At 63.4% G+C, this 49,445-nt stretch carries 35 protein-coding genes and 1 pseudogene; 18 read left to right on the forward strand and 18 right to left on the reverse strand.

Annotated elements, in window-relative coordinates:
* Together SSOG_RS23580 and SSOG_RS23585 are read left to right on the forward strand one after the other, a co-directional pair.
* Positions 1 to 869 (forward strand): type II secretion system F family protein (locus tag SSOG_RS23580; RefSeq protein ID WP_039938489.1); only part of this gene is annotated, 869 nt, incomplete at its 5' end.
* A complete protein-coding gene (locus tag SSOG_RS23585; RefSeq protein ID WP_039938491.1) occupies positions 866 to 1,699 on the forward strand; it encodes a type II secretion system F family protein in 834 nt (277 codons plus the stop codon). The genes SSOG_RS23580 and SSOG_RS23585, both read left to right, overlap by 4 nt.
* A 681-nt stretch (positions 1,700 to 2,380) precedes the next feature.
* Here SSOG_RS23585 and SSOG_RS57930 read toward each other — a convergent pair.
* Positions 2,381 to 2,672, reverse strand: a pseudogene (locus SSOG_RS57930) (DUF4158 domain-containing protein); the annotation flags it as partial.
* Between the two features lie 394 nt (positions 2,673 to 3,066).
* Here SSOG_RS57930 and SSOG_RS53835 point away from each other — a divergent pair.
* The 3 genes from SSOG_RS53835 to SSOG_RS48800 all read left to right on the forward strand — a co-directional run bounded on the left by SSOG_RS53835 (position 3,067) and on the right by SSOG_RS48800 (position 4,999).
* Entirely contained in the window at positions 3,067 to 3,327 is a 261-nt protein-coding gene (locus SSOG_RS53835) for a hypothetical protein (RefSeq protein WP_039938493.1), read from the forward strand.
* Positions 3,328 to 3,657: 330 nt separating this feature from the next.
* Positions 3,658 to 4,026 carry a hypothetical protein gene (locus SSOG_RS52520; RefSeq protein ID WP_009716758.1) on the forward strand — a complete coding sequence of 123 codons (369 nt, stop codon included), beginning with the start codon at positions 3,658 to 3,660 and terminating at the stop codon, positions 4,024 to 4,026.
* A 163-nt stretch (positions 4,027 to 4,189) separates the two neighbouring features.
* Positions 4,190 to 4,999, forward strand: coding sequence for an SAM-dependent methyltransferase (locus SSOG_RS48800; RefSeq protein ID WP_009716759.1), 810 nt, complete (start codon positions 4,190 to 4,192; stop codon positions 4,997 to 4,999).
* A 10-nt stretch (positions 5,000 to 5,009) separates the two neighbouring features.
* Here the strand turns inward: SSOG_RS48800 and SSOG_RS23600 are convergent, their stop codons facing one another.
* From SSOG_RS23600 to SSOG_RS23620, 5 genes are all read right to left on the reverse strand, one after another.
* On the reverse strand, positions 5,010 to 5,951 hold the full coding sequence (locus SSOG_RS23600) for a helix-turn-helix domain-containing protein (RefSeq protein ID WP_009716760.1): 942 nt from the start codon (positions 5,949 to 5,951) through the stop codon (positions 5,010 to 5,012).
* Between the two features lie 51 nt (positions 5,952 to 6,002).
* Complete coding sequence (locus SSOG_RS23605; RefSeq protein WP_009716761.1) at positions 6,003 to 6,242, reverse strand: DUF397 domain-containing protein; 240 nt, start codon at positions 6,240 to 6,242, stop codon at positions 6,003 to 6,005.
* A 647-nt stretch (positions 6,243 to 6,889) separates the two neighbouring features.
* Positions 6,890 to 8,356, reverse strand: a complete 1,467-nt coding sequence (locus tag SSOG_RS23610) for a UvrD-helicase domain-containing protein (RefSeq protein WP_039938498.1) — start codon at positions 8,354 to 8,356, stop codon at positions 6,890 to 6,892.
* A 498-nt stretch (positions 8,357 to 8,854) separates the two neighbouring features.
* On the reverse strand, positions 8,855 to 9,742 hold the full coding sequence (locus SSOG_RS56235) for a DUF6083 domain-containing protein (protein WP_009716764.1): 888 nt from the start codon (positions 9,740 to 9,742) through the stop codon (positions 8,855 to 8,857).
* Between the two features lie 159 nt (positions 9,743 to 9,901).
* Entirely contained in the window at positions 9,902 to 10,165 is a 264-nt protein-coding gene (locus tag SSOG_RS23620; RefSeq protein WP_009716765.1) for a helix-turn-helix transcriptional regulator, read from the reverse strand.
* A 639-nt stretch (positions 10,166 to 10,804) separates the two neighbouring features.
* On the opposite strand from SSOG_RS23620, the gene SSOG_RS56240 reads away from it, so the two are divergent.
* The 8 genes from SSOG_RS56240 (at position 10,805) to SSOG_RS23665 (ending at position 22,737) form a co-directional block, all read left to right on the forward strand.
* The gene (locus SSOG_RS56240; protein WP_039938501.1) at positions 10,805 to 11,368 is read left to right on the forward strand and encodes a hypothetical protein; all 564 of its coding nucleotides are present in this window, start codon (positions 10,805 to 10,807) and stop codon (positions 11,366 to 11,368) included.
* A gap of 1,161 nt (positions 11,369 to 12,529) precedes the next feature.
* Positions 12,530 to 13,639 (forward strand): NDMA-dependent alcohol dehydrogenase, encoded by a 1,110-nt coding sequence (locus SSOG_RS48815; RefSeq protein ID WP_009716767.1) that lies wholly within the window; start codon positions 12,530 to 12,532, stop codon positions 13,637 to 13,639.
* Between the two features lie 101 nt (positions 13,640 to 13,740).
* Entirely contained in the window at positions 13,741 to 14,361 is a 621-nt protein-coding gene (locus tag SSOG_RS23640; RefSeq protein WP_039938509.1) for a Type 1 glutamine amidotransferase-like domain-containing protein, read from the forward strand.
* A 64-nt stretch (positions 14,362 to 14,425) separates the two neighbouring features.
* Positions 14,426 to 16,930 (forward strand): tetratricopeptide repeat protein, encoded by a 2,505-nt coding sequence (locus SSOG_RS51950; protein ID WP_009716769.1) that lies wholly within the window; start codon positions 14,426 to 14,428, stop codon positions 16,928 to 16,930.
* 26 nt (positions 16,931 to 16,956) lie between these two features.
* Positions 16,957 to 18,318 carry a CHAT domain-containing protein gene (locus SSOG_RS23650; RefSeq protein ID WP_167542507.1) on the forward strand — a complete coding sequence of 454 codons (1,362 nt, stop codon included), beginning with the start codon at positions 16,957 to 16,959 and terminating at the stop codon, positions 18,316 to 18,318.
* A complete protein-coding gene (locus tag SSOG_RS47650) occupies positions 18,311 to 19,651 on the forward strand; it encodes an aminotransferase family protein (RefSeq protein ID WP_009716771.1) in 1,341 nt (446 codons plus the stop codon). The genes SSOG_RS23650 and SSOG_RS47650 overlap by 8 nt, the downstream gene beginning before the upstream one ends.
* 64 nt (positions 19,652 to 19,715) lie before the next feature.
* Positions 19,716 to 21,368: a carbamoyltransferase family protein gene (locus SSOG_RS23660; RefSeq protein ID WP_078510382.1), complete on the forward strand. Its 1,653-nt coding sequence runs from the start codon at positions 19,716 to 19,718 to the stop codon at positions 21,366 to 21,368.
* 367 nt (positions 21,369 to 21,735) lie between these two features.
* Positions 21,736 to 22,737 (forward strand): hypothetical protein, encoded by a 1,002-nt coding sequence (locus SSOG_RS23665; RefSeq protein WP_154685975.1) that lies wholly within the window; start codon positions 21,736 to 21,738, stop codon positions 22,735 to 22,737.
* Positions 22,738 to 22,971: 234 nt separating this feature from the next.
* Here SSOG_RS23665 and SSOG_RS23670 read toward each other — a convergent pair whose 3' ends face one another.
* From SSOG_RS23670 to SSOG_RS23675, 3 genes are all read right to left on the reverse strand, one after another.
* Positions 22,972 to 24,546, reverse strand: coding sequence for a LacI family DNA-binding transcriptional regulator (locus SSOG_RS23670; RefSeq protein WP_009716774.1), 1,575 nt, complete (start codon positions 24,544 to 24,546; stop codon positions 22,972 to 22,974).
* 47 nt (positions 24,547 to 24,593) lie between these two features.
* Positions 24,594 to 24,974 carry a helix-turn-helix domain-containing protein gene (locus SSOG_RS48820; RefSeq protein ID WP_078510383.1) on the reverse strand — a complete coding sequence of 127 codons (381 nt, stop codon included), beginning with the start codon at positions 24,972 to 24,974 and terminating at the stop codon, positions 24,594 to 24,596.
* 588 nt (positions 24,975 to 25,562) lie between these two features.
* Entirely contained in the window at positions 25,563 to 25,832 is a 270-nt protein-coding gene (locus SSOG_RS23675) for a helix-turn-helix transcriptional regulator (protein WP_039938520.1), read from the reverse strand.
* Positions 25,833 to 26,435: 603 nt separating this feature from the next.
* Here SSOG_RS23675 and SSOG_RS23680 point away from each other — a divergent pair.
* The 3 genes from SSOG_RS23680 (at position 26,436) to SSOG_RS23690 (ending at position 30,338) form a co-directional block, all read left to right on the forward strand.
* On the forward strand, positions 26,436 to 26,819 hold the full coding sequence (locus SSOG_RS23680; protein ID WP_039938522.1) for a hypothetical protein: 384 nt from the start codon (positions 26,436 to 26,438) through the stop codon (positions 26,817 to 26,819).
* Between the two features lie 88 nt (positions 26,820 to 26,907).
* Positions 26,908 to 28,365, forward strand: a complete 1,458-nt coding sequence (locus SSOG_RS23685; RefSeq protein WP_009716776.1) for an ATP-binding protein — start codon at positions 26,908 to 26,910, stop codon at positions 28,363 to 28,365.
* Positions 28,362 to 30,338, forward strand: a complete 1,977-nt coding sequence (locus SSOG_RS23690) for a Druantia anti-phage system protein DruA (RefSeq protein WP_039938524.1) — start codon at positions 28,362 to 28,364, stop codon at positions 30,336 to 30,338. The genes SSOG_RS23685 and SSOG_RS23690 overlap by 4 nt, the downstream gene beginning before the upstream one ends.
* A gap of 114 nt (positions 30,339 to 30,452) precedes the next feature.
* On the opposite strand, the gene SSOG_RS48825 is transcribed toward SSOG_RS23690, so the two are convergent.
* The 9 genes from SSOG_RS48825 to SSOG_RS23725 all read right to left on the reverse strand — a co-directional run bounded on the left by SSOG_RS48825 (position 30,453) and on the right by SSOG_RS23725 (position 48,707).
* Positions 30,453 to 31,499 (reverse strand): hypothetical protein, encoded by a 1,047-nt coding sequence (locus SSOG_RS48825; RefSeq protein ID WP_245606363.1) that lies wholly within the window; start codon positions 31,497 to 31,499, stop codon positions 30,453 to 30,455.
* Between the two features lie 143 nt (positions 31,500 to 31,642).
* A complete protein-coding gene (locus tag SSOG_RS48830) occupies positions 31,643 to 32,209 on the reverse strand; it encodes a DUF4365 domain-containing protein (protein WP_078510384.1) in 567 nt (188 codons plus the stop codon).
* 244 nt (positions 32,210 to 32,453) lie between these two features.
* Positions 32,454 to 38,003 carry a DEAD/DEAH box helicase gene (locus tag SSOG_RS23700; RefSeq protein ID WP_039938528.1) on the reverse strand — a complete coding sequence of 1,850 codons (5,550 nt, stop codon included), beginning with the start codon at positions 38,001 to 38,003 and terminating at the stop codon, positions 32,454 to 32,456.
* Between the two features lie 1,084 nt (positions 38,004 to 39,087).
* Complete coding sequence (locus SSOG_RS52530; RefSeq protein WP_009716781.1) at positions 39,088 to 41,979, reverse strand: hypothetical protein; 2,892 nt, start codon at positions 41,977 to 41,979, stop codon at positions 39,088 to 39,090.
* A gap of 359 nt (positions 41,980 to 42,338) precedes the next feature.
* Positions 42,339 to 42,479 (reverse strand): hypothetical protein, encoded by a 141-nt coding sequence (locus tag SSOG_RS53840; protein WP_167542509.1) that lies wholly within the window; start codon positions 42,477 to 42,479, stop codon positions 42,339 to 42,341.
* A gap of 325 nt (positions 42,480 to 42,804) precedes the next feature.
* Entirely contained in the window at positions 42,805 to 43,302 is a 498-nt protein-coding gene (locus tag SSOG_RS23710; RefSeq protein ID WP_009716782.1) for a hypothetical protein, read from the reverse strand.
* Between the two features lies 1 nt (position 43,303).
* Positions 43,304 to 45,382 carry a hypothetical protein gene (locus tag SSOG_RS23715; RefSeq protein ID WP_154685976.1) on the reverse strand — a complete coding sequence of 693 codons (2,079 nt, stop codon included), beginning with the start codon at positions 45,380 to 45,382 and terminating at the stop codon, positions 43,304 to 43,306.
* A 134-nt stretch (positions 45,383 to 45,516) separates the two neighbouring features.
* Positions 45,517 to 47,265 carry a hypothetical protein gene (locus SSOG_RS23720; RefSeq protein WP_009716784.1) on the reverse strand — a complete coding sequence of 583 codons (1,749 nt, stop codon included), beginning with the start codon at positions 47,263 to 47,265 and terminating at the stop codon, positions 45,517 to 45,519.
* Entirely contained in the window at positions 47,259 to 48,707 is a 1,449-nt protein-coding gene (locus SSOG_RS23725) for a site-specific integrase (protein ID WP_009716785.1), read from the reverse strand. The genes SSOG_RS23720 and SSOG_RS23725 overlap by 7 nt, the downstream gene beginning before the upstream one ends.
* Before the next feature lie 98 nt (positions 48,708 to 48,805).
* Between SSOG_RS23725 and SSOG_RS48835 the strand changes: the two genes are divergently transcribed.
* Together SSOG_RS48835 and SSOG_RS53845 are read left to right on the forward strand one after the other, a co-directional pair.
* Positions 48,806 to 48,940: a DUF4244 domain-containing protein gene (locus tag SSOG_RS48835; protein ID WP_106516449.1), complete on the forward strand. Its 135-nt coding sequence runs from the start codon at positions 48,806 to 48,808 to the stop codon at positions 48,938 to 48,940.
* Between the two features lie 88 nt (positions 48,941 to 49,028).
* Positions 49,029 to 49,445, forward strand: a 417-nt coding sequence (locus SSOG_RS53845; RefSeq protein ID WP_425385430.1) for a TadE family type IV pilus minor pilin, incomplete at its 3' end; no start/stop codon positions are given.

Raw genomic sequence — 49,445 nt, forward strand, 5'->3', positions numbered from 1 at the left:
TGTGCGCGGCGGTGGCCGCGTGGCTCATCTCCGGTCGGGACCGGGAACTGCGCCGGGCCAGACTGCTGTTCGCGGGTGGCGGGCCCGTCGCGCCCACCGGGCCGGCCCCGGCGCGGCGGCTGTCCGAGACGGTCGCCTGGCTCAAGGAGCGCTGGCGGGTCAGGTACGGCGGGCGGATGGGGCGTGAGCTGCTGTGCCTGCCGGTCGGCTGCGTGCTCGCGGCGCTCGGCGCATCGGCCCTGCCGCTGTTCGCCGCGGTGGCGGCCGTGCCGGTCGTCGGCCGGTGGCTGAGGACCCGGGAGCGCGTCCGGGCCCGCGACCGGCGCGCGACGGGAGTGATCGAGCTGTGCGGCACCGTGGCGGGCGAGCTGCGGGCCGGGCGACAGCCCGGCGAGGCACTGCTGTCCGTGCCCTCGGGAGACCTGGGGGAGCGATGGGGGCTGGTGTCGGCCGCCGCGCGGTTCGGCGGGGATGTGCCCGAGGCCCTGCGCAGGGCGGCCCGGCAGCCGGGCGCGGAAGGGCTGACCGGGGTCGCGGCCTGCTGGCAGGTGGCCGTCGACGAGGGCGCGGGGCTTGCCGCCGGGCTCGACCGGGTGGCCTCGGCGCTGCGCGCCGAGCGCGAGCAGCGGGAAATTCTGCGCGCCAGGCTGGCGGGGCCCAAGGTCACCGTCGCGGTGCTGGCCGTGCTGCCGGCCTTCGGGCTGGTGATGGGCGCCGCGCTGGGCACCGAGCCGCTGCATCAGCTCCTGCACACCCCGGTCGGGCTGGGCTGTCTGCTGGGCGGCTGCCTGCTGGAGTGGGCGGGGTTCGTCTGGCTCAGGCGGTCGATGCGGGCGGCGCTCGCCCCCGGGAAGGCAGTCGGCCGATGAGCGCCGTCCTTGTCCACAGGCTGGGGATCGTGCTGTCCCTCATGGCCGCAGTCGCGTATGTGGCGATGGCGGTGGTGGAGGCTCGGCGGGACCTTGCCGCCGGGCGGCGTCTGGCGGCACTGCTGCCGGGCGGGCGAATGGACGCGGGTACCGGCACGGCCCGGCCCCGGGCCTGGGAGCGATGGCGCGCACGGATGGACGAGGGCGCGGCCCTGGCCTGGGCGGCCTCCCTCGGTGTCCTGCTGGCCGGTGTCGTCCTCGTCGGAGGGCCGCCGGGGTGGGTGCTGGGGCTGGCGGCCGCATACGGCGTCCGGCGGTGGCAGCGGCGGCAGATCGCCGCGCGGCGGTCCGGAGGCCGGTCCGGCGGCGCGGGGAGCGAGGCGGGCGAGGCGGTGCGGCAGATCCCGCTGGCCGCCGATCTGCTGGCGGCCTGTCTGGCCGCCGGGGCGGATCCGCGCACGGCGGCGGACGCGGTGGGCAAGTCGCTCGGCGGCCCGGTCGGCGACCGGCTGGTCCGGACCGCTGCGGAACTGCGGCTGGGAGGGGAGCCGGTCGGCGCCTGGGGGCGGCTTGGCGCGTTGCCCGGCGCGAGCGGACTGGCGCGCGCCCTGGAGCACGCCGGGACCACGGGCGCCCCGGCAGTGGAGCCGGTGTCCCGGATCGCCGCCGACTGCCGTGCCGAGCAGGGGAGGGAGGCGGGCCGACGCGCCGATCGGGCGAGCGTGCTGGCCACCGCCCCGCTCGGGGCCTGCTTCCTGCCCGCGTATCTGCTGATCGGCGTGGCCCCGGTGATGACCGGGCTGGCGGGCGGTCTGGCGGGCCACACCTGAGCACGGCGCCCCGGCCCTGTGCGGCATGGGGGATCGGCTTCTGTACGGCAATGACAGCTACGAGGGGGACCGAAATGGTGAAGCAGTGGTGGGCCCAGCGGCGTGCGGCAGCGCGTGCACGGGCCGAGGCCGGCATGGCCAAAGACCTAATCGCAGCACTAGCCGTGTCCCACGCAGGTGTGTCGCATTAGCTGAGGATGGGCATCCCGGCTGGCATTGTGCTCAGCTGAGTCATCGTGTCGCATTCCCCGTCTACTTGAGTGACGTATATCATACTGGGCTGTGAGTCTGAGGCCAGCGAGATTATCGACTGCTCGGAGATCAGCGCGCCGCTGCGGGACCTCGACAGCAGCATCGCACCACATCGCGCCAGGGGACCGAGCGCAGTTCAACATCGCCATGCTGTTGGTGGCTACGTTCACTGGAAGACAGCTCAGGCGCAACGCACGCGGCTCGTCCTCTTCGGTGCTGCGGACGCGCTCTCCCCGTGGTGGCAGGTACGGCGGCGGTGATGTAAGTGATCGTGGCGGCGACTGATTGGAATATCGGTACGGCCGCTGGTGCTGACATTGATCATGACCCTGTAGCAGTCGCGAGGGCGTTGACGCGGTTCGCGTATTCGCGGCCCTTTGCCCTGTGCCGGGATCGCCGAGGTGCCCGGGCGCCGTCCAGGGACTGGCAGCGCTCGGTGTATCGCTTCACCACCGACGGGTCCTCAACGCCGAGTTGCACGGCCAGGTGCTCGACCACCGGCCATTGCACCGCGAGCGGGCCCCCAGGGACCGACCGATGTAGCGCACCGTGCACATCTGGAGCGCGCCCCGAACTGATGGCGCTTGTTCCGCCGCAGGGCGATCAGGTCCCAATCGACGTCCTCCAGGAAGAGGAACGGCTCTAGCCCGGGCCGCGTCGGCTTTTCGGCGAAGGTCCCGTACGTCTCACCCTGCTCATCACTCAGGAACTCCACCGGCACAGACGGACCGTAGCCAGCCTCCGGGTGGCCCGGCGCCGTTCCAGCGAACCCCAGCGGCTGCTCTACGCCGATGGAACCGATCGATTCCCGCGAATCAGAGGTTCCAGGGGCAGAACCACGGAGAAGTGCCATAGAATTGGCATATGCCAGAGACTCACTCGCCACTTGTTGGCGAACGGATGCTCGCAAGTCCGTCACTAAGTTCGAGATGAGCGGGCTGAAAATACCTCAAGCGGCTCCGCTTGTCAGATGACTTTGCACGAGGGGCTTTCGAGGCGGCCCGACGCCACAGCTCGCGGTACGGTCGTCCCGGCTCCACGTGAAGGAGCCCGCCCCAGGGAATGGGGGCCATCCCGTTCCCCAGGGTGCAAGCGCGATCAAGACGGGAATTCGAATGCTTGACCGGTTTAACCGAGGGCGCACACAGCTGCCGCCCTCCGGGCAATTGCACGGTATCAGTTTTTATTTCATGCCCGTGGTGTTTCGCGAGGACAGGCCAGCCGTCGCTGCCCTTCAGCTGGTCGCGCTGACGCTCTCCTTGATTGCGGTCGGCGCTGTTGCCGCAGAGGTGTTCGCACCATGGGAGTTCATCTGTGCGGTGAACGGCTCGCCCTGCGGCCTGAGTATCCAGTTCAGTTGGTCCTGCGGATGTTGAGTCGGTGCCTGCTCGCCGCGCCTAGCTGGGCCGGCGAGCAGGCATCACTCCACGCCGAAGAAGCACGACCGCATTGAGCGGCCTGCAGTGAACTGCCTTCAGTGCACCTGGACTTAAGGACACGTCCGTGTGGGAACCTCGGCAACAAGGACGGCTCACCACTCCTAGCCTCTCCGGCACCTCCAGACCTGCAGACACGGAGGCACCCTGCCCGCAGACCCTGGCTTCTGTGGAGGTGCCCTCGTAGCAACGAATCTTTGGAGCGATGTCGGCTACTGCGCCTTCGTCCAACTTCAGAAGCCTCGCTACCTCAGATACGCGCAGGCACGCTTGCTGGACGAACCGGTCGGCCGGGCCGCGGTTGACACCACGTTCGGCATCGTCGCGAGCCGGTGGGGCAACCTCCTGCGCGAGCCACGTCCGGAAGCTGGCGCTTGGCGTCAACTCCGCGTCCAGGTCCGCACCGCGAGTCGTGATTCTTGCCGCCGGGACCCGGCCGTTGACTGGTTGTACGACTCACTGCCCGACGAGCTCGCTGACACGGTGGTGCTGCATTGCCGGCTGGGGATGCCGGTGAAGGCCGTCGCCGATCTGATGGGGGTGGACCCGCCGGGCGTGGCATGCCATCTCCTGGCCGCCATGCGACAGCTTCCTGCTGCGGCCCTCGAACGCCTGGAGGAGTCCATACCTCATCCGTGAAAGTCGGTCGGCTCCAGGCGTGAACTACCTCGGTGAAACGCTACGTCTGCGCCCTGTTTTCGCCACCATCACTCTTGACTGTGGTGGTGGCGCTTGGGCTGCCCTCCTATGATGGCCCTCATTCCCTGGAGAGATCGGGGCTCGACCGGGAGGGGTCTGTCCGTTGCCGGACAAGAGGCGCATTGACTTATCGGTTCCATCTGCGGCAAGGATGTTCGACTGGCTGCTGGGCGGGCATTACAACTATGAAGCGGACCGAGCAGCCTGCGAGCGGCTACTAAGTTTCGCACCGACCAGCAGGGAGGTGGCTCGCAACAACCGCTGGTTTCGTGAGCGCGCCGTCCGAGTACTGGCCCGAGAGCACGGAATACGGCAGTTCATCGACTTCGGGTCCGGGCTGCCAACGCAGAAGAACGTCCACCACATCGCACAAGCAGTCGATCCCCAGTCGCGAGTCGTATACGTCGACAGTGATCCCGTGGTCCTGGCCCACGGAAGATCCATCCTGGATGAGAACGACCGAACCGCCATCATCTCAGCCGACATCGCGGATACGGGATACATCTTCGGGTGTGAAGAATTCAAACGACTCATCGATTTGAATGAGCCTGTCGCCGCTCTGCTCATTTCTGTCCAGCACTGCATCCCGAAGGAGGTCGAACCGGGACAGCTGGTACGGCGGGTCGTCGAGCGCTTGAAGCCGGGCAGCTTCGTCGCGATCTGCCACCTGGTGAGCGACAGCGCACAGCTCCGACACGAAGTGACGGAGCTGATGCTGGAGCAGACCCAGGGACACTGGGGTCGCGTACGAGAAAAGCACGAGGTGGAAAGCTACTTCCACGGGCTTACGGTCAAACCACCGGGTCTAGTGGATGTCACCGACTGGCGCCCGGACTCCGAGCTACAGCAACGACAGCGCAGCATTGAATGGACGGAATTCGGCGGGCTGGCAGAAGTCCCTCCCCGACCGTAACTGCCGCGCGCTAATCAGAGAACCGTTCGAGAGCCCTTTGTAGCATACTGCGGCTCTCACGCCGTGAAGCAGCTGCTTCCGCGCTGAGCCGCAGCATCAGCTCGACGTGACGCTCCACGTCCTCCGCCTTCGAGTGGTACGTCGCGTCATCGTTCCCCTCGATGTACACCATGGGCGGCAGGCCGCCTGTCCCGAAGACGAGGTGGGTCATGGAAGCGTGATTGGAGACGACAGTGCTATCGAAGGGGACGAACCTGATGCTGACCTCGGGTACGTCGACAAGATTCAGCAACTTGAGCAACTGGCCGCTCATCGTCTTTGGGCTTCCAACCTGACGGAAGATAATGGACTCGTCCAACAGGAAGATCGCTTGTGGGGGCTGGTTCTGGCCGAAGAACCGCTTCTGCCGTTCCTGGCGTAGGCGTACCCGCGGCTCCACCTGGTCGGCGCCAGAAACGGGCAGGCCGTTGCTGATGATCTGCCGGGCGTAGTCGTCCGTCTGAAGCAGCCCGGGCACGATCTTCATCTCGTACGTCATGAGCTGGGCGCACTCCGCTTCCAGACCCATCAGCCGGTGCATCCACACCGGGGTGAAGTCCAAGAAGGGCTCGAACCATTCGGCTTCGACGGCACGCCGGGCAAGAACCTCCAGCTGGGCCCGGTCCTCCGCGCTCACCTTGTACGTGGCGGCCAATTTCTCGACGTCACGCAGGTCCGGAGGACTCTCAGCTCGTTCCAGGCGGCTGACTTTGGACACGGAAGCGTTGATCGCCTTCGCGGCTATTTTCATGGCGATGCCACACTGATCACGCCGCTGGCGAAGGGCTCCTCCAAGGAGCAGGCCAGCCGCAGTCGGCCTGACGTCCGCAAGCCGTCCTGGATCAAAAAGGGGGATAGGGTCATCAGGGCGGGGGGACACACGAGCTCCATTCGTGAATAGGTACCCGCCCATCCTGGCACGGCGGAAGCTCGCGTGTCCCTCGAATTTGGGTTTCTTTTGAGCCTAGTTGGCTACCGCGAGAAGGTCGAACTCGCCGTTCTTGACTCCGTCCAGGAACGCATCGATCTCCGACGTCTTGAAGATGAGCGCCGGTCCGCCCGGATCGGTCGAGTTGCGCATCGCAACCTTACCCTCCGGCAAGGCTGCCAGTTCGACGCACTGGCCGTTCGCCGTGCTCTTCCTGCTCTTGACCCACTTCGCGTTGACGGATCCCGCCGGGACCCCGTTCCGGTACTCGCCCATACAGAACCTCCGCACCATTGCGTTCGATTATTCGGCTTCCCCGCGCCCTCCCGGCCTGCTGTGCAGGAAACCAGCAGGCCGAGGACCCATGCAATCCCATCATGCAATTGCATGAACTGAAGGTATCGAGATACTAGCTTTGTGAATTCGAACGCCGCTGTCCCCCTATCGGGTGATCGGCAGAGAGTGACTTGTCAATAACCGAAATCCATACATACGTTTGGCTTTCGCATTCCAGAATTCTGGGATCGCACGTCGAGGGCCACCTCCTGAGCGTGCTCACCGAGATCGAGGTGATGGGTCGGCACGGTTTGCTGGAGCGGTTCCTCGTGCCCAGTGGACAGTTTGCGACTGGTGGCTTCTTCGTCGGCATCGACAAATCGTGGGCTGACCGGTTCGACATCGCGCGCATTAGTACGTCCTCGCCATCTCGCAGAGCATCACCGAGCGCCTGCTGACTGAGCGCAGCATCGCCCGACGCCGATCTTTGGCGGGGCTGCGAGCTGGCCGGGCAGAGCCAGGACGAACATGGGGTGACCGCCGAGTTGGCCGACAGCACGCGGCTAGGTCATGCCCCCAGAGGGTTGGGCCACGCCGTTCGCGGAGCGAACTGGAGCCCTGGGCGGCATGTCGCGGACCTCTGGGAGTCACCCGTCTCCTGCTTGCTGTGCGGCAGCGCTCCATGCCAGACCGCCGAGATCGAGTTGGTGGCGGGCACGAGTGACGGCGACGTAGGCGAGGCGGGCGTCTGCGTCGCTCACCTGCGCCGGGGCCTGGTCGGTTGCGCTTGCCTTGGCTTCGACCTCATTGGGCTGGGGAAAGTCGTTTCCGATTTTGACAGTCGGCCATTCGCGGCCTTTGGCTTTGTGGGCTGTGGACACGGTGACGTCGGCGCATGTTTCGTCGGTGAGTTCCGCCACTGCGGCGAGGATGGCGTCGGGGCCGTGGGTGTCGACGAGGTCGACGAAGGGCTGCAGGTCGCGGCCGGCCGGGTCGTAGGTGGAGTAGTCCTGCAGATCGCCCCAGGATGGGAAGAGCACAAGTTCGGGGTGGTGGGTGCGGCGGCCTTCCTTGAGGTCACGAGCGGCGAGGGCGAGTGCGGCCAGTTGCTGTCCTCCTCGGGTCAGGGCGACGCGGAGTCCGCTGCCCAGCAGCCGCATGACCTCCGTCATCGCTCCGATATTGGTCCGGCACAGCACCGCGTCGGGCTGGTCGACGTTGCCGACCTCTGCGGGAATGCTGGTTGTTCCCGTCAGGCGGATCGGGGCGTCCGCGAGTGCGAGCCACCGGTTGGCTTCCTCGGCGATCTGTGGGCCAAACCGGAATGACTGGGTGAGAGTCAGGTGCTCGGCTTCGAAGCCGGTCATGACGTCCTGGGCGCCCCGCCATCCGTAGATGGCCTGTGCCGAGTCGCCGACCATAACCAGCTGTGCGTGGTCACGCTGAGCGGTGAACACCTGCTCCAGAACCGGGTTGGTGTCCTGGGCCTCGTCGAGAAAGAGGAAGTCAGCCTCGATTTTCGGTCTGGTCAGCGCCCACATCTTGAGGTAGTGGTCGTGCTCGAAGCGGACGACCCCGTGATCGGGGCATTGCAGGTCTGCCCAGGCTTTGGCCGCGAAGGGGAGCACGAGGTCGGCGAACTGCCGGTGGTCGGCGGGCAGGTCGAGACCGCGGAGGCGCGGCACGTGGTGGCGGGCCGGAGCACTGTCGACGGAGTAGCAGAAGCGGGTGACAGTGCGCAGCACGTTGTGAGACAGGGTCCTTTGGCTGAGCTCTCGGTCTCCGATCCGCATAGGGCGGACGATGCCGAGGGCCTGACCGGTTTTCCAGGCCGGCTGGCGGGGACTGTTGAGACGGTTGGCGTAACGGTGGCCGAGCGCGGCGAAAGCCGTGGCGTGGGCTGTGCGGCATTGCACCGTTGGCGGGAATCGTCTCGCGGCGTCGTGTGCGATGTCCTTGTTGAAGGCTAGGTAGCGGCCGCGTCGCGACGTGCCGGCGGCGAGTAGACACAGCGTGCTGGTCTTCCCGGTTCCGGCTCCGGCCTGTAGAGCGAGGTGTCGACCGGAACGGAAGGCGTCTGCCGCGTGCATTTGTTCGTGGGTTGGAGTGTGCAACAAAGGCTCCGTAGGAGGCGGACGATAGAAAGAGGAACAGCGCCCCAGCAGTCGTCGGGGGAGGGAGAGAGACACCGGCCTATTCAGCCGGGCAGGTGGCCGCGGAGGAGGTGGCTGGTAGCGCAGGCCAGAACGTCCTCCGGTAAGTGGTGGGTGATCAGGCTCTGCACTCGCGACTCAAGGCGGTGACGTCGTTCGTGTTGCTCTTGCGCAATGCCCCTCGTGATCCGCTCGCCCAGGACGTCGCCCGGGCTCCGGCCGCCAGCGGCCGCCGTCAGGCGGTCGGGGCAGTGCGTGGTCAGCACGTCGATCGCCAGGAGCGGGCCCAGTTGGGCGCCGTAGCCGGTGCACAGCCTTTCCCGGGCTTTTGCCGCTGGCTCTGTGCTGTCGTCGGCCACGTGCGGTCGGCGCTCGCGGCGCGTCACGCGGCGGCGAGCCCGGTGTAGCTACCAGGGGAGGCAAGCCTTGACAAGGACACCTCTATGGCGCAGTGATATGTCACGACCGTGCCCTTCGTAGTGCCGGTCCGCTGCGGCCGGGGCGGCGCCCGTGCGTTGGCAACCGAGTGTGGATGTGCGCGTGGTGGCGGAACGGGTCGAATGGTTCCCAGTCGGCGACGGCCATGTCACCAGCCGTGAGAGCAGCGGCGTGCTGCAGACACCGCTGAGCGCGCCAGCGCAACTGCTCCTGATACGGCAGAGCCGACAGGCTGTAGACCGCCATGACATCCGAGGGCAGGGTCAGTTGGCCGCTCGTTGCGTTGACCGGCGCCAAAGACCAGGTGCCACCTGGTGCGCCTGGACTGAGCAGTGTGGCCGGGCAGCGGCGACGGCGCCGGGTCTGGGCAACGCACTGGATCTCGTCGACGGGACGGAACGCTAGATAGCGGACGTAGAGCAACTGCACGATGGGTCTTGCCGGGCGGCAGGCCGTTGCTCCTGCTGGTGGAGAGTCCGGCGGCGCGGCAAGAGGGGCAAGAGCCCCGGCATCCAGCAGTCTGCGCGTGCGGATGGCCATGGAACGGCGCAGCCCTGACAACTGGGGCACCGACGGCGGAGCTGCTCGGGCCGGGCACAGCAGAGCGTGTGGCAGACGGCACCAGCCGCTGCCGTCGCCTGCCGGATGGGCGACGCCAGAACTGATGTGCCAGCGGCATGCTTTAGGTACCTGTGATACCGGCAACTCCTGCGGATGAAGCCGGACCAGGCGTTCATTGCTGCGCACGTACCACTCGACAAGATTGCCGCACTCGCGGCAGGAGCCGTTTACGGCGCAGCGCAGAAGCCGGCTGCCACTGTCTGGGTCAACCCGCAGGGAGCGTCGCCGAGAGGTACTGACGTGGCTGCCGTCCCAGCGCCGGCCAGAAGGATGAGGTGAGGGGCACATGCACACGAAGCTGCCAGCGAACACGCCGTTCGGGCGGCACCCGGTCCGCAGGTTCCCTCAGTCAGCCCTAGCTGGACGACAGCAGTACGAACGACTGATCATGCATTCGATGCGGCGTTGCCGGTTCGGGTGATTCACGGAAGCTGCCGCAGGCCCGGATCAGCCCTCGGAGTCTCCGGGCTGCTCGTGTCCACGGCAGAGCGTGCTGAACAGGTCATCGAACTGCGTGTCGAGGGCATGTGCCAGGGCGTGCCAGGTACGGAGGGTGCCGATAGTGCGTCCCTGTTCGATCTCGATGACCGTGCGTCTACCCAGGCCGCTGCGAGCCGCGAGCTCGTCGTAGCTCCACCCGCGGGCGGCCCGCAGACGCGCTAGCTCCAGCCGCAGTGCGTCGAGGTCCGGGTCGGGCGGCAAGATCGTCACCCGACCATCCGACGGTGCAGACCCCTGCCCTGTCAGTGCAGACCTCTGCCCTGTCAGTGCAGACCTCTGCCCTATTTTTCGGAATGGTCGCAACAGCAAGAGGGCAGAGGTCTGCACTACGATGTCGGTCGCGTCCCTGTTTAGCGAGGTGAGGGATGGCGCGGTATCAGGAGGGAGGGACACGCGCCCATGAGGTTGCGCACAGAGTGTCCTCCGGCGGCGCGGGCCTGGACGGTGGAACTGAGGTGTCAGACCGGCGAGCTTGTGCTCGTCTGTCGGCAGTGCCCCCACAGCGGTCGGCAGGTCACGGCAGAGTCGGCGCGCTCGGCCGCCCTTGCCCACCTCGCCCGCCACGCCCGTGGCGATCTCCGGGCACTTCACCTGCGAACCTGCCAGTGCCACGAGCGTGGCTGCCGCTGGCACCGCCGTCACCGCGGGTGCGCCGGGTCCATCCGCCTACTCCTCGCCTGTGAACGCGGGGGCCGGGTATGGCGCCTCGCTGACGCCTGCAGTGCCTGCGCCGTGGCCACTACTCAGGCCTCCGTTGTCCCCGACACCGTACTGGTCGAACTACCGTGCCCGCCTTCCGCCCGACCGCACCGTGCCCGACGCTCCAGAGGGCCCGGCGAGCGCGTGCGTGTGAGCGAGATGCTCAGCTATCTGGCTGTGGCCCTGCCCGCGGATGCGTCTCCCGAAGCGAGGGTCCTGGCCCTCCAGTGCGCGCTGCGCATGAACGCATCAATGAGGGTCCAACTCCCCGCGGGCCTGTTGCGCAGTCTTGGCATCGACGCAGCGCAGGTTTCCCGCGAACTGGAGCGGGCGGGGTGGCTAAGTGTCATGGACAGTCCTCGAGCGGCAGGGATTGCCGCGCAGCTCCTCGATGCCACGCTGCTGGCTCAGGCACCCGCCCGTCCCGACCGACGGCGCGCTGCCGACTGGGCACTGCGCAACGGGTGCCCCGCGCGGGCGGGAGCAGCCGACCCCGGGCTGCAACTGCTGGGCGTCTATCTCACGGTCCACGGTGATCCCTCCTCGGGAAACGGATCGCGCGAATGCGACTGGATCAAGCGCGACTGCGGCATGCCCGATCAAGCTCTCCCCGGTGCTCTCGACCAGCTGAAGGGCAGTGGAGTTCTGAAGGGGTGGCGGATCTGCCCGGACTCAGGGGACATGCACTGGATTCTTGCGTCGGAGCAAGAATGAGCGTTCCGGCCTGTACGAATCTACGTCGCCAAGTTTGTCAGAGACGTGGAGTGTCAAGACGGGGAAAGCACCCCACCAGGGTGCTTATAGAAGATCTTATTGAAAGTCTGGAAATCCTCGACGAGGAGGACAAGCCCGCTGGTCAGACATGGCGCGATGCTCTCCTCAGGGTCGCCTGAGCAACAACCCGCAACACCGAGGTCGGGGTGAACACCGAAGGCGACGTCGGGCTCGAGTTGCAGATCCGCTCAGCAGCCGATCCGCCTCCGCTAGGTCGTCCGAGCGGGAGGAAGCCTTCGCCACGTAGGCGACTACGACGTCGGACCTCTGCGGCACCGAGGTGCCCGCGCGTGCCGTTCGATGGGGCACAGGCCGTCAGGCCGCCCGAGGCGTCTGAGGACGGCATCGAAGTACGGCACAGAGGTGTGCCCGGACCTGACCATGAGGGAGGGGAGTAGCACGCCATCGGGCGCGGGGGGCCACTCCACGGCGACAAGGATCGCTTACCTAGCCCTTGTCGAGGAGAGGGCCGCAGGCTTGAACCCGGCAGCAGCGGCGAGCGCGTGCCGACCGACGGGGACCTGGCTGCGCGCGGTCGAGATCAGGGCGCCCCGCACAGCCTTCACCACGACCTGCTCACTGACCTCTTGTCGGGTACACGCTGTACTGCTCTCTCGGGAACGGTGGCGTGGTTCGGGATCGCCGCCAGGCCATCGATCGACGGCCTGGGGAAGTCCCTCCATGGGTGAGGTGGTTGCGAATGCCGTGCCGCGAGTGGGAGGGCGATTTGGCGGGGCACCCTTCAGCCTCCGTTGCATGAGTGACCGGTCCCCGATCGGACCGTCATACGGCTCCGCCCCGCGTGCTCCCGTCCCCTCCAAGGCTGAAGCGGCCTGGTAGACACTTTCGAGTTAGCGGCACTACGCTACGCTTCCGCAGCGCAACTGGCAGCAATCTCTTTGAGTCTGAATCTTAAGGTCGGCGTGTTGGTGGTCTCCTCTTGATCGTTACCAAAGATCGATTACCAGATCAAGCAGGAGATCTCGAGTATGCCGCGGCAACTGTCCGAGGCGCGCTTACCGTGCGCTTACGGGTTGCTTCGGGCAGACCTCGTGGCTGGTACCGACAGGCCCCTAGCGGCGTATCCAATGGAGGCGGACGGTGCGGACGAGGGCTGCAGTCCTGACGGGGCCTGGTCAGGATTGGGATGTGGTCGACCTGAAGTTAGACGAGCCCAGGGAAGGTGAAGTCCTCCTTAGGCTGGAGGTCGCTGGCCTTTGCCACTCCGACGAGCACCTCAAACACAGCGATGACGCGCGCTTTCCTGTGGTGGGTGGTCATGAGGGCGCCGGGGTGGTTGAGATGGTGGGTGCGGGTGTGTCTCATGTACGCCCGGGTGATCACGTAATTTGTTCGTTCATTCCGGTCTGCGGTCATTGTCGGTGGTGTTCGACCGGGCGTACTTTTCTCTGCGACCAGTCCCCGGACCTTGTGGGGGCGATGAGGGACGGGTCTTTTCGGTTTCATGGCGGTGGGCTCGACTTCGGTGCGATGGACAGCTTGGGAACGTTCTCTCGACATGCCGTGATCTCCGCGAACAGCTGTGTTCCCATCGACAAAGATGTGCCCTTTGGCGTCGCGGCCCTGCTCAGTTGCTGTGTACCGACAGGCTGGGGGGCGGCGGTTCGCGTCGCGGATGTACGTCCGGGCGATGTCGTCGTCGTCTTTGGCTGTGGGGGAGTGGGCTGCAACGCTGTTCAAGGCGCTGTCGGCGCAGGGGCTGGTCAGGTGGTGGTGATCGACCCAGTGCCGGCTAAGCGGGACTTCGCGCTATGCATGGGGGCGACCGCCGTCTACGCAGATGCGGGATCGGCGGCAGACGAAATCGCGAGGAGTACCCGCGGAGTTGGGTCGGACATCGCGATTGTGACGGCGGGTGTGGTCGACGCCCAGATCGTCAGTTCGGCATTCGGCATAACCCGGAAAGGAGGGACGATCGTCTTGATCGGTGCCCATGACCGATCGACCGAAATGACGGTGAAGCTGCCCGGAACCCTACTCACAGTCGAAAGCAAGCGCGTCGTCGGGTCGCTCTACGGTGGCTGCAATCCTCGGAGTGATATTCCCCTGCTGCTTCGAATGTATCAGGAGGGGAAAATTCTGCTGGATGAACTTATATCCGCCGAGTATCAGCTTGATGAAATCCGTCAAGGGTATGCCGACATGCATGCGGGGAAGAATGTGCGTGGTGTCGTAGTACATAATGGTTAGCGCTGTCCGTCGGAAGGTGGCGGCAAGGCTGTCCGGGTCATTCCACCGCCCCGCCTTTCTGGTGACTTCTATGTCAAAAGATCAATTTTGGAGTGTGCTGCATGGTGTCGCGTGATCTGCTTCTCGTTTCTCTGGGACTCGGTGCTGTAGCTGAATTCGTTGGAGGAGAGCTGGCGGGCAAGAGGTTGGCTTTCGTACCTGACGCGGGCGCCCCCTACGAGGATCGCTCGTTCGTTGAGCGGGATCGGTCACTTCTGAGCCGAATGGGATTCGACCTGCTGGAAGTAACTCTTGATGGAAAGACGGCAGTTGAACTGCGCTCCGAGCTGGCGGACGTGGATGTGGTGTTTGTTGCGGGAGGAAATTCCTTCTACTTGTTGGAGAAAGCCGTGGCGAGCGGCTTTGGGGAAGTGCTTGGCGAGTTGCTCGACCACGGTGTCAAGTACATCGGGGCCAGTGCCGGTGCCATCTTGGTTGGCCCCGATCTGCGGCCCGTATCTACCCTCGATGATCCCGCGGAGGCGCCAGGCCTCGAAAACCAACGAGGGCTTGGCCTCGTTGACTTCGTGGTTCTACCACATTACGGGAACGAGAAGTACCTGCCGGAGTATGAGGCCATCATTAGCCAGTACGAGGGCGAACTGACTCTCGTACCTCTGCGAAACGACCAAGCGGTATGGGTTCGAGGGGACAAGTACGAGGTCACCAGTTCTGCAGAGTAGCCCCTCCCAGCGGCGGCGGGTCATCGGGCGTGGTCGCGGAATTTGTGGTCGAAGGAGTCCGTAGGTGCCGGAAGTCAGTGAGGCAGTAACAGTACCCGTCCAGTCCAACCTTCCCTTGCGTCGTTATCGCAGCCTGGTTGGACGGGAAAATGTGGTCCGGCATGCAATTGATATCCTGGACGAGGAACATCCCGCCGAGAACGTCTTGATCTACGGCCCGGCCGGCTCCGGCAAGACATCCGTCGCCATCGAAGCCGTCCACCGTATGACCGCCGTGAAGCCGCAAGACCGGCACCTGCATTTTGACGCACTGGTCTGGCTCTCAGCCCGACCAGCGATTCTGACCGTGGACGGCGTGCTGCGATCACCGCTGGTCTGCGGAACATTGAGCGACTTCGTCACTAATATCTGTGCAGTTCTTGGGCGGACCGATGTGATGCGGGCATTGCCCGACGAACAACCTGCGTTGCTGCGTGCTGCACTGTCCCAGAAGTCGACCCTGATCGTCGCCGACGACCTTGACGAGGTCGAGGACGAAAGAGTGCTCTCCTTTCTGAGCTCACTTCCTGGTGTCTGCCGTGTACTCGCAACCGCGAGGTCGCAGCTCGACTTCGGGAAGCCTGTCCGGCTCGGCCCGCTCTCGTTCCCGGAAGTCCAGGACTTGCTGCGGCAGATTCAGGACGGGGAGGACATCAGACTGTCATATGCCGAGGCAACACGGCTGCACGAACTTTGCGGCGGTATACCCCTGGCGATCGTCTGGGCTGTGAACCTGGTGCGGCTGGGTTACGACGTTTCGCACATACTCGACAATTTCGGCGAGACGACTAGCGATCTCCTTAAGTTCTGTTTCTTCAAAGCATGGGACTCCGTTCAGGGGACACCCGTCGGCGAGCTCTTGGTCGCGATTGCCCTGTTCTCGGACGGAGCCTCACTTGAGCTTGCCCGCCGGACGTCCGGTCTGACCGACCGGCGATTGGATTTCGATCGTGCACTGGTGAAACTACGGCGACTCGGAGTCCTGGAGGCTACCGCCACGCGATTGAATCTTCTACCTATGACAAGGACGTACATCATGGGAAGCATCATGCCTCAGCCATCCGGCTCCGACGGGGACGATGTCCGGACCCGCTGGGTGGACGCCCTTGCCGACCACGTTGCGCGAAGCCTTGCCCAGCCGCGATGGCAGGATTGTTTTGACCTGCTGGAGGTCGAACGCGCCAACATTGAGAGTTTATTTGAGTGGGCGCGCACTCGTCAGAACGAGACGGTGTACGCCCGGGCCTCGGCGCTCTACTCGGATGTGAGCTACTTCTTATTCTGCCGTGGGTACTGGAGCCAGTTGGTGGACCACGGTAATTGGGCACTCCCCGCGCTTCGTGCGCAGGGTCTGGGCGAGGAATACCTGACTGTACTGCTGACGTGGGTCTCCAGGGTCCACCTGTTGCGTGGAGACGAGGTAAACCTACGCGCCTGCTTCGATGAGGCAACGGACTTCGTCGCAACCTCACCGCCGGATGCGCGGCTGCTCTACGAGGCGATCATCGATTACAACCGGGTGACTCATCTCAACCCGCAAGCTGGCGAACACAATGCGCCCTCGAGCGTGCAGAAGCTCCGCAGAGTTGCCGACGTATTCCGTGAGCTCGGCCGGGACGAGTGGTTCGCACGCGTTGTAAACCGACTTGGCAACATGCTCTCCGCATCCCAGGACTCCGATGCCGCCATCGAGGCATTCACCCAGGTCATCGACGCCTCCGAGCCGTATCTGGCCTTGGCTTGGGGGAAGGACATGACCGGCATCAGTAAGGGAAATCTCGGGATTCTCGCCAATCGGCAGGGCAGGTACGAGGAGGCCATTCCCCTTCTGCATCAATCGCAGAATCTCGTGGCCCAAGCCATGGACGGCGCTGTCGCACTCATGGAACTGGCCATCGCGCACTATCACCTAGGGCAACGTGCGCAAGCCCTCGCACTGGCAATCCAAGCGCGTACCGCAGCCGCGGCACTCGACCTGGCTGTCAGTATCGCGGAGTCCGACACCTCATGGGAAAAGGAGGTGCTGCCGCAGTTGCTGGCGGAGTCGGCCACCGCACGCGCCAACGTTAACGCAATCGCTCTCGACCCGGAAACAGTCGAGCAGATCGACCAGCTACTTCAGCAGGCCACCGAGGGTGGTATGGCGGATCTGAGTTCTGTGCATCTCGAAGAGCAACTGGGAATACAACTACAGGAACTCGTTCTCGAAACCGCCGCAACAGCGACACCGCCTCCCCAATGGGCAAGCGGCGACTACGGACCACTCAACCTGGGCCGACGCTTCATCGAGTACCACAAGGAATCCATTCGATCTCAGCTGTGTCTGCCCAACTGCCAGGGTCTCAAGCCGGAGTATGCCCAGTCGTTGTCGTTCCGCAACGGAGAAACGGGCGGCCTCCTACCGCTAGTGGTGAGTCTCCTCGCCACATTGAACTCAATCGAGCCAGCAATGGCGGTTCCGGTGGTAGCCGTCTTTGTCGCCCTATGGCTGGCTCGCGTGGATCTCGACAGGTTCTGTCGACAGATGTGACAGGGCGGGGGCGGTGGTGGCTGCAGATGGCTGACTATTTTGTCGAACCTGCGCGTTTCGCCGCACCGGCGGTGGCCGAGCTGACTCAGCAGGCACGTCTGCTGCGCCTTATCCCCGGGACTGCCAACAGCCTGGGGTTCGCCCGACCGAAAGCCCGCGAGCAGCTCGTTGAGTTCGGCCGGACGGCCTTCCGGGTGCTGTCGGACGGCGCGAAAGGTGAACTGCCCGAGCGCGGCCGTTTCGCCGCCCATCTGCTATCGGCGGTGTTGCTTCCCCAAGACCGGTTGTGGCTTCCCGCGGATGGCCCCGCGAGCCAGGTGCCTTGGGAAGCTGCTCGCGATGACGAAGGTAACTGGTTGTGCCGGGACCCTGCGTTGTCCCTCGTCCATCGCACCCGTTGGGGTGTGTACGCACGCCCTGAACACGTGGCGCCCGCCCGCCCGTCGGTTCTTGTCGCGACGGCGATGCCCCGAGGCCTGCCCAGCGCGAACGTTGAGCTGCAACGGCAGCAGCTCACGGCATTGGCCACCCGGTTCGAGCATGCGGAGGGCATGTTCCACTGGTCGGAGAACCGGGATCTCGGCCTCATACGACAGGAGGTGGCCGAACGCCGCTGCGACATCCTGCACGTTGTCGCACACGGGAGGCCGGGCAAGATTCTCTGGGAGGACCAGCACCACGCTGTTGTCCCTTACGAGGCCGAGGAGTTCTGCGACCAACTGGCCGGCCTGAGACTGAGCCTGGTGGTACTGAGCGTGTGTGACTCGGCCAGTCCGCCACCGCGCGGACGCTCACTGGCGGCGTCGATCACGGACCGGCTTGCCCACGCTGCCGTCGGTATGCGAGCAACCCTCGACGAATCAGCGGCAGCGCTCTTCGTCGGCGCCTTCTACGAGGGCCTGCTCGCGCACCCCGGCACGAGTCTTGATGAGATGGTTCACCGTGGCCGTCAGGCCCTGTGCCAAGCGTCGACGGAAGGAAAGGTAGACGCGGTTCAGTGGGTTCTGCCCACGCTGGTATGCCGTGACGGGGCATTGAGATTCAGCGCTGGTAGATCACAACGGCCACAGGCGACGCCAATCCCCCCAGTTGTGCCCCGTAGCCCCGCCGAGCTGCGCCTGCCGGACGGATCCCGGATACCTCTGGTTCGAGCCCGGACGATGATCGGTCGCAGCAATAGGGCGGACATCACGCTCTCGTGCTCATCGGTCAGACCGTTCCATGCGGTCATCGAAGCGACTCCAGGTGGGTACGAACTACGGGATCTCAGCATAGGTAGTTCATCCGTCAACGGGGCCTGGGCCGACCAGATCGGGCTGTCGAACGATGACTTACTCGCTTTCGGCTCGTTTGTCTGCCGATTTGTAATGGAGGAGAGCGGTGACTAAACGCCGGGGTGGCCTTCTTCATGGAGATTGGTCCGGTACATGGCCCGTCGCGGAGACCGGTGCGGGGGTGTACTTGTACGACCGTGACGGACGCCAGTTTCTCGACGCCGTTGGAGGCGCACACGTCGTCACGATCGGACACGGCGTGAGTGAGATCGCCAACGCCATGGCCGAACAGGCACGTAAACTGGCTTATGCCAGTTCGCGAACCTGGGTAAATGAACCGCAGCTGGAACTCGCGGAATTGATCAGATCGCGCACACCTCCAGGCCTGGTATGGGTCTACTTCACCAGCAGCGGTTCGGAAGCGGCAGAGATGGCGATGCAGTTGGCCCGGCAATATCACCTGGAGCGGAACGAGCCAGAGCGCCATAGAATCATCGGCCGGTGGCACAGCTATCATGGCGGCACCCTAGGAGCAGTCGGCATGGGGGGCCATGCCGTCCACAGGTCGCGCCTCGAACCGTACCTGCCGCGTGCCCGGCATGTGGCGTCGCCGCAATGTGCCCATTGTCCATTCGATCTGAATCATCCCTCGTGCGAGATCAAGTGCGCGACCGATCTGGTCGACGCGATTGAGCATGCTGGCCACGAGACAGTGGCCGCATTCATCGCCGAACCCATTGGGGGTACAACAAGCGGTGCCCTCGAGCCGCCCACCGGATATTATGAATCGATTCGATCTATTTGTGACGAGTACGGAATCCTGTTCATTGCGGATGAGGTCGTCACTGGATTTGGGCGAACAGGTAGGGACTTCGCGATCCAGCATTGGAATGCGATACCAGACTTGATTTTGTGTTCCAAAGGATTGGCGAGCGGATATGCCCCTTTGGGTGCCGTTGTGGTGCATGAGCGTGTCGCTGACACCATCAGGGACGGTACTGGAAGCGTTTCCTTGAGAATGACGTACTCAGGGCATCCAGTGAGCTGTGCGGCTGGTCTGGCCGTGCAGCGCCATATAGCGGACCTGCATCTTGTTGACCGGTGTGCATCTATGGGCGACTATCTCAAGGAACGCTTGACCGAGATGGGCAAGGCATCCGCGTTCGTCTCAGAAGTGCGGGGCCGTGGACTTCTGCTGGCCGTGGAGTTGGCCGCCGAGCCGGACAGGGGTGTGGCGTTCCCCAGGATCGAACGGGCACAGGAACGTGTCGTTGCCGAGGCGTTTCGCCGGGGCATGCTGTTGATGGGTGGCAGCGGTACGGCCAGTTCGCCGGACGGTGACCATATCTTGATCTCGCCACCGTTCATCCTCACCGAAGCAGAGGGCGATCTTCTGGTGGAACTGCTTCAGCAGAGCATTGCAGCAGCATTGGTCGAGGGGCACTGATAGCTGAGAGCAGTCTTCCCGTAGCGGAAAATCTATTCACCTGCATCAAGGGGGAAGGTGGGAGATGAGCTATATCGTAGCAGGCCTCGCAATTGGTCATGATTGCGGCTGCGCTCTGATACGTGACGGTCGACCAGTAGTCGCGATATCCGAGGAGCGTCTCGATCGGCATCGTCATTCCGGTTTGTGGACCTCTTCGCTTATCTACTGTCTTCAGTACGCGGGTATCCAACTTCAAGACGTCGACCTGTTCGTCTTCAGTAGTGGCGGCCCTGATCTTCCCGCAGGCTACGACGGGGGGCTGTCTTCGCTCGGCGTCGACAAGAGTCGTGTCGTGACAGTCGACCACCATCTGTCTCACGCGTTCGGGGCCTTCTGTCTGTCTGGCTTCGAGGACGCCGCAGTGCTCGTTCTCGACGCGGTAGGAAACTCGGAGGACACGGAGAGCGCCTATGTTGCTTCCCGGCATGGCATAGACCGTATCTCTGACCGTGACCCGGCTCGCCCGCGCTACAAGGGTATCGGTTCTACCTACGAGGCATTCACGAACTTCCTCGGATTCAATGACGAGGAGTCTGGCAAGACAATGGCGCTGGCCGCCTACGGCGAACCCAAGCGCTTTGATGCGCCGCTGTTCGACTTCGTCGGCGGCAGGATCATGGGCCAACTAAACCAGACCCACCACTGGGGGGTCCTGGAGTTTGCTCGGGAGAATGGGCTTGCATTCGGTGAACCGTTCGATGCCGGCCAGTCACAGGGCAGCCGTGATGTGGCGGCCTATGTTCAGCAGGAGACTGAAAGAGCGTTGCTCGAGCTGATCGGTGATCTACTGAGGCGCACTGGGGCCAGGCGTCTCTGTATCTCCGGCGGTGTAGCGCTCAATTGTGTCGCCAACGAACGGATTCGCCGTGAGTATCCACAGGTTAATCTGTTCGTGCCTCCTCCGGCTTCTGACACAGGACAGCCGCTCGGTAACGCGCTTTACGGCCACTGGTACGGTTCAGGAGAGATGCCAGCCGCACATCGGGTATCCTCCTCGTTCGGCCAAGAGTACGGTGAGCAGAGCATTCGTCGCGCGCTCGCCAAATTCCCGGATACGCTTACTTATGGCCGCCTCTATCGTTACCAATTCGAGTATTTTACAGAGTCTGACCCGGCTCGCACCGCAGCTCAGCTCCTTGCGGACGGAGCGGTCATTGGATGGTTTCAGGGCGGCAGTGAACTAGGGCCTCGTGCTCTCGGTCATCGCAGCATTCTGGCGGATCCGCGGGACGTCAGGATGCGAACCTACGTGAACTCTGCCATCAAACACCGGGAGTGGTTTCGGCCCTTCGCTCCCAGCATCCTCGCGGAGGAGAGTCACCGTTACACCGGGGATGATGTAAACCGTCTGTTCATGCTGGAGAGCCCGACAATCCTGGAGTCAGCTCGAGCCGACATCGCCAGCGCGATCCACGTGGACGGCACGGCACGTGTGCAGTGCGTGATGCCTGAACAGCAGAGATTCCACCGTCTCATCAGCGAATTCGCAAAGATGACCGGAGTTCCTGCGCTGCTCAATACCTCGTTCAATGTGCGGGAACCCATCGTCGAAACCCCAGGACAAGCCTTGGGAACCTTCCTTTCCAGCGGGTTGGACTATATGGTGATGGAGAATTTTGTGGTTTCAAAAAAGGAGCGACCGATGAGGAATTGGGGCAGCGTCGATGGCGCTTGACAGGTCTCTGTCATTATGGCGAGGGTTCCCGGGCGAGTCTGCTGAGCAACTGAAGAGTCAAGCCATCCGTGTGCTTGCCGAGGCTGCGCAAGGCGGTCAGAAATTCGGACGTCGGAGTGATGTCTCTCTCCGCAAGCTCCGGGCCGACACGGATGGACGCAGCACATGGTTGTACCTCCCGCCCGGTCCAGAGCGTGCGCTCGGCAAGGCCATTGCTCAACTGCGCGCAGGACAGGGGTCTCCGTACGAGATCCTTGAGAGCGTGGGGGGGCTAGTCATTGGTTCGGCCAGGGCCTCCGTGGAAGGGGTCATACTGTCAGGCGGTTCACACTGTGACGTTCTGCTCCAGGCGCACGGAAAAGACTCTGTGATCACCAAGGTGATTTCCAAACATGGGACGTCGAACGGTACGGACGGACTGCATCGCCACCGGAACGAGGCCGAGTGGCTTGCTCTTGTCGGGGCGGAAAGTGATCTGTTCCCGAGGGTGCGACTTGTGCAGGAGGATGCTGAGTCGTACGCGTTCGAGATGGATTTCTTTCCCGGTTACTCGGCTGCCGAACTGATATTTCAGCGAAGGATCTCCGGGAGTCGGCTCGCGAAGATTCTGGTCCGGATTTACGAAGAACTCCGTTCCAGCTTATATTGTCGGCCGCCGGTGCTGATCGGTAGGGTAGACCCGGATGAGAATTACGTGGCTAAGGTTCGGCGGCGCTGCGATTTGACACGTGCTGCGCTGAAAGGTGCCGATACGCCGCTCGGTGCCGTGCTTGGAGCCGACCTTATCCGGGTGAATGGCAGGCTGTGTCCCTCGCTCCCCGATCTGCTGTTGAGGATCGAGACGGACCCTTTCTGGCAGCCGATCGTCCGGCCCCGGAGGGTCCACGCCTGTCATGGAGATCTAATCCTCGAGGATATCCTTGTAGGTCCCGGTCCGGCATATGAGGTCATGCTCATCGACCCGAATCCCTATAATCAGTACGGCCTCCTGGATCTGGCGAAGACTATGCTTTCGTTGTGGATCGGATACGAATTCATCTACTTCGATTTCTTCGAGGTTGCCGTCGAGGCTGGCGGATCCGAAGGCTGTGTTTCGGTGGACGTGATCGTTGATGCGAATGATTTCCAGAAGGAGTACGCCGAAGCGGCAGAGGGTTTTATGTGGTATGCGAGAAGCGAATTGTCCGGGGTTCTGGGGTTGCCGAAAACTGCCTTTGACAGACTTGTTCGCATGGCGGCGTCTTTAGCCGCTCTTGCAATACCGGCGTTTCATCTCATACGGCACAACCGGCCTGACCGTGCGCTGGCGTTTGCGGCATTGGGAATCTTGCACGCCTCATACGCCTTGGATGGTGACGCGCCGCAGTGACAGTTTCTGCTTGACTCAACCGTGTGCGAGGAGGGCCGAGTGCACGGTGCACGGCCCGGTAAGCGGCTTGTTCTGCCGGCTGCTGGCTGGCAGTCGGCGGATGCCGCCTGTGTTGCCGGAGTCGACGCCACCGACACCGCCAGCAGTTCGATTACGAGGGGATCCAGGGGCTCGTCGTGGACGTCGCCTGCGCTGTCGCGGAGACAACCACCATGTTCGCCGAGATGAGCCTGCTCAACCAGCTTGAGATCCTGCGGGAATTCTCGGCCCAGCAGAGGATCGTTGGCGAGGAGGTTGGACCGTGGACGCGCGTGCGTGCAGGAGATCGTTGAGCATGCGCACCGGAGACGTTGGACACAGGGTCAGTCGGGCGTCGAGGGCTGCCTCCCACTGCTCGGTCAGGCCGAGCTTGAGGCGTTTGCGCATGCCAGGGGTGACGTGGGCGTAGCGTGCGGAGACCGAACCGTCGATGTGGCCCATGCGGTCGTCCATGAGGACCTTCTCGGTGCCGAGGTCCTCCATCATGGTCCGGTGGGTGTGGCGGAGTCCATGGGGTGTGAGGCCCTTGGCGATCGGGAGCCAGCAGGCGTCAGCTCGGTCGCTGGCCCCGCGCCCTCGGGCCGGGATGCCGGGCCACGGCTCGCCGAGCAGAGGTACGGGGCGAGCCTCCTGTGGTGCCTTCTTCGGGTACCAGCCGGAGACCGCCGGGGTGAAAAGCCAGGTCGCGAAGCCGTTTCGGCGCCAGTGAGCAGCGTGCTCCGACCCCGCGCCGCCCCGTACGAACCCCAGGTCCGCGATGGCCTGCTCCACCCTCACCCGCTTGAGCTCGGTGACGCGGTCGGGGTGGTTGAGGACGTTGGACACCGTGCCTGTGGAGACTTCCGCGCGGCGCGCGACGTCGACGAGCTTCGCGCCTTGGTGGCCGCCGGTGCGAGCCGTGCTCTGGCCTCGGAAGACGTAGGTCTTGCCGTGACACGGGCAGGGTGTTGGTTTCGTGCGGGCGACGAGGTTGGCGACCAGGGCCGACAGCCAGTCCATCGCGTCGATGGCGCGATAGCTATCGTCCTTGGGCGGGCAGCGCACTAGCTCGCCGGTGTCGAGTTCGTACAACTGCCACTCGACGCGGATGGAACCGGGGCGGGCGAACTCCGTCTCCAGGCCGACGATTTCGCCCCAGCGCATGCCGGTGTACCCCTTGAGGACGGCGGCGACGAACTCGTCGTCGCGGCCGGAGAGCAGGGCGGCCCGTTCGGCGGTTAGCAGGATGCCGAGCGGGTCGGTGACGACCTTCTCCGGACCACGTTCGCGGGAGCGGCCGGCGCGCTTGCCGCGTCCGCGGCGCTTGGCCGCCGGGTTGGATGTGAGCAGGCTTTCCTCGATCGAGTCCTCGAAGATCAGATGGAGCGTCGAGCGCCAGGTCTTGACGCTGGAGGCCGCGTACATGGCCTTCTCCTTCTTCTCCCACTGGTCGACGTCCGTACGCAGGATGCTGGCGAGCGCTTTGTCCTCGAAGTCGGGGAGCAGGTGCTCCTCGATGTGCCGCTTGTAGTTCTGCATGGTCGAGGCGGCCAGGTCCTGGGTCTCGTACCAGCGGTTGGCGTACTCGCCGAAGGTCTCCTGTCCGAGTGCCGGGTCGCGCCAGTCGCCGCGCCGGTACTTGTTCTCGGCCTCGCTCGCGGCGCGTTGAGCTTCGCCCCTGGAAGCGAATCTGATCGCCTTGCCGTTCTCGTCGACGACCGTGAGGTGCTTGCCGGGCGCGGTCTTGAATCGGCCGCGCCAGTAGTTCTTGCGCCTCTCCGCGAAACCCAACTTCCGTCTTCCTCTCCTGCTCTCGTGGCTTGTGGCTGGACACGGTGCTACGCGACGGTCTCGCACTGGGTACGACGCGGCGGCCGGGCCCGCAGTCGTCCCGTCGTCGGGGCCGTAGTTGGCCGAGGAGGCTGGGCGGCACGAGTTCGTGCAGCGGGAGGCGTGGAAGCTGCTGCAACGGCCGCTGCGTTGCCAGCGGATCGCGTCGGGCATTCTTCGTAGAGCTGGATGATCTCGGCGAGGTGCCGGGCGGTAAAGCGGTAGGCGCGACCGATACGGGCGTGCGGAATGAGGCCACGTTGGGCGCGGTCCTTCACCCACCAGGCGGAACAGCCGAGGGCTTCGGCGATCTCCTCGGGGCGGTAGAGGCGGGGCAATGAGGCTTGGCTCTCGGTGCTGGGGTGGTGGTGTACGAAGGCAGGGAGCATCGACGCGCGGTGCAAGGAGAGGGGATCCTTACTCGATTGGGAGCTCTTGGTCAGCGACGCTGGACGGGGCATCGTTACGAGGCGCTCAGCCTCTGCAGCAGCACGAGGGGCGAGACGAGTAGGGCTTGGCCAAATTGGCCGCCTCAGGCATTGCCTATCGGGGTCCACCGCCCGGTTCGTGGGCGGTCTGGGCCGGAGACCACAGGGAGTCTTCCGCTTGCCGTCTGCTGGGTAGGGGCGCTCCACGCCAGGCCGCCGAGATCGAGTCGATGGCGAGCACGGGGCACGGCGATGTAGGCAAGGCGGGCATCTGCGTCGCTTACCTGTTCCGGAGCCTGATCGGCTGCGTTTCTGCCAATGTCGATGCCTTGCGGCTGAGGAAACTCGTTGCCGATTTTCACGGTCGGAGGAGGATGCAAAGAGCACATGCGGGCGAAGCTCTCAGCCAACACGCCGTATGGGCAGCACCTGGGTCAGCTGATCCCCCAGGCGGATCAAAGTGGGGCGACAGTAGTGCGAATAATCGATCTTACATTCGATGTAGCGTTGCCGGTTCGGGTGATTTGCCGCCGGTGTCGGTGACCCGGGTCACTCCACGGCGACTCCGGGTCGGGCGTGCTCGTGGCAGAGGGCGTCGACGTCGAAGAGTTCGTCGAACCGCGTGTCTAGGGCGTGTGCGAGTGCATGCCAAGTCTTGAGCGCACCGATGGTGCGTTCTACCTTGATTTCAATCACAGCGCGTCTCGCCAGGCCGCCGCGGGCCGCCAACTCGTCGTAGCTCCACCCACGCGCGGCCGGCAGAGGCGCCAGCTCCGGCCGTAGCGCGTTGAGATCCGGGTCGGGTGGAAAGATCGTCACCCGTCCATCCGGAGGTGCAGAGGCCTGCCCTGTCGGTGCAGGCCTCTGCCCTGATTCCCGGCGTCGTCGCGACAGCGGGAGGGCAGGGGGCTGCACTACCGCGGCGGCTCCCCAGTCGGAGAGGAGGAGGGAGCAGCACGGGATCAGGAAGGAGTGATATGGGCTTATGCGACTTCTGAGCGGCCGGCCGGTGGCTGTGCCATCAGCCCGATCGGCGGCGCTGCTGAGCGCGGCTGCCGTTGACACCGCCGCCACCGCGGGTGCGCCGCCCATCCGCCTGCTGCTGGGCCGTGAGTGCGGTGGGCAGGTGTGGCGGCTCGCCGACGCCTGCGGTGCTTGTGCCGCGACAACGGCACAAGCCGCCGTCGTGTCCAACACTGTTTTGGCTGGGCCGCCTGGACTGGCTTCTGCCGCAGGTTCGCCGTCCCCGGCGGCCCATGGGGCCAGATGAGCGTGTCCGGGTCCCTCAGTGATCTGGCTGCTGCCCGCGAATCTCCGCGAAAGTAGAAGTTTCTCTCGCGAGAGACGCCCCGCACAGGATCCTTGAGGTCGTAGCCGACAGACTCGGACCTCCTCCACTTCTTCATCAGCCATGATGCTCACATGACCACCATCCAGTCGCCCGCAGAGATCATGACCCTGCTAGAGCGCCTCACGGGACAGAAGATTGCCGCGCTCCAGGTGCTCGGCATCAACTCGCTCAAGACCTTCTCGCCGCCTCCGGAAGCGCTGGTGGGGGAGGCAGTGACAGCAGTGGGTATCCTCAACCGCAGTATCAGCATCGACACCGTCAGCCATGTCATTACGTTCGATCTTCAGCGCACCGGTCGAGTCGTCCCGCTTGAGAACGCACAGGCGTACAGACCCGTTGCGGGGGTCAGTCGACCCACCGTGCGCCTGCTGATGGCCGACGGATCAGGGCTGGACCTGAGTGAACCAGCCCGGACCAAGCGGATCACGGTCTCAATCGCGGCCAGGTCCGCATGACCCCTGTCGCGCCGAAATGATCTACTTCCCAGGCCGCCTCGATGCAGCTACTCTCGACGCAGGCATCTGAGCAAGTCAGGGAGCGGGGATGGGCCAACAGACGCACCGTAAGGACGACCTCCTGGTCGCCTCCAACTTCATCCGAGCGGTCCGCGAGTCGGGCTACGTCAGCCTCTCGACCGCACTCGCAGAACTCGTCGACAACTCAATCCAAGCGGCAGCGGACCAAGTCGCGATCACGATCACGCGGGCTAAGGCCGGCGATGATCCGGAGATTCAAGTTGAGGACAACGGCGAAGGTATGACCCGCTCCGGAATCGAGGCCTGCCTCCGTTTCGGTGGCTCGTCCCGCTTCGATGGGCGGCGATCGTTCGGTCGCTTCGGTATGGGGCTGCCTGCTGCGTCACTCAGCCAGGCTCGGCACATCGAAGTGACCTCTTGGCAGAACGGTCGGAGTGCAAACCGGGTCACTTTGGATGTCGATGCGGTTTCCACCGGAATTCCAGTTGATCTGCGCCCTCGCCGTCAACCTGGCAGCACGGTGGGCTCGGGGTGTCGAGTGGTGTGGCGGAACTGCGACCGTATCGAGTACCGCCGCCTTGCCTGGCTCGAGCGGGCCCTACGTCGGGATCTCGGACGCCTGTACCGCCGCTTCCTGGGCGATGACAGACTCAGCCTGACCATCAATGGAAAGCGGGTCGATCCAATCGATCCCATGTTCCTCACGACGCAAGTCGAGGGGCACAGCGCGCGACTGGCCTTCGAGCCGCTCCGCTATGAACTTGCCGCTTCGTCGGGTGAGACCGCTTTCGTCACGGTGCGCTTCGCGATGCTGCCGGTTCACCACTGGCATCATCTGGACAACGCGACTAAGCGGCGCACGGGCATCGTTGGTGGAGCCGGCGTCTCCATCCTTCGTGCTGGCCGGGAGATCGCGAGTGGTTGGCATCTCATGGGCGCGAAGCGCAAGGAGAACTATGATGACTGGTGGCGCTGCGAGATCGACTTCGACCCCGTCCTGGATGAGCACTTCGGCATCACCGTGAACAAGCAGGGCATCCGACCATCGCAGGAACTTCAAGAGGCCCTTGGGCCGGAGCTGGAGTCGATCGCCCGGCTGCTTGGCTCACGCGTGCGCCAAGCCTTCGAGGAGGTCAAGTTCCAAGCCGCAACAGAGGCATCATGCCGGATAGCGGAGGCCGCGGACGTTGACCTGCCCGTCATACGGTCAGCTGGAAAGGGCTCAGGTGCCCTCAGTTACCGGATCGAATCCAAGCAGCTTCCGGTCGAGACGATGTTCACCTCGGCCCTGAAGCGGCGCACGCTCGACGTCACGCTCAACGTTGACCATCCAGCCTTCGCTGCGCTGTACCGCCCCCTCCAGACGCTGAGCGACGAGGCAGGAAGAGATCTGCGTACTGCACTCGAACTGTTCGTCCTGTCCTTCGCCCGTACCACGACTCTCCTGCTCCGCGACGGCCAAAACTGCGACGATCTCCTGCGAGTATGGAGCAAAACCTACGGACGGATGCTCCAGAAGTCATGAATGAAGAGGCCAAGCCAGTTGTCCTCAGCCTACCCGCCGACGCCTCTCGCCAGGAACGGCAAGCGTTCAACCGCCTCTGCGCCCTGCTTGCTGAGGGCCCTGCCGGCTCCGCGGACGTCAACGGTCACGATCAGTGGATCAACGCAGCCAAGATCAAGAAGCTGTACGAGCAGCCGCTTCTCGCAGCAGCTGCTCACACAGCCATCGACCTGGTAGATCAAGGCTGGACGATCCAGACCCAAAAGTCCGGGCACATCTTCACCCCGCCATTGGCGAGCCATGACCGTGAGGAGGAGAAGGCTCGGATCCGACGTCAGGAGCATCTGCGTCGCGATGAGCAGCTCAGGCAGAGCAGCGTCCGACGTTTTGTCGAAAGCATGGAGCGCACGCACCAGCATGGCGACCAGTTGGTCTCCATCTTTAACTTGATGCGCGATGGCCGAGAGCTGGCGGACGCGCTACAGCGCACAGGGGCGTGCACAGATGTCATCAACCCGTACGTTCAGGTCGTCGACTCCTCAACTTGCGAGCTGACCGGCTTCAAGCTTCACGACATCTGGCGTTACTTTCGCCACACTTGGTCTAACGCGTACGCGACCGTACCCGGTCGCTCGATGCCGATCTTGATCCGCGATGCAGCCACCGAGTTCCATGCCGTGATCGGACTGGCGGCTATCTCCAGCCCAGTGGTCCAGATTGCCGAGCGTGACCACTGGATGGGCTGGGATACCGATCAGTTCCTTGAGCAGGTACGAGCGGATCCCACCGCTGACATCGCCTCTTGGCTGGCCCAGCGGATCAACACTCAGCAGGAAGAGATCTATGTCGATGATCTTCTGCGGGATGGAATCCTTCAACCGACTGACCTGACATCACCCACACCAGAGGTCATCTCCCGGCTACGGGCTGATGCTGAACGGCATCGTCAGCGCCACCACCAGGCCAGCACCATCGGCGAAGTCCGCAACATTGACCGCGATGCCTGGGTGAATCGGGCTACGACAGATCTATTTAGAAGCAAGCGCTCCTTGGCGCTCTCCGAGACCTTGGAGATCGCCACTTTGCTGGGCGCCTATCTCTCCCCGCCCACGGCAGAAGGACTCGCCAAAGCCTTCTCGGACTCGAAGGCGCGAACGCAGATGCGTCGCGTGGTACGCCGCGCACGAGGGGAGAGGGTCGGCACCGTCATCGCCGACCTCACCGTCTGCGGCGCCGTGGCGCCCTACAACACACTCACGGCAGGGAAGCTTGTGGGGGCGCTGGCCGTCTCGCCCCGGGTACTGACTGCTTACCGCCAGAAGTACGCACGTCCGAGCGAGATCGCCTCCGCGATGGCCGGCCGCCCAATCCTCCGGGAACCCCGCCTCTCATTCATCGGAACCACGTCGCTCTACGGCACTGGCTCAAGCCAATACAACCGGCTGTTCTGGCCTGCAGAGGTCATGGGGGGCAAGAGCGACGCCCGGATGGGGTTCCATGAACTTGGACGGTCGCGCTCCTTCGGAACCTCCCACTTCTCCAGCGAGACCGTCGACACTCTCGTCCGGCTTTCCACGCTGCGCGGGTCGCGCGTTCGGGTCAACAACCTGTTCGGTGAGGGAGTAAGCCCCCGTCTACGCAAAGTGAGGCTAGGAATCGCCGCACTCGGATGGCCCGCCAACGAACTCCTCAGGCACGGGCGTGAACGCATCCTCTACGGTGTTCCGCTGGTCGAAAATCTGCGGAACTACTCCCTCGGTATCGACGAGGAACCGGAGTACTTGCTCGACCCCGACCTGCCAGAGGCAGACGCAAGGGTCGGCAACTGGTGGCTCGAGCGCTGGTGTCGACCGAGAGCGGCACGCCAAGATGTCCTTGAATCCATGCGTGTCCATCGGCTCGTCCGTCCAGTCCAGCACGGCGCCCGGGTACCGCTACCCGTTGGAGACGGAATGCCACCCATCGGCGAGGAAATGCTGCCCATCAATACGTAATTGAATTTACCCGCCGAGCCCCAGCAGCTGTAACAGGACTGGGGCCCAAACCGCCCACCACGTCACGTTCGATATTGCAACCTGGGGCCCAGACACGGTCACGTGCTCGGCCCATTAGGGTTGGTCCGATTCAGGTGTTCCGGGACCCATACGGTGGCGCAGGAAGCTTGAGTCGACTTCGATGTGACCAGATAGACGCCAAGCGCGACGCTCGTAAGCCAGGTCTCCCGTGACAGTAAAAGGAAGTCGCTGCTCGTAAGCCATAATTGCCCAACCATGATCCTCTCCTGCCAGCGGAACATGGACGCGCAGAGTCTTCCCGTTAATCTCCGCTACGACGATTGCGGTACCCGCCTCCTCCTCACTGGGTGTCGATTCATCTCGTACGAGCGACTTCACAGACCCAATCAGGGTTTCACGCCGCACGGGCTCTTCGCCTCTCACGAGCTGCTCTCGAACACTCGGGAGCTCAGCGATCAAATCTCGGTCCAGCACAATGGTTGCCAAACCCACATCTGGCTTACGTTCAGCTGCTGCCCATTCGAAAGACAAGTCAAGCGAACGAAGATGCTCGGGCCGCGACATTTCTTCGAGCGACTCCACTAGCCCAGCACTGAGCCCCAAGCTGCTCGGGGATGCGAAGGCCTCTTGACTCCATGTCTGCGTCAGACGTTTCGTGCTCTCAAGCCCTCTAGCCAGGGTTTCCATGACATGACGAGAGAACGAAATAGTGGGTTGCTCCCGACCGTCCATGGGCGGAGGATCAGCTTCCCCTAGACGGGACACAATAGTGAACACGAAGCTGCCGCGCTTAGTATGACCAAGCCTCACATCTTCATCGAGGAAATCATTCACCGCAGCTGGCCGACGCCCTCTATGTGAGTGATGAGGGTCAGCCGCAGTAGTTGCAGCCGCCTTCATCATCTTGAGGAGCGCCTGCAGCGTCTTTTCAGCCTGCTGGAACGGAATCGTGCCGTCCATCATCTCTTGATCGAGGCGCACGAAAAAGAGATCTGCGCGTGCCGCGATCACGCGCTCCAAAAGCTTCCCAGCGTCCCAATCATGGATGTGTGCGAGTGACTCCAGCGCATCCACGAAGCGTGGTGTGAAATCTGCGAAGTCAGTGGCGAGTGGAATCATGACACGAGGTGCGGTGGCCAAGGGACTCGCAGCGTAGCGCCAGACCTCACGGACCTTCGGCTGTTGCAGCTCGAGCTCCCAATCATGCGAAGCCAAGAATTGGGAGACGGCGGAAGGCGTTAGTGCGGACGCAACCTCACGGTAACTATCAAGCGCGGATCGGGTCACCTCAGACCTCCCTCAGCATCGCCGATTGACTTCATGATGCCCAAAAGCTGCTCGCCTGTGAATAGATTCCGACGAGGCAAGTGGACAGTGTGGTGATCTTTAATCGGGCCATCATGTCTCAGATTTTCCGCCGACTCCCAGAACATTCGGCTACCTGTGAACAGACCGTACTCATTAGCGCGAACCCATGGCTCTGGCTCGCGTGGGATGAGGAGCACGCCGAGGTAGGCAGGAATATACCGTTTCTTACGAGTCAGCTTCTGAAACGGATTAGCCTTCATTTTCCAAGTCATGCTGTCATCTTTGAGCAAACTCTCCTGATAGGTGCACTTCAGTTGAAGTTCGAACTGTGGGCCGTAGTAGCCACGGTACTCTGTCGAGGAGACGATCGTAATATCGACACCCTCGTAATCAGTCTCGTGCGGCTTTATCGAGCAGCCCGCTGCATAGGCAACCATTCGCGTAAATGAAACACTAAAGTGTTCCTGGAGTGCCGTGATCGGCACCTGGCCTTCTGCGAGATCTTCTTCATCCATCTCCCTTTTGATGCCAGCTTCGGGCATATTCCCCCTCCTGATGTCCCTTCGTCGGCGGCCAGAGTAATTTGTGAGAGCCAGAAGAAACGCTGCGCTCGGCAAGCTCTGCGCGTTCTGAACGCGCCCCCTTTGAGCCCGACCCCATTGCCGACAGCGACCTGATAATGGCCTGATCATCATGATGCAGGCCATCATCTTCTTGCCTAATAGGCGGTCAGCAGAGGTAGCAGCAACCTCTTCCCATCATCGCCCAATCGGGTCGGCTTTGAGCTCACTGCAGCGCTTGAAGGACGAGCTGTGTCGCGAATGGCAGATTGCGAGAAATGACCAGGTCGTCGATTAGGCGAACTGCTCCGCCACTATCTTTGGCATCCTGCAGCCTCTCGGTGGACGCGACGTCAGGAGTGAGAGGACTATGCACGCCGAAGAGCCACTGCTGGTCGCCTCGCGTTGCAAGGATGGGGGCAGTAACCACACCGACACCTGCAACGTCGACCTCTTTGTGCGGCTCGAATGAGACACCGTCGATGTCTCGGCTGGCGAGGTCTTCATAGAGTTTGTCGGCCGATCGTGCGAGCCGCTCCGAGTCCAGAGTTGGCGGCGTTTCATTGATCAGGTAACGCAGCAGGCCGGCACCGACACGACGGTCTAGTAGGTTGTGCTCGAAGCGATTGCGGAAGCTGCGCAGGCAGCGGTAGCAGGACTCGTCGCAGTCCTCCGGACAGTTCTCGAGCAGTTCCAGCGTCTGCTCAAAGATCTCCATCCCGTGGTCATGGACCCGGCGGGTGAAGCCGGCGCCGCCAGCGAGTGTGTCGTACAGGTAGATCTCGGCCTCAAGACCTTCGCCGCCGCGGGTGTTGAGCGCCGGACGATACTCCGCTTGTAGCTCTGCTGCCTCGATGCCAAGCTTCCTGGTTGCGGCAATAGTCAGCGCCTCAGCGATTGTGCGCAGTGCGATATGCGTAGATAGGTACGCGGGCTTGAGCGTGACGGGTGATTCCACCTTCAGACGGACCAAGAGAACGTCAGAGATGAAGTCGGTTCCCAGAACTAGGCCGCGGGTCGAACGACCACCGGGACAATCCGGCTCCTTCTCATCGGGGTAGGGCTTCTTGTGTGTTCCCCCCACCACACCTGAGGGAGTCGCTGTCGGCTCAATGAGACCGCAACTTACACAATACGTGTATCCCTCGCTACGGGGGCCAGTGTTGGTTACAAGCAGTGTCTCGCGGCGGTAGTGCTGTGCCAGCCGCTCCGTAACTTGCTGCCAGGCGCTCTCCTCAGTCGGCCCAGGTGCCATGAGTTTGGCGCGTGTGGCGTAACTGCGGGCTGGTGGCTTGTCAGGGCTGGTGCCGGGATCTTTCCTGGCCGGATGCGCAAACCCTGGAGGGCGCATCCAGTTCTTTGCCTCGCCAAAAGAATTCTCGGTGCGACAGGCCGGACAATCGCGCGTTTCGCCGCGTTTGGCTTCTTGGTAAGAGAAGTAATTGGCGTAACGGCAGACCTTGCACTCGAAGTAGAGAACCCTGTCCCGCCAAGCTTGGTGGCGTGTTTCCTGGACCGGCGCGTAAATGGCTCCGGAAGTCCATTCTTTGCTGTCTATCCACACCACCTTTCCCGGCGCGTATTGGCTGAGCGCGGCAGCAAGCCCCTGGCTGGGCGCATAGTCAAACGCTGGTCTGAACGGCGTCGATCGGTGCAGATCGAATACGTAGAATGCGACGACATCCGTGGGAAAGGCGTAGCGAGGCAGCACTCCCTTGTAAAGTAGCCGATCAAGAAGATTCTTCTGACCTCGTCGGACGTTTGGCTCCTCCGCGGCATCAGAAATCTCCTCGACATCATCCTCTTCGGTCTCAGTCGAGGCGTCCACTTCGGAGGACGTCGCGGTTTCCTCGTCTAGATCGATGTCGAGAGCCTCGTCGATCTCAGCGAGGGTCCTGGTCACGATTCCTTGAAGGAGAGCCCCTCGGCTCTCCTGGCTCAGCTCTTCCGGGAGCCACCCTGAAACTTCATCCCGGAGAGAATCTTCGTTGGCCTTCAGCCACTCTTCCAGGTCAGTTCGGTTTAGCGGAGAGGTTGTTCCCGTGAAATCACTAACGCGTCCTAGGACCGCGAAAAGTTGCGGTTGATCCTCGGGCTTGATTTGCGGCAGGCGGTCTTGATGGTAGCGCTGCAGCAGGTACGCGATGACATGACGCCGCGTGATTTCGTCATTGTTCATCGTCAGTACTGGGTCATCAACATCCCCCCGGATCATCAGATCCGGTTGACGGAAGTAGTGGTCATCGTGAGTGTCGGCGCTTCCAAAAGCCAGCACTGTGGCGACAGCGTTACCCCGACGTCCCGCCCGACCGGCACGCTGCTGGTAGTTCGCGCGCGAAGGCGGCATATTACGCAGCGCTACACCAGAAAGGTTGCCAATGTCGATGCCCACTTCCATAGTGGTCGTGCAGGACAGAACATCGATGGCAGCGCGTTTCTGCTGATCCCCTGATCCAGGCAAGCCAAGGTTGACATCCTGGAACAACAGCTCGTGCTCTTCCGCTTTGGAGAAGACCGCATCTGACTGTGCGGCATTGAGCTGTGCCGTGTGCTCTGCGGCGATGATGCTCATCGGCAACTCGGCCGGGTCACGCAGTGCTCTGGCGGCGCTGGCACGGTAGTAGCCCATACGCGCTTGAAAGACCGAGTCCGTTTTGGGGTCGAGTACGCGGACCCGCGGAGCTCGGCAGCTGACACACCGAGTGGTGCCGGGAATGGGTCGCTGAGTGAAGCGACAGCGTTCGCAGTACCCCCACTCTTCACTAAGATCCAGATAGATCTTCGAAGCTGACAGTCGAAACTTTCCGCCAACTCTCTCGCAGAAGTGCCGAAGCAAGGTGGGCAGCCAGCTATCGTTGAACTTCTTCTTCGATTCTCTCGAATGAAGCCATCGATCGAATGGTTGGAATTTTCCTGAATGCGGGTGGATGCCGCCCTCTGTCTGCAGCCACTCTCCGTCGGCCATCGACGAGAACCAGATCCCGGGGTTCATCCATTGCATAAGCCACAGTCGTACGAGGGCCAGTTTGGACGATTCGCCGGTTGCAATGCCTTCGATGTCGGGAAGCGCTGCGAGCAACTCTGCCGATTTGGCCGGAGGCTCGCGTAGGGAGGCCAACCCTAGAGGCGTCAATCCGCGATATTTATCTGTCAGCGTTGCGTACATCGTCCGCATGAGCGAGTGTGGTGGCGGATCCGTGATGCCGAATAGGTCCATCAACTCGCCGTAATTTCCGTCGAGTGCACCATTGTCGATGGCTTTTGTGACGTTGTCCAAAGCCTCGAGCGACTCCGCCGGCCGCAGCTCCGGGCGAAGCCTGACCGACAGCAGGCGTGCGCCAACCATTGCTGCCAGATAAAGTCGGCCCAAACTAAGCTGGCGATTAAGGGGCGGTTTATCCAGCTCCTGCCACCCGCGCAAGATCAGAGGTCGCATTACGTCGCGCATTGAGTAATTTTGCAGATTGGGCGCAATCCGGGCGGCAACCTGCCGAGAGTCGGAGAACACGAGCACTTTGCGTCCACGCAACGGTGCGAAGTCGGTGTTCGGCTTACTGCTGGGCGGCTGGACCTCGATCTGACGCGTCACCAAAGCCTGGAACGGCTGGTCTCCCTTGGTTTGGTGATCCTGTACAGACGACCGTCCGAAGTTCGCGGTCTTTCCACAGACACCGCAGGGCTTGAACTCCCCGTTTGCCTCGGCCTCGTGGTCATCATCACCCTTTACCGCCTCTCCGCTTCGAAAGCGCGGGATGAAGACGCTGCGGATGCGAGGACCGATTTTTTCCGGATTGAGTCTGCCGGTGACCAGATCGAGGTCAGCGATTTCAACGTTGTCCTCGTAGCGATCCTCTAGTAGCAGGTCGAGTGCGTGAAGTTCCGGAATGGAACCGTACGCTGACTGGAAGGCTCCCCCAGGTTCGTGCCACAGATAGGACGGGGAAGCGAGGTCGTCGGTGTAAGCCCGCGCGTAGGAGGAGCCGCAGTGTCGACAGGTGTACAGTTCGAAGACTCTGGTGCCACAGGTACAAGCTGCTCTGGGCTGTGCATACAGCTGACCCACTGGACCTGGCTGCGGATAGGCTTCTCGATCGACTTCAGAACATTCCGGATCAAGGCAAGCCCAGAGACCGGGAAGGCCGCGGAAGAACGCATGAACACGGCAAGGCAAGAGTCCCGCACTGTCTGCCGATCGCCGTGCTGCGCTGCCCAAGGCGACGAGGGCCGAAACGGCTCTATCAGCGAGTTCCGTTGGTGCTGTTGGGAAAATGAGCGCGCCCAGCTCATTGACTGGCTGTGCCTGCTTCATGGTCTCGTTGATGAGGAGATTCATCGGACCGAAGGCATTGAGGGCATCGTGCAACAGCTCGCCGGCCGTTGTGCTCCCAGCCCCGTCCACGGCGCAGTAGTTCAGAAGGCCTCGTACGGCAGCGATGCGGGCTCCATCACTTTCGCCCTCATAGAAGTCATGCAAGGGCACTGCGGCTAGAGCGTGAGCATCATGCAGGCTCCCCGCGCTGGCAGATTCCCGTAGCTGGAGCTTGCCCTGCACACTCTTGAAGTCAGCTTCGGACTTGCCGCTCAACTGCGCGGCGAACTGACGGGCATACTCGGGGCTCTTGAAGCTGGCACTCGTGCAGATCACCTGGAGTCGCTCGGCAGGGATCCCAAGCCTGGCGCGAAGGCGGCGCAGCAGGAGTGCGACCTCGGCGCCAGCGGCACCGCGGTACATGTGAGCCTCATCAATGATCAGAAGGAACTTCTCATCGGGGTTGTCTGCCAACCAGGCTCGCGTCGCATCGAACACGGGCCGCTCGAGCGGACGCATGAGCATGTACTCGAGCATCGAGTAGTTGGTGATCAGAGCGTCCGGGGGTTCCTCCAGTACTTCGTGGCGTGTCAGAAGTTCTGGATCTTCGGGGCGGAGGACGGCGCGCACGAACTCATCGGCGTTGTTCTTCCACCGAGCGCCACTCTTGCCATACCACGCCTTGAGATCTGGCTTTGCTGGCCACTTGCCTCGCGCTTCCAACTCCTTGATGAGAGCTGACGCTTCGTCATGGCCAGGCGTAGAGGATTCGTTCTTGAGGTCGATCAGATTGATGTAGAAGTCTTCGATCGAGCGCAGGCGGGTCTGATCCTTCTTGACCTGGCGCACGCCTGGATACAGCGTTCGGCTGGTGTACCGGGCGAAGCGTGCCGGGCGGCCGGCCCACTCGCTGAACTTGGCGGTAACGCGTGGATCGCTGAGCAGGAGCCGAAGCCGGCCCAACTGGTCGTTCACCAGCGCGTTCATCGGATAGAGGATCAAAGATCGCACAGCCGGAACTGTGAACGAGGTGGGTCTGTGCGCGGCCTCTGTCGCAAGCTTCGCCAGCATCGGCAGGAGAAACGACTCGGTCTTGCCGGAGCCCGTCCCGGTTGTGACCGCCAAACTGCGGCCGTCCCGAGCAGTCCACTCCAGAGCCTCAGCCTGATGGGTGTAGGGCGGGTCGTACAACAGGGGCTTCAGGCCGCCGGTTTGAGTTGACAGGCTCCCGAAGAGGTCTTGGACGGCGTCGTCGAGTTCAAGGTCACCGAAGCGCTGGCCCGGCTGGTAGCGAGGAGTGCTTTCGATGAAGGGGGCCTGAAACAGCACACCCTCCTGCTCCAGCACCGCGCGACGCTGATCGACCACAGTGGGATGCCCGACGTGATAGGTCGCCTCGATGTAGTCCCGTAGGGCTGCCTGAATCTTGCTGATCGTTCCCGCGATCGTCGGCGCTTCCAATGTCACGCCACCCCTCCCTCTTCGCTGACGTGCATCCATAGCATGTCAGTGAAGAACACCGACAACTGACCGATCGCCGACATCGGTACCCGGTACGAGACCAAGGCCCCCCGTGCCCGCGAGACGGGGGTCCCTACGAGCTCGAGGTAGCGCTGCGCCCACCCAGGGACAGGGCTGAACAGGTCTAGACGTAGATCGTCGGCTCTTCCCGGAGTGAGGTGTACGTGCATGGCCTGCGGTGTGCCCCTCGAGGCATCTATGGCTGCCTGCGTGCGCCACGCCTCGTCGCAGCCAGCTGTAGCGAGGTCATCAATAGGCAGGTCCACCAATGCGCGAGGGACGCCATGTTCAACGCGGACAAAGCACCACAAGTCAGCACCGTAGGCCTGCGGGCGGCGGGCAACGAAGTCTCCGGAGTCCCCGCTTACGATCGGCCGCCAGCGACCTCGGTAGTAGAGAACAGACGCCTCAGGATCGATGATCTTCAGGCCATCGACCTGGCCAGACTCTCCCGCTCCATCCAAGCGCTGACGCATTAGAGCGACGACTGCGGTCGCATGCTGCTCCCCAGGTCGCTGGAGCCAGTGGTCGCGAGGAATCTTATGCAGGTGGGCGGCCTGTAGGCGGGTGGGGGCGTCCTCGACATCGAGTTCGAGGAACCGTGTATGGCCCTCGTGATGCACCTCCGCTCCTAGTGCCTCGTCTACGAGCGGTGCACCGTTGGGCCGCACACCGAGCAACAAGTACCGCCCGGGCGCCTTCTCTACATACGAGGGTGGGGCCAGGTAGATCTGCCGACCCTTGCCATCACCATGGCTAGGAAGTTCGATCAGGTCACCGACCGACAGCAGAAGGTCCAACTGTGCTGAAATGTGGTGACGAGCCATCAGGGATAGCTCATCTAGTGGACAGAGGGCCTCAAGCACTGCGTCCACTAGCCGGCGCGGACTTGCCGGACACAGGAAAGAGGCGGAGCGGCGGAGCGAAGCGGAGAGCGCCTCTGCAGAGAATAAATCAGTGGTTGTCTCGTCCAAGCAAAGCGCGTGAACAGCGCGTTCTGCGACCTCCTGGATGCTGAGTGCTGTCACTTTCACTGGTCACCCCTGATGCTTGGCTGCTCTGGTTCCTCTCGAATATCCTCAGTGCCCAGTACCGCGAATCGAGCCGCCCGAATAAGTACAGGGGAGCTCATCACGTACCTCAGCATCATGTCTAGTTCGGCCTCATCGCAAGCAGCCAAAGAGCCGGGCCTACTAGCAAGAAGCAAGAGAAATTTTGCCGCGGTGCGAGAGTCGTCGAAACCACTATTTACTGAGATGGCATCAATCGCATCCTTGAACCCTTCCCGCAGAGCGAGCGGCGAGTCCACCCACTGCCAGAGGCGGCTGGCGATGTGTCGGGCCACAGCACGCTGTGCCGTGGCCGCACCTACAAGTTTCTCCATCTCGTCCAGCATGCCGGTTTGCGCATGAGAGTTAAGGCGTGCACGCTTTTGTTCCAGGTGAGCCCACCTCGTCCCGGCTATGAGGGACACAAGTGCTGTTGTGATGGTATCGAGAACCAACTGCTGCTGACGGTGGGAGAATGGGTCGGCCGACAGATCGGCATCGCTCCAGTGGTGGTGGCCAAAGATAAGTCGCTGCACTTCGGGCAGTGAATTGTCCGCGTAGTGAACGATCGGGCGGTTGCTCGGATTTTGGCGCAGCCGGTTGGGATCAGGTGGGAGAATAATGGCGGCAGTCACGTTGCCTGATGTGGCCCGTATCATTCCACCATTTACTGGAGCGGCAACCGGCCTTCCTGCGTCCCGCTGCTCGCCATTCAAGGGGTTCTCTACAGGAAATAGGAGCACTTCAGTATCAGCGCCGTCTGTGCGGTCAATAAGGTACGCTTCGTACTCACCGTTGCGCTGCTTAGTGAGAACCCAACGGAGTGGATGGAAGCCGCGTTCACAGGTCAGGAATGCGAATCCTGTTCCGCTTCGGGAAACGGAAACCTCGCAGGATTCGGCCTTGTTGTATGCGTTGGACCATTTTCCCGTACGGAATTCTTGAGCTACGAGCCTTTTCCATGCGTCGTCGCTAAAGGGGAGAGAGATTCCGTTTTGATGCCGTACTAGTTCCCTGCCGTTGTCGTCCCGTAGAACGATTGTTAGCTGAGCTTTCATGGCCGTGGGGCCGTTTACTGAGAGGCTTGCACGGCCATCCCAGATTTCGGTTAGCTTCGGGCGGGCTGGAGTTGCGAACAGGCGGATACCTGTTCCCGCTGTTGCTGCCTCAAGGTTTGGATGGGGGTCGCGAATGGTGACGGAGAGTGAACCGCTTGTAAAAGGCATACCTGTGCCTGCGGTCAGCAGTGCGACGTGCACCTCGTGGGCGCCTACGGCGAGGTCTTCCAGGGCAAATGTCAACTGCTGACTTCCCGTAGGCCATTCGAGTAAAAACGGAATCCCGCCGTTTACCCTCACGGAGCATTTCTCCGTAGCCTGAGCAGACCTAACTTCGAGCATCACTGGTTCTCCAGCGAGGCACTCGACAGAGCCTTCCCCGTCCCAGTACGCCGGAGTGAGGCCGACAGGCTGAATCGATACGTCCGACACCACCGACAGGCCCGCTGTAGCAAGCTGAATGATTTCCTCCTCACTGATGACAGGTGGTGTTGTCACATCAAAAGCATGGACCCCATCGGTAAGAACCGATGCTTCCGTCACCCAGAGAAGTGTTGGGGGCTTACTTCCCGCACGTCCGACCAAGATATATTCTCGGCCTGGTCGGATAAACCTTCCCTTGACCTCAGTGGCTAGCCCTCCGGGCTGCTTGCGGAAAACCCACCATGGGCCTTGGGTTATGGTGCAGCGCCTTGCGATCAGCTCGTTAACCTCTGTTAAGCCCTGCTCCAGTTGAATGATGGGTATTTCTGGACGGGGCCATGTGGGCAGTGGTTTTCTACCCGGATACAGAAGTGCTCCTCTTGGCAGAGGTTGGCGGCGACCTTCGATCTTCGGTCGTCGTTTTCGAAGTTCCTCGACGACCTGGTTGTTTTCAGTTTGAAGAGCCGAGAGATCAGGTAGTTCCAGATGTAGATGCCATCCGTCGTTCTCCTGTCGCAGGAGAAGCTTCGGGTTGGTGACGGTGGAGAGGGGCTGGTCGCGTTGAGCGGTCCTTTGGGTCGTACTTGTGGGTAGGAAGCCTCGTGAGCGGACTGAATGGGCAGAGCGTCGAGCCTGCGCCAACCAGGTTCGTGACTCATTCTCTTTCGTCAAATCGGCGACCAAGCGAACTAGTGTCGATTTCACTAGATATGGAGATCCTTCATCGTCGCCTGAAAGTAGGGCCGCGGCGATATGGCCGAGCAAGCTCTGGTTGTAGCAAAGTTTTTGAAAACGGTCACTGTATCTGCTGGTGCGGGCTGCCAGGCAGGCGCCCAGAATGTTGGGGTCATCAAGCATCTCAGACGTCAGTACCGCACGGGCCTCAGACAGCAGCTGAGCCATCTGGCGTTGCAAATCGACTGGCATGATGGCATGCGTAATCGGCCAAGCGATGATGTTGAAGTTCGTGGCAAAGGCCCCCTCGGGTTCGATCCCGCCATATTCGGCCGCGAACTGCTTGAACCATCTTTTGATAAGCGCGCGATTGCTGTTGATCTTCCACTGGGGTCCGCAATCCCAGCCAGGAGTCTTCTGGGCGAACAGCGGCCAGTACTCGTCTCCCGTATATAGGTAGCCGATCTCTGCGGCATGCACAATGAAGGGCAACCATTGGGCGCGGTGGCGAATGTCGAAACCCTCCGCGAGAGCTCCACCGACTGCACTCGAGAGCAATTCGAGGTCATCACCGTTGAGATCGTGTTCCAACGTAAAGACGGGCGCCGCTGGCTGCAGTGCTTGGCGATGTTCGTGAAGCGTCCGAAAGTGGTGATCTAGGTACTCGTGTAGGTGTTTGAGAACCGCTATCGAACCGCCGGGTGCCGTACCTGCCACGCTCGGTGTCTCCTCCCCCTGGTCATCCTTGAGCTAGACACAGTCTGGGGCAAGCTGGCGAAACTTGGGGCATCGGCGGTTGAGATCGACTTCCGTGTCAGACGGGGCCGCTGGTCCTTCGTTAGCGCTGCCCGCTTGGTCGGCCTTCGCGTCTCGGCCTCGACCAACCAGGCAGCGACCTGGCGGATGCCTAGCTGTGTCCAAGCGGGCGGCGCACCGATCTCGACTCACGGGGCTGCCTTCTGTAACGGATCGATAACTCTATGATGCACTCCTGAGGCAGTACGAGCAGGCCGGCGGGATCGGCGAGCGTTCGAATCCGCTGAGACACCAAGTGCCTTGAGACAGTCGAACGGTTCCTAGTAGTCCTCCTCACCGAAGCCGTACTGGATGTTCTCCTGCGAGCAGGACGGGCAGACGATGTAGGCGTGTGAGTTGCTGCCCTCTTCATGGAGAGGCAGCTCGTTCCAGCCGAGAGCGCCGACTGACACCACCGACATGTGCGACCGCCGCTGCTCTTGCCACGGTTCGGCGGGTCAACGAGCGTGCCGCCTTCATTGAAGTAGACACGCCACCCATTGCAACTGTCGTTGTGGCATTCGTACCGGCCCGAAAGCTCTCCTGAGCCAGCCCACAAGTCTTCCCGGCAGTCGGGACACGACCGCCGCGAGCCGCCTCCGATGCTGCTCAGCAACTTGCCGAACAAGCCCATGGTTGCCCCCAGACGCCGCTCGTGCGGCGGTTGTCGTCCTTGCGTAGGATCTTGCCAGTTGGAGACCTTGATGGACTCGTAGTTGTCGTAGTGGGGTAGTCCTTCGGGTTGCCTCAACTGCACGAGCCGTAGGGGGCCGTCCCGCTGCTGGCGGCGGGCAGGCGACGGACGTTGCCGGCCGCGGCTTCCTGTTCCCGTAGACGCTCGATCTCCTCGTGCTGGGCCGTGAGCCGGGAGACGGCAAGGGTCTTGAACGCGGTGAGCTCGGCCAGTGCTTCGTCCCGTTTCGCGACCCGTTCCTTGAGCTCGGCGACCTGGGCCTTGAGACGTTCGATCTGAGCGGCCCGGGGGTCAGGGGCCTCGCCCGCGTCGCGCTGGGCCTTCAGACGACGCTCGAACTCCTCGCCCAGGTGCTGGTAAGGGCCGGGGCGGGTGGTGCCGTCGCGGTTCTTCTTCGGGTAGAAGCTGGTACGGGTCACTCCCGCTTCGGCGGCCAGGGCCTTCAGATCGCATTTGCCGCCAACCGGGAGTTCGCCCCGCAGCAGCCGGCCCATCGCCGCGCGGATCGCTTCCTCATTGCGGGCACGGTCCGCGTCACTGATCCGTGGCATGTCACTCGCCTCCGTCCGATGTACCGGCCGCCGTCATGATCTCGTCCACCACCCGTTCCGCCCGCTCCACCTCTGGCTCAAGCCGCCTCTTCTCGCCTTTGGGGAAGCGCGGGTTGGCCAGGAAGACCTTGCCGGTGCCGACCTGGCTCTGCCAAACAGGCAGGTGACAGGGATGGTGGGTGGCCTGCGGGCAGCGAGCGGAGTCGCACATCCCGCCCAGCGGCTTCGTCGCGTCCGGGGTGCCCGCCAGCTTCAGGCACAGGGCCTTGTGCGGGTCGCGGAACCAGCAGTAGTTCGCGGTCTGCAGATGCAGGTGCTTGGACTGTTGCCGCAGCAGGTTCTCCAGCCGCCGCTCTGCCTCCAGCACGGCCGCGGTGCCTGGCTCGTGGTCCTTGATCTGGGCGTCGATGTGCTCGAATGCTTTGATCAGCTCGCGGGCCCCGGGGCCCGTCGGCATGCGGCCCGCGCGGTAGTCCGCGAAGGCCTCCTTCGTGAGCTTCAAGTGGCTTTTTTCCTGTTCCCGTTCCACCTCGGCCAGCAGGTTGCCCTGGGAGCCCCCGGGCCGGTTCGCATAGCCCTCGGTGGTGACCACGGAGACGTGCTTGAGGTGGATCTTCGCGGCCAGCAGCCCGCCGGGGCGGTGGGCCAGTGATAGAGCCAGCGTCCGCCGCAGCATTCGTCCGTTCACCGGTCCGGCCGGGATCGGTGCCAGGCCGAGCCGCTGGCCGGCGGGGCTGTTGACCCACTCCCGCAGCTTCTTGTGCAGGAAGTCCGTAGGCGAGCGGGCGAAGGCCCGCTGACCGTCCCGATCCTGGTTCAGGCGGGCGGCGAGCTTCACCGCCCGCCAGGCCGGTTCAAGCACCACCCATTCCTCGGCGACGCCGCCAAACTCCTGCCCCTTGATCAGTTTGCTGCTCAGCTTGAAGCGCTGGGTGCCGCCAGAGACGGTGACTGGCGGCTGAGGGGAGTCGGCCGTCAACTCGTCCAGTTCCCCGGCCCGCATGCCGCTCAGGGCCGCGACCAGGACCCGGCAGGCCGCCAGCAGAACGAACTGCAGGCTCCGCACCTCGTCCCCAGTCAACGCAAGCGTCCACGGCACCAAATGTTGCGAGTCGTCAGCGCTGGGCACCCGTGATGCCTCCCGGCCGAACGCGCCTGCGACCCCCGCTTTGGCCACCGCGGGCTCCAGGAGCGGGCGAAGATCCTCGACCAGGTGGTCAGCAATCCTCACGTATCGGGAGCGGGTCGCCTTGCTGAAGAAGTCTCCGACGTCGACGTGCAGCAGCGGATCGTCGGGCCTCCAGCCTCGCTTGATGCGCCGGGTGACCTGGCGGGCATCGACCGCCAGCAGCGGCACCTGCTCCAGAACAAGCCGGTCAAGGGCGGCCGTGACGGCGGCCCGGTGTTTCGACGTGATCTCCCGCAGGCTCTGCCCGCCCTTGCTCGCCCGAGCCTCCAACAGACGCTCGAGCTCCTCGGCCACCAGCGGCCCGAGGGTCTCTACCAGATACAGGGCGGCGGCCACGGTGGGCTGGAAGACCTCCTCCGTCACCGGCGGTGTCGAAGACAGGGCATAGGTCTCCCAGCCCGCGACCTCGCTGACGGTGTGCCCCTCCCACGGCGTGAAACCTGGTCGGTAGGCATCCACCGTGAACAGCTCACGGTAGGCGGCCAGATCCACCACCGGCCGCAGTATCGTCAGCATGGTGCCCGGAGTGATCGGCCCGCTTCCCTGCCGGCGCTTGCGGCTTCGGTGCGAGCGGAACTCCCGGTACACCTCGCAGTGTTCCTGCATCACCTCACACAGCGATGACATGCCCTGGTCGGTCACGAAGTTCATCCACCGCACCAACTGCACGCAGAAGTTGAACGCCGACTCCGGCTTGTACGGGTCCCGCCGGGCTCCCGGCAGAGCCAGGACACGCTCATGGTCCGGGACGACCAACGCGAACACGTACTCCTTGGCGGTCAGCCGTAGGGCCGGGTTGGTGATGCCGGTGAAGTCCAGGCGCTTGACGTTGCTCCGCACCCCCTTGGGGAACTTCACCCCCGACAGGTCCCAGAAGTCCTCGTCGAACACGGGACGGGGACCGTCCGGCCACATGTCCCAACCGGCCTCGCAGCACACGTCCAGACCCGCGAACGGGGACTTCAGGGCCCACTCACGAGGGATGGGACCGGCAGGGCTCTCGACGATCAGGGCGGAAGCGCGGGTCACTGGGTTCCTTCCTCGGGCCGCAGGGGCAGCTCGGAGTCGATATCGGCCACCTCACCAGCCGCTTTCTCGAGCACGCGGGCGTCGAAGCGGGGCAGGATGTCGTGGTCCAGGCGGTCGGCGTACGGGCCGAACACCGCGAGGAACTGCTGCACAGTCATCTGCCGTGACTGACGGGCGAAGTAGGCCTTCAGCCGCAGCAGGTTGGGCGCGTGCCGGGGCGTAAAGACTGCCAGCGGGCACAGCAGGCATACCCACGGCCGGGCCGGACACGGCTTGCCCTTCGGGCCGTGAAGTCCGGCTAGTTGGTTGGCGCAGGCCGCGGTGAATACGTCCATCTCGCCGCCCAGCAGCTCGGCCATTTCCTTCACATCCAGGCCCAGGCGGGCTGTCTGTTCGGGCTGCTCGGTGACGAACTCGGCGGCCTCCTCGTCGTTCAGAACGATCGGTGGGCGACTGCGCCGCAGGATGTCGGCCTGGGCGTCCTCGATGATGGCTTCCACCGACTCGGCCTGGGCGGGCGTCGTGGACGAGACGTAGTGGCTCCCCTCCACCGAGGCGGTGTGATTCGGGTCGATCTTCGTACGGCCGGTCCAGCCCCGCCGCCCCAGCACGTTGTGGTATGTCGTGCGGATCCGCGCCGAGTGCAACAGCAGCGGCTCTCCTGCGTCCGTACGCAGGTTCAGGTCCTTGGCCAGCTGACGCCGGGCCTTGTTGCCGCTCTTGGGGGCGGCCCGGGTGGACAACGCCGACAGTTGAGACTTCGAGCCGTCCGTGCTGCGGAATTCGGTGTCCAGGAAGACGAACAAGTCGCCGGCTATGGCCTCCGGAGCGATTCGCCGCACCGGCTCCGACAACTCCAGCCACCGCTCCAACAGCCGCACGGCCCGAGCAGGAAGGTTCACCGATTCCGGGCCGCGACGTCCCTTGACGTAGTCCATCAGCGCCGTGCGATCCCCGGTCCAGGTGAAATCTTCCATCCCCAGATCCCGGATCCCGTCCGGGACGACACCGCTGTAGACGCCGAACAGCAGACGCATGGCCGTCGCCACCTGTACTGGCGGGTACATCGCATTGCGCACAGCGCGGTACTGGCCGCCGACCCCGTCGCGGAAGTAGTCCACGGTCAGACCCAGAACCCTGGTGGCATCGCTGGCCTTCAGCGGCCCGTGCTCCCGCACCAACCACGCGAAATTCTGCCGGTTCCGGCCGAGGTCGGAGCTGTCAGGACCCAGTGCGGCCATGTCAAGGACCTCGCGCTGACGGGCCATGACCTGCTGCAGATAGTCCCGCAGCCCGGCCTCGATCTGCCGCCACTCACCGTCCGTGTATGGCTTCAGAGGCTTGCTCCGAGGTGGGCTCTTGACGGGCTTCCCCTCCAGGTAGACCCGGATACCCGCGTCCACGCGGTCCCCGCAGCCGACCAGCAGGCGGCGGGTGTGGAAGACGCGCCTGCCGCTGACGGACATCCAGTACGACAGGACGTGACTCGTGCGCAGATCCGCCAGGCACCCGTGAAAGCCCATCGCGGCCAGCTCCGCGACCATACGGCGGATCGTCGACGTGTACATCACCGCGCTCTGAAGTGCGGTGATGCGGCCTAGCGGGTGCACCATCTGAACGAGGCCGTGAGCGAGATCCTCCGCCAGCTTCTCGTTCGCCGTGGCGCTCAAGTTTCCCGTCCAAGCAGTGCCGTTGGGGAACGTGAACTCGACGCGCAGTGGGGCGTGCTCGACACGGGTCACCATGTGACATCCTCCTCGTCGTTGAACTCGGCGTCCGCTTCGGTGACGGCTTGGCCGCTGTACTTGCCCGCCTCGTCGTAGAGCTCGCGGTAGATGCGCTGCACGTCCAAGCGCTGGATGTAGATTTCCGTGGTCGTCACGCTGGAATGCCCGAGCAAATCGCGCAGCACCATCAGTGGGTCCGTCTTCGTCAAGTACAGTGACAGCGCGGCGTCTTCACCTGCGTCTGCGACCAGGGCAGCCGCCCGCTGGTAGTGGCCCTTGACCAGCTTCTCGAGAGTCGCCATCGCAAACGTGTGGCGCAGGACGTGGGGGCCGACCGTCGGGAACCGCTTCTCGAAGTTCCGCCGGATGCGCTGCGAAGTTCGGCGGAAGACGGTCGCCCAGTCGGTGAACGGGGTCCCGTCCGACTGCACCGCGATGATCGCGGGCGTGCCCTCCGGTGTTACCAGCCGCAGCCGCTCTTTCAAGGTCAGCTTGCGCCAGGACACCCGGCGGCCGTTGACTTTCCCGCCCTCCCAGTCCGGCTCGGTGATCACCAACGGCTCGCCCAGGCGCGGGTCGGGGCGGTACCGACGGCCCTCCGTCAGCATCGCGCGGTCCAGCTCGATGTACTGGTGTACGTCAGCCAGGGGGGCGTAACTGGCCCACGTTTCCCGCGGTTTCTTGCCCTTGGTGATCTGCGCGGACAGCGGGAACCGGACCGGAACCGCGCTGCTGCGGGCCGGGAGGGCCGGCAGCTCGTACGTCAGCAAATGAGTGAACTCCTGGGCCCGTAGACCGCTTGAGGGCACCAGCGCGCCCATCGCGGCGTTGCGCCCCAGGTGGCGGCCGCGGAACGAGTCCGGCTCACCGTCCGGGCGCAGGCCGGCCAGCGCCCGGAGAAACAGCTCAAGGAAGTCGCTCTCCAGATACTTCACCGTGACGTGCGGCTTCGCTCGCCGCACCGTAGCCGTGTTCCGTCGCGCGAGTTGTACGCCGGCCTCGGTGTACCGCCGGACCATCTGGTACGTGAACGGCACAGCGGTACAGAGTCCCTCGTCATCAGCCCACGCGTAGAAGCGGGCCACAGTGTTGATGTTCTGGTCCCACGTGCCCTCGTCCCAGCGGGCCTCCAGCGGTCCCGCGAAGCGGTACTCCGAGAATGCACTCAGGGCCTCGCGCAAGGGCTGTCGCTCCCCGAGTGGATCCACGCCGATCCTGGCCAGGAACTCCAGCCAGCAGCGCAGAGCCTGCGCGTAATTCTTCCAAGTTCTTCGAGACCGAGCCCCATTGAGAGGGAGCTCGCGCAGCCAGCGGTTGGCCGCCACCGTGGGCCGGGGTACACCGTCGTCCTCGAAGGCCAGGTCCTCGTCGATCAAGACCGGCATGCCTTCCGGGATCAGCGGCTGACGCCCAAGCTCCCAGTGCTCCCAGCCCGTTCGGCTGTAGAAGATCAGATGCATGCTGTGCACGGTATGAATGAGACTCAAGGTAGTGCAAGAGACTTCTGAATCTCTCCTGATCTCGGACTACCTCAAAGAGACACGAGAACTAAGCAAGGATTACCGTCGAGTACGCGATGGGGACGCTGGCGGCGTGTGCCTTCGCCGCGGTGCTCTACAAGGTGGTGACGAGCGGGACCGTCAGTGGTGCGCTGCAATCGTTGATCGGGCGGGCTCTCGATGCGCCGTTCTGAGGCACCGCTCACGGCGGGACGGCCGGACGCGCGGGCCGGGTTCCGCGCGCGGAGCGCACCGGGGCCGGCTCGCGTGCGGGTGGCCCGTATGGGGTCGGATCAGGGGTTCGTCACGGCGGAGGCGGCCGTCGCGCTGCCGGTGCTGGCCGTGTTCGCCCTGATGCTGATCTGGGGCCTGATGGCCGCGTCCGCGCAGCTGAGTTGCGAGGACGCGGCCCAGGCCGGGGCCCGGGCGGCGGCGCGCTCGGAGTCGCGGGACGCCGCGGTGGCCGCCGCCCGGTCGGCCGCACCGCGTGGCGCGCGGGTGGAGCTGTGGCGGGACGGAGACCTGGTGCGGGTGCGGGTCCGGACCCATGCGGTCGGCCCCGGTCCGCTGGCACTCCGGCTGCACGCCGAGTCGTCGGCCCTCGCCGAGGACACGGTGGGCGCGGCCGACCCGGGGCGGGGGAGGGCTCCATGTAGGTGCCCCGCACGCGGGGCAGGACGCGGCCCCATGAGGCGTCCG

The sequence above is a fragment of the Streptomyces himastatinicus ATCC 53653 genome, assembly GCF_000158915.1.
Classification (GTDB): Bacteria; Actinomycetota; Actinomycetes; order Streptomycetales; family Streptomycetaceae; genus Streptomyces; species Streptomyces himastatinicus.

What these genes read in the sequence shown, in the direction of transcription:
- SSOG_RS23680 (WP_039938522.1), top strand. Translation starts at nt 26,436, where the DNA reads ATGACCACCATCCAGTCGCCCGCAGAGATCATGACCCTGCTAGAGCGC.
- SSOG_RS53840 (WP_167542509.1), bottom strand. Translation starts at nt 42,479, where the DNA reads ATGTCGGTGGTGTCAGTCGGCGCTCTCGGCTGGAACGAGCTGCCTCTC.
- SSOG_RS23605 (WP_009716761.1), bottom strand. Translation starts at nt 6,242, where the DNA reads ATGGGCGAGTACCGGAACGGGGTCCCGGCGGGATCCGTCAACGCGAAG.
- SSOG_RS23650 (WP_167542507.1), top strand. Translation starts at nt 16,957, where the DNA reads ATGGCTGACTATTTTGTCGAACCTGCGCGTTTCGCCGCACCGGCGGTG.
- SSOG_RS23690 (WP_039938524.1), top strand. Translation starts at nt 28,362, where the DNA reads ATGAATGAAGAGGCCAAGCCAGTTGTCCTCAGCCTACCCGCCGACGCC.
- SSOG_RS23640 (WP_039938509.1), top strand. Translation starts at nt 13,741, where the DNA reads ATGGTGTCGCGTGATCTGCTTCTCGTTTCTCTGGGACTCGGTGCTGTA.
- SSOG_RS23710 (WP_009716782.1), bottom strand. Translation starts at nt 43,302, where the DNA reads ATGCCACGGATCAGTGACGCGGACCGTGCCCGCAATGAGGAAGCGATC.
- SSOG_RS23660 (WP_078510382.1), top strand. Translation starts at nt 19,716, where the DNA reads ATGAGCTATATCGTAGCAGGCCTCGCAATTGGTCATGATTGCGGCTGC.
- SSOG_RS48830 (WP_078510384.1), bottom strand. Translation starts at nt 32,209, where the DNA reads ATGCCCGAAGCTGGCATCAAAAGGGAGATGGATGAAGAAGATCTCGCA.
- SSOG_RS23585 (WP_039938491.1), top strand. Translation starts at nt 866, where the DNA reads ATGAGCGCCGTCCTTGTCCACAGGCTGGGGATCGTGCTGTCCCTCATG.
- SSOG_RS56235 (WP_009716764.1), bottom strand. Translation starts at nt 9,742, where the DNA reads ATGTGCCCCTCACCTCATCCTTCTGGCCGGCGCTGGGACGGCAGCCAC.
- SSOG_RS23600 (WP_009716760.1), bottom strand. Translation starts at nt 5,951, where the DNA reads ATGGGCGGGTACCTATTCACGAATGGAGCTCGTGTGTCCCCCCGCCCT.
- SSOG_RS23720 (WP_009716784.1), bottom strand. Translation starts at nt 47,265, where the DNA reads ATGGTGACCCGTGTCGAGCACGCCCCACTGCGCGTCGAGTTCACGTTC.
- SSOG_RS23685 (WP_009716776.1), top strand. Translation starts at nt 26,908, where the DNA reads ATGGGCCAACAGACGCACCGTAAGGACGACCTCCTGGTCGCCTCCAAC.
- SSOG_RS53835 (WP_039938493.1), top strand. Translation starts at nt 3,067, where the DNA reads ATGCTTGACCGGTTTAACCGAGGGCGCACACAGCTGCCGCCCTCCGGG.
- SSOG_RS48820 (WP_078510383.1), bottom strand. Translation starts at nt 24,974, where the DNA reads ATGCTCCCTGCCTTCGTACACCACCACCCCAGCACCGAGAGCCAAGCC.
- SSOG_RS23725 (WP_009716785.1), bottom strand. Translation starts at nt 48,707, where the DNA reads ATGCATCTGATCTTCTACAGCCGAACGGGCTGGGAGCACTGGGAGCTT.